This is a genomic window from Pedobacter sp. 22226 (genome assembly GCF_052045455.1).
In the GTDB taxonomy this organism is placed as follows: Bacteria; Bacteroidota; Bacteroidia; order Sphingobacteriales; family Sphingobacteriaceae; genus Pedobacter; species Pedobacter jeongneungensis.
In genome coordinates, this window is record NZ_JBQEPB010000003.1 from 173,014 (window position 1) to 230,684 (window position 57,671).

Below are 57,671 nucleotides of genomic sequence, written 5' to 3' on the forward strand. Positions count from 1 at the left end.
TCAATATGACTACCTAAACGCACATTTTCATCATAAATAATACCTGCCAAACGCTTTAAACGCGCCTTATCTTCTGTTACTTCTGGATCTTTTAAAGCTTCGCTGGCAATCATAATGGTGGCCACCGGTGTTTTAAACTCATGCGTCATGTTATTGATGAAATCAGTTTTCATTTCCGACAGTTTTTTTTGCTTTAAAATGGCATAAAGGGTGTAGGAAAAGATAAAAACAAGTACCAGCAATAAAGCGACAGATGAAGCCAGCGTAACACTCAGATTGGCAACAATAGCCGAATTTTTATCCGGGAAACTCACAAAAAGCATCCCCGGATCGCGGAACAGGTCATTCCCGAACAGCGGTGTTTTATAGGTATTCCCAGGCAGAAACTCTCCTTTCACATTGGAGGCCGTCATAAAAATAGTCGAATCTTTTTGGGCCAGAGAGATGCGGTAAGCAGGCTCGAGGGAGATATTATGCGCCAAAAGCTCCTCTTTTAACAAATTGCCAAGGGCATCGAAATTAATGCGTTTATAGATCGGTATTTTGGTTTCCTGGAGTTCTTTTGATACATCTTCAACCACACTTAACCTGGTGTAAGAAAAAGTATCTTTGCCCAGCGCTGCAATTTTTAGTTCTAACTGCTTTTTAGCAATCTCATCTTCCCTTTTAAACTTTTTCTGTAAGTCGCTTGGTATCTTTGGAACATTGGCAAAACCCGGGCTACCATCCCTCGGATCGAAAACCAGGTACCTTAAAGTATCAGGCAAACTTTGCAAACTTTTAAATTCGAATGCTTTTGGTGGCGTAGAAAATGGCTTGGTGCGCATGCTGTAACCTTTTATAATCAGGCTTTTCATGTCCACAAAAGCATCCATCTGCAAATCGAGCTTATCGCCGTTTTTCGAGGTTAAAGAACTATACTCCTTTTCCGAAATTACATCGGGTGCACGGTAAGCGTTACGGATAATACTATCTTGCTGGTTCAGGTAATTTTCGATCTGGTTTTCGCGCTCCACCTGGCGAAGCTCAGCTTCCTGAACATATTGCTGTCTTAAATCCTTAATATCAAGTGCACGCTGCCTCGAATCCTGAAGCTGTTTTAGCTTGTTTTCTGCGTCTTTCCTGTTAAGGTGATCGGCTACATTTCTACGCTGGATTTTATTTACAACAGTAGTTAAAGTCTGGTTTACCTGCTCATCAAAAAGCTGTGATTTTAGCTTATAGGATTCCCTGATGTAATACAACTGCATTACAAAAACACCCAGCAAAGCCACGGTCATCAAAACAGTAATTAACCAAAAACTCTTTTTCTTCATAAACCAGAAAGGTTTTTAAGATTAAAAAAACCGGAACACCATCTTTTTAAATCTAAACAGGTATCAAAAATACTGAATAGCAAAGCTAACTGTTTGTTTTTAACATATTTTAACAGCGCCTGAAAGACTTCGGAAGTTAGCGCAGGCCGTTCCTCTGGTAAAACTTCGGAAGTTTAGCGAAAGGCAAAAAAAAATGCCGGAGCAAAAGCTCCGGCATGGTTCAAAATTGTTTGCTTAAAAAAGATTCTTTATTTAAAAAGGCAAATCATCATCTTCACCTGGTGCATTGCTTACATCAACCGGAGCTGCATAAGCTGGTGCTGCTGCAGGAGCGCCTGCTGCAATGGCATTGATACGCCAGATTACCAAACTGTTAAAATATGATGTTTTACCTTGTTTATCTGTCCAGGGGCGACCACGTAAATTAAAGAACACCTCAACTTCATCACCTGCTTTAAAAGTATCTAATAATGCAGTTTTATCTTGTAAAGCCTCAAAACGGATATATTCTGGGTATGTTGGATTTTCTGCGTATTCTATTATTAAATCACGCTTTTTAAACGTTTCACTTACTTGTTGTGTGGCACCTACTTCGTGCACCTTTCCTTTAATTTCCATATCTAATACTACTTAATGTACTATAAACATCAAATCTCTATAATTTTATTGATAACTTCGCATATATTATGATGCAAGTTTTCCACAATAAAAGCAAGGTAATTATTACCTGCAACAAGCGCCTTTCTCCTTATCTTCAAGATGAAGTTACGGCTTTAGGCTATACCATAGTCCGGGCTTTCGCCACCGGTGTTGAGCTCAATATTACCCTTACAGAGTGTATTAAGCTCAATTTAAACCTGCGTTGTGCCAGTCAGATCCTGTATTCAATTAAAAGTTTTAAGGCTGTTACGCCTGACGACCTATATAAAGAAATTTCGGCCATTGAGTGGGAAGAACTGATCGATTTTTCGGGCTATTTCTCGGTTACCTCAAATGTGGATAACCCAAATATAACCACCCCGCTTTTTGCCAATTTAAAAGTTAAAGATGCAATTGTTGACCGCATGAAAGAGAAAAAAGGCATCCGCCCCAACTCCGGATCAGACGCCAACAAAGCGGTGGTACATTTATACTGGAAAGATGCCGATGCCGATGTTTTTATCGATACCTCGGGCGAAACCCTTGCCAAACATGGTTATCGTAAAATTCCGGGAAAAGCACCCATGTTAGAAGCTTTAGCTTCGAGCGTTATCCTGGCCTCTAACTGGGACAGAAAATCGCCGTTCATTAACCCCATGTGCGGTTCAGGAACATTGGCTATAGAAGCGGCCCTTATTGCCACCAACCGTGCGCCAGGCCTGTACCGCATGAATTATGGTTTTATGCATATTTTAGGTTATAATGAAGAAGATTTTTTTGCAGAGCGCAGAATTTTAAAAGATCAGGTAATTAAAAATGTTGACCTTAAAATTATAGCTTCCGATCTTTCTGAGGATGCCGTAGAAGTAACCCGCAGAAATGCGAAAACAGCAGGTGTAGATACGCTGATTGAGTTTGAAGTGTGCGATTTTGAATTAACTCCTGTTCCGGAAGATGGAAAAGGCGTTGTGGTTTTTAATCCTGAATATGGTGAGCGTTTAGGCGTACACAGCAAGCTTGAACTGACCTATAAAAGGATGGGCGATTTTATGAAAACCAAATGCAAAGGTTATTCTGGTTATATTTTCACCGGAAATCCTGATCTTGCAAAGAAAATTGGTTTAAAAGCATCTAAGAAAATTGAATTTTATAATGGTAAATTAGATTGTCGTTTATTGGAATACGAATTATATGATGGCTCGCGCAGGGCACCATTAATTGAGGCATAGTTTTTCATTGAAAATTAATATATTACGCTCTCTTACGTACCATAACGTAGAAAATTTTGAAGAATATGGAATTTGATGACATGGATCACATGCCCGAATGGGAGCATTTTAGCCGTTTTGGCCGCGATGATGAGGATGAAGAAAATTTATCGAGTGATGACGCGGAAAAGGTTAGGCTAAAGGCAACCAGGGCAAAAAGCCTTTATAACCAGGCAAGGGCTGTGTATAAATATGCTGCCCTGTTCTGCGAAACGCTTGAAGGAGAAATGGCCGAAATGACTGCTAACCTAATTATGCAGAATGCACTGATGCTGTGCCCAAAAATTGTTGGGGCAGAAGGTGCCGATATGTATATTTTAAGGATGGAGAACGCTTCCATTATCCGCACCAATTGCCGCGAACTCGAAACCCAGGTAAGGGCTGCAGATATGTTCGAAATCTGTACACCAGAATATAAAGACATCGTTTTAGACGAAATGGAGAAATTCCGTTTGCTGTTTATCGAGTGGGTTAAATACTTCGAAAAAGACGAATTTGAAGATGACTGGGGATTATATTAATTCCTGGCATCTGTTTGTCCATAATTTTCGCTTAACATTACCAGATTACATTCATTAATCTGCCTTATAAAAACATAATTCCCATCGCAGTTCACTACACCCCGGGTTAATACGCCTACGCGAAATTCAGCCGGATTAAAAAAACAAGTCATAACCTTTTTGGTACATACTAAAACTGATAATGAGGCCATAAAAAGCAGTTAAATAAACATTTAGCCTGTTTTCTTGTTACATGATAAGTTCTGTGCAATACCTGCTTAATTCCTAATAGTGCTAAAAATTTGCACTTTGGAAATCTGCCCGACTGAAAGTTTCGTACATAGCAAAAGAACATTTAAAAAATTTATCCCTTTTTTATGGAAGATGTATTGGCGCTAAAGACGAAGAATGTTGCCGGGAATATTAGAAAAATTAGAGAATACAGAGATTATACTCAAGATTACCTGGCAGCGAAGTTAAAAATATCCCAGAATGCTTACAGCAAAATTGAGCTTGGATATAGTAAATTAACTATCGACCGGTTATTTCAGATTGCAGCAATTTTAGAGGTTGAGGTATCACATTTATTAACCCTTAATCACAGCGATTTAATTAAAATTATTGCTGATGACGAGAACAGGGCAGCGGCGGCCATCTAGCCGGCGCTGTTGATATCATTTTTTCATACCTGCATATAATTCCGATACCTTTGAAAAAAATTCAGAATTATGCAGTCTATCATTCAGAAAACCATTGATTTTGTTAAAAAAACCTTAGCGCATGCTGAGGCCGGACATGATTGGTTCCACATTGAGCGTGTTTTTAAAACTGCTCAAACCATTAACCGGCAAGAAAATGGCGACGAACTTGTAGTAGCCTTTGCTGCATTACTGCATGATATTGCTGATCCTAAATTTAATAACGGCGATGAAGAATTAGGCCCCAATATGGCTGCTTCGTTCTTATCATCTATTGCTGTTGATGCAGAAACCATCAAACATGTTAAGCTGATTATTCAGCACATGTCGTTTAAAAATAGCTTTGACGGTGCCACTTTTTCTTCTAAAGAAATGCATATTGTTCAGGATGCCGACCGTTTAGATGCCATCGGGGCGATTGGTATTGCACGGGCATTTACTTATGGCGGCTTCAAAAACCGCGTACTTTACGATCCTGCTATCGCACCAGAGGAGCACCTGAACAAAGAAAGTTATAAAAACACCACAGCCCCTACCATTAATCACTTTTACGAAAAATTACTGCTGTTAAAAGATATGATGAATACCGAAGCCGGCAAAAAAATAGCAATAGAAAGACACAATTTTATGCTAACCTACCTGGAGCAGTTTTATAAAGAATGGGAAGGTAAATAAACTGCAAACGGTCTGTTAAAAATTACCCATTTATCAGTATTCTTTCGCAATGTTTAAGCACTAACTTTATCACGGTTAAACAATATTCCTTAAACGAATGGATTAAACAAATCTTTTTACTAATATTTTTAGTTATTTAAACTATATTTGTTAGTAAATAATTTACCTATGTCTGATCGAATTCGTGAAAAGCTTAATATTCTTGCTGACGCCGCTAAATACGATGTTTCTTGTTCATCAAGCGGCGGCACAAGAAAAAACACCAATAAAGGCCTGGGTGATAGCCATACATCCGGCATTTGCCACACCTATACTGAAGATGGCCGATGCGTTTCGCTTTTAAAAATCCTTTTAACCAACCATTGTATATACGATTGCTTGTTTTGTGTTTCGCGCAAAAGTAATGATATAAAACGTGCAGCCTTCACGGTAGATGAAGTGGTAGACCTTACCATGAATTTTTACCGCCGAAATTATATTGAAGGCCTGTTTTTGAGTTCAGGGATTTTTAAAAATGCCGATTTTACGATGGAACGCTTGCTGCTTGTGGTTAAAAAACTGCGGTTAGAGCAAAATTACAATGGTTATATCCACCTGAAAACCATTCCGGGCGCCAGCGATGAACTGATTAAAGAAGCAGGCCTTTATGCCGACCGTATGAGTATCAATTTAGAAATGCCAACTGAAGCAGGCTTAAAACTTTTAGCGCCCGAAAAAAGCCATGCAGACGTAATTAAGCCACTTGGATTTGTTCAGCAACAAATTACCCAGTTTAGCGCAGATAAAAAGCTGATTAAACATGTGCCCAAATTTGTACCTGCCGGCCAAAGTACACAAATGGTAATTGGTGCTACACCAGAGAGTGACAAAGATATTATGTACACGGCCAATGCCTTTTACAAAAATTTCGCTTTAAAGAGGGTTTATTATTCAGGTTATGTGCCCATTAGTAACGACACCAGGATGCCTGTTTTGGGTACTCAACCACCTTTGTTAAGAGAAAACCGCCTGTACCAAACCGATTGGCTGATGCGCTTTTACGGTTTTAAGGTGCAGGAAATTTTAAACGATGCCAACCCCAACCTGGATGTCGATATCGACCCTAAATTGAGCTGGGCCATCCGCAATATGCAGCATTTTCCGGTTGATATTAATACTGCCGATTATAAAATGATCCTCCGCATTCCGGGTATTGGTGTAATGTCTGCACAAAAAATTGTACAGGCCCGCAAATTTGGTAAATTGAGGATCGATCAGTTAAAAAAAATCGGTGTGGCTTATAACCGCGCCAAACATTTTATTACCTGTTTAGATACGCCGTACCAACTGAAAGATTATCAGGGAACACAGATAAAAGCTTTTATTCTGGCCGAAAGTCAGAGTAAATATTTAAAAACAGATAGTAACCAGATGATTTTGTTTTAAATCCCCCGCGATCGTCATTTCGAGCGGATGGTAGCGCAGTCGAGAAATCTACTATAGATCTCTCCCCACCTGTACGGGCAGGCATTCCGCTGCGCTTCAGTCGAGATGACGACCTAACAAACAAACCCATGACCTACATTTTCGATGGCTCCCTGCAAGGCCTTTTAACAGCTGTTTTTGAGTGGTTTGAGCGCAAGCCGGGAAAAGTTGTGCTAAAATCGATCGAAATTTTCCAGCCCGAAGCTTTTGTAGAAAGTTTTACTGTTACCACCGACGGAGATAAGGCCGATCGGGTTTGGGCGGGTTTGGAAAAAAAAATTAAAAAAGATTGGCTCCGCAAGTTCTATTGCAGTTACCTATCAGAAATTCCGGATGCTTACAACCATCTTTTTCAGTTTAGCCTTTATATTTTTCAAAATCCGGCAGGTGCCGAAAGCAATTATGGCAATGAACATGTAATCGCGCTTGCTAAATATGCCAAAAGCGTAGAGCGCGAAAAACACCGCATGGAAGCCTTTATCCGTTTTCAGAAAACTGGCGATGGGATTTTCTATGCGGGCATTGATCCCGATTTTAATGTATTGCCCCTAATTTCCAATCACTTTAAAAACCGGTATGCCGATCAGCAATGGGTAATTTACGATCTGAAACGTAAATATGGACTGCATTATAATTTAAATACGGTTGAAGAAATCACCATCAGTTTTAGCAATGGCGTAAATAAGCAAAATCCTGCTCCGGTTTTAATGGATGAAGGTGAAGCTTTATATGCCACCCTTTGGAAAGATTATTTTAAAAGCGCCAATATTGTAGCACGGAAAAATACCAAACTGCATTTGCAGCATGTACCAAAAAGGTACTGGAAGTATTTAACGGAAAAGGCGGTATAGAGCAACCGTCAATTGCGAGGAGGAACGACGAAGCAATCTTAAAATAATCGCTATACCCATAGCATTAAGATTGCTTCGTCGGCTGAAAAAGCCTTCTCGCAATGACGAGTAAGAGATAAATCTGGCTCAAAATTTAAAAACTTACTGCCATGCTGACACGCTGCATTCCAATTAGGGTAAAAAGATTGACAGTTTGGTGAAAATTTGTCCCTCCAAACCTCTTGGCACAAAAAGTGTTAAATGTATGCGTAGTTAAAAAACTTAAAATCAAAATAAAAAATAATAAAAGTTATGGCGTTAAACCTTAAACCAATTGCTGGCAGTTCGAACAGAGTAATAGTTGAACCGGCTGCGGCAGAAGAAAAAACTGCATCGGGTTTGTATATCCCTGATACTGCTAAAGAAAAACCATCTAAAGGAACTGTGGTTTCTGTTTCTGAAGAAGATTCTGAAGGTAAAAAAGCGAGTGTAAAAGTTGGCGATGTTGTAATTTATGGTAAATACGGCGGTACCGAATTCCCTTACGAAGGTAAAGATTACCTGATCATGCGCGAAACTGATATTTACGCTGTTGTAGGGTAAATAATTAAGATTGAATGACTGAGTTTCGAAAGAGTAAATTCAGCATCAATCAACAAATAAATAATAATGTTAGAATGATAAATACAGATGCAATCATTCTAACATACAATCATTCAAAATTTAAAAAGTAATGTCAAAACAAGTAAAATATAACGTAGAAGCACGCGACGCCCTGAAAAGAGGTGTTGATATTCTTGCAAATGCAGTAAAAGTAACTTTAGGCCCGAAAGGCCGTAACGTAATCATCGATAAAAAATTCGGTTCACCAGCAATTACCAAAGATGGTGTTACTGTGGCTAAAGAAATCGAATTAAAAGATGCAGTTGAGAACATGGGTGCTCAGATGGTTAAAGAAGTAGCTTCGAAAACAGCTGATATTGCTGGTGATGGTACTACTACCGCTACTGTATTGGCTCAGGCGATTATTACAACCGGTATTAAAAACGTTGCTGCAGGTGCAAACCCGATGGATTTAAAACGCGGTATTGATAAAGCGGTTGCTGCTGTTGTAGAAAATTTAAAAGCACAATCACAAACTGTTGGCGAGGATAACAACAAAATTAAACAGGTTGCGTCTATCTCAGCTAATAACGATGAGGTAATTGGTGCTTTAATTGCTGAGGCAATGGGCAAAGTAGGTAAAGATGGTGTAATTACTGTTGAAGAAGCAAAAGGTACTGAAACTGAAGTAAAAACAGTAGAAGGTATGCAGTTCGACAGGGGTTATTTATCTCCTTATTTTGTTACCAATGCAGATAAAATGGAAGCTGAATTAGATAATCCTTACATTTTAATCTACGACAAAAAAATCAGCAACATGAAAGAATTGTTGCCTGTTTTAGAAAAAACGGTTCAAACTGGTAAACCATTGGTAATCATTTCTGAAGATTTAGATGGCGAAGCTTTAGCTACCTTGGTGGTAAATAAAATCCGTGGTTCGTTAAAAGTGGTTGCTGTTAAAGCTCCGGGCTTTGGCGACAGAAGAAAAGCAATGTTAGAAGACATCGCAATTTTAACGGGCGGTATCGTTGTTTCAGAAGAAAGAGGTTACAAATTAGAAAATGCTGATTTAACTTATTTAGGTTCTGCTGAAAAAGTTGTTGTTGATAAAGACAATACAACTGTAATTAACGGTGCCGGTAATTCAGACGATATTAAATCACGCGTTAGCCAGATTAAATCTCAGATCGAAACGACTACTTCTGATTATGATAAAGAAAAATTACAGGAGCGTTTGGCTAAATTAGCTGGCGGTGTTGCAGTTCTTTACGTAGGTGCAGCCAGTGAGGTTGAAATGAAAGAGAAAAAAGACCGTGTTGATGATGCTTTACATGCAACCCGTGCGGCTGTAGAAGAAGGTATTGTTGCTGGTGGTGGTGTTGCTTTTATCCGTGCAGTTGCCTCTATCGCCGATTTAAAAGGCGCTAACGAGGATGAAAACACTGGTATCCAGATCATCCGTCGTGCTATCGAAGAGCCATTACGTCAGATTTGCGAAAACGCAGGTATTGAAGGTTCTATCGTAGTGCAAAAAGTTAAAGAAGGTACAGCAGATTACGGTTACAATGCCCGTACAGGTGTTTACGAAAACTTAATTGGTGCCGGTGTTATCGATCCAACTAAAGTAAGTCGTGTAGCATTAGAAAACGCAGCTTCAATTGCAGCGATGTTATTAACTACAGAAGTTGTTTTAGCAGACGAGCCTGAAGAAGGTGGTGCTCCAATGCCTCCAATGGGTGGCGGCGGTATGGGCGGTATGATGTAATACCACCTCCATAGCGAAACTATTTCGTGTAAAATATTCCCTCAGCGCTTAAGGCACTGAGGGTTTTTTTATGCCTTTTAACGCCAAAAAACGAAAATTTACTTCTTATAACCTGCTCATTTAGTTGGTATTGGTGTAAAATTTTATAAAATGTAATGTGAAAATTACGTTCTTTGTAATGAATATTTATTGACGCGTCTCAGGCCCGGTACTCATTTCTGAGTGACAGGTTAGAGCTGGTTCCAAACATCGCTTCCAGAACGCAATAAAAACATTCCCTAGTGTTAGAGATTTATGAAGATTCGTTGTAAAAGGAAATGGCTTTTTCTTGTCCTATTTTTTGGGGCATTTTTGTGCACGTCAAATGTTTTAGCCCAGGTTACCATAGGTACGGTAGATCCTGGTCCGTTTACGCCCGGCAGTACCATTGCGGTTCCCTTTACGGTGCCTGCAAGCTGTATATCGCAGGGAAATATATTTCAATTATACCTGTCTGATCAAAATGGAAATTTCGGCGCAGAGACCCTGATTGGTACCTATGCAGGCTTTTACAGCACTTACATCAATGGGATACTTCCTCCGGGCCTTACACCCGGCACAGGTTATCGGGTAAGGGTAAAAACAACTGCCCCAACTTCGGCTAGTGTCGCATCTACCCCGTTTGAAGTAAAAGCGGGGGCACCTGTTGAAGCAAAACTTACCTCAAATTACTTAAACAACAACAATAAAGAAACTTTTGGTACCTGTACGAGTAAGCCAGATAATAGTTTTTTAATCAGCAACGAATCTACAGCAAACAGTACGGTTACGGCCACAGTAACAGATGGAGGAAGCGGCGGAGGTACAACCAATCTTTCTTTCACCACTCCAATACAAAATTTTACTGCTCAGCAATCACATTATACCATATATACCAAAGCCGTAATGCCTGATGGTACCGTTGCTACAAAGGCTTATTTACTCATTAACAATAAAACGATAACCGCCTTCGCCAATACCGGAAATACCATAGTGTGTTTACCTTTAGGCGCTTTAACCTTTAATGTTGATGTAACTTCGGGCTCCGGTATCCAAAACAACTTTCCGGGCGATATTTATACCATTACCTGGGGCGACCAAACCACTACTACCTATACCCTTTGCGAGATTATTAATAATGGCGGTAGAGTGGCGCATTCTTACATCAAATCTTCGTGTGGAAGTGTTTCTACCTCGAGCGCAGGCACAATTTATAATGCTTTTGATGTTTCCATCAATGTATCGAATACCTTTTGCGGCATAATCGGTACGCCTGTTTCTTCATCGGCAAAGGTTGTGGTTAAACCGGTAAATTCTTTCGCCTTCAACACGCCAGGTTGCACCAATACTGACATCACTTTTGTAAACACGTCTACCCTGGGCGAAAACCCAAATACCAATACACTGGGCTGCTCACCTAATGAGGTAACTTATAACTGGTATGTTGACAATGTACCCGTTAAAGCAAATCAGCCGAGATCTTATAACCTGGTGTATAAATTCCCTACGCGTGGGGAGCATACCATCCGTTTAGAATCAAATAGTTCCGGCGCTTGTAACGCAGATCCCGTAGAGATGAAAATCTGTATTCAGGATCCACCCAAGCCCGCTTTTAGTTTACCATCAACCACCGTTTGTGCCGGCACAACCTTAAAAGCTTCTGACCTTTCGGTTATCGATAACATCTGCAATGCAGCAAACAACTATTTTTGGTCGGTTACACCGGCAGTAGGTTATGCTGGTGGTACAAGTGCTACCAGTAAAGAACCACAGTTCATTTTTACCAATCCGGGTACTTATACCATTACGCTAAACATTTCTACGCCATCGTGCGGTCCGGCTACAAGTTTACCGCAAACTGTAGTAGTAAATTCAAGTCCTTTAGCTACCCTTTCGCCTGATATTACACTTTGCAACCTTTCTACTTACGATTTTAACAATACTACAACAGGGCCAACCAAAACCACCATTAGCGGAACCTCGAAAGATTTACCGGATACCTATACATGGACGGTAGTTCCATCGGGTTCCGGAACTTATAGTTTTGCAGGGGGAACAACAGCCAATTCCAAATATCCGTCGATAAAATTCGACAGCTACGACACTTACACTGTAACTGTTATACATAAAAACAACTGCGGAACAGCTACAGATACCCAGGTTTTGACTTTCAGCACGGCCCCTGTGGTTAATGCAGGACCGGATCAGGCTATTTGCTTTAACGATTCTGGTTTTGCCTTACATGGAATGATAACGGGCACCACCTCAACACAAACATGGATTGGAGGATTGGGAAGCTTTACACCAAACAGAAACGATTTAAATGCTGTTTACACCCCTACCGCAGCCGAAAAAGCAGCTGGAACTGTTACGCTAAAATTAAGGGTAACCACAACGCTGGCTGCTCCGTGTAACCAGATAGATGATGATATTATCTTAACCATTAAGCCAGATATTAGCTTAACCAGCGCAGGCACAAAAGCCATCTGTACAGGCAATAGTGTCGCCTACACGCCAACCTCTGCAGTTACCGGCGTTACCTACACCTGGACGGCCACCGGAACGGCAACAGCAAACGGTTATACCATAAACGGAACCGGAAATATTAATGATATATTAACCAATACAGATCTTAGCGTTGATGCCACGGTAACCTATACCATCATCCCCCACTCAGATGGCTGCGATGGTACACCATTTAATCTGGTGGTTACCATTAAACCAAACCCCATTGTAACAGCAACAGCAGCCAGCTTAACCATTTGCAATAAAACATCATCAGCCATTACCTTGTCGGCCAATTTACCAGCCGTAAATTATACTTATACCAGCGCTGTAACAGGTAACATCACCGGAAATACCAATAGAACTGTTGCATCGGCAGGCACCCAGATTAACGATATTTTAACCAATTCGGGCACCACAGCCGGCACAGTAATTTATACGATTACGCCTGTGTCTTCAAACGGCTGTCCGGGTGTGCCAGCAACTGTTACCATTACCGTATTGCCAGGCGCAACACTGGCCAATGCTGGTCCGGATGAAGCCATTTGTAATGCAAGCACTTATACCCTAAAAGGAAATCCGCCGGTAGTGGGTACGGGGAAGTGGGCCATTGTTTCGGCCCCTACTGCCATCACTTTTACCGATGATACACAACCTAACACTGATATAAGTGGATTAGTACCCGGTAACACTTACATTTTAAGATGGACAATTGCAGACACCAACTGCTCTACATCAAGTGATGATGTACAGATTACCGTTAATCCGTTAAGTATTGGCGGAACCACTGCCGGAGATGTAGCGGTTTGTGCAGGAGCAAATGGCGGCAATATTACTTTAACCGGGCAGGTTGGAAATATTATCCGCTGGGAACGCTCTATTGACAATGGTGTAACCTGGTCTACCGTTACTTCAACAGCCAATCCTTTTGTTTTTTCTAACCTGGCCATTACCACCAAATACCGCGCTGTAGTGCAAAGTGGTAGCTGTGCCGAAGCCATCTCAACGATAACCACTATTACGGTAAATCCCGGAACAGTAGCTGCGAATGCGGGCCCTGATCAAAATTTATGTAGCGGAAACGGCATTACCCTGAACGGAAATAATCCTGCCCCAAACAGCGGCACATGGACTTTAGTATCTGCACAAACCAGTGTTACCATTACCGATCCTACGTTATACAACACCACCGTTACGGGTTTGGCACCCGGACAAACTTATACCTTCAGGTGGACGATTTCCGGTTTTAATGGTTGTCCTCCTTCCATTGATGAGGTCATCGTAACCTATTATCCACCGGTTATCAATAATATCAATCCTGTAACGGCTCCTGTTTGTGCTGGCCAAAGCATTACCATCACTGGCGAAACCCCAACAGGTGGCACGGGCACATTTGCCTATCAGTGGCAAAGCAGCGCTGATGGAAATACCTGGGCCAATGTGCCATCGGCTATAAATAAAGATTTAACTTTAACTCTAAATTCTTCCACTTATTTCAGGCGATTGGTAAACAGCACCATCTGTACTTCGATCAGTAATTCGATACAGGTTACCGTTCTGCCGGGATTAACGAATAACACCATTTCTGCCGATCAAACTATTTGTTTGGGCACCGCTGCAGCTTCGCTTACTGGTTCAGTACCAAGCGGAGGAAGCGGTACTTATACTTATCAATGGCAATCGAGCATAAACGGAACAGTCTGGACTGATGTGCTGGGTGCAACCGGTATTAATTTTGCCCCTCCGGCTCCTACTGCAACCATATTTTACAGGCGATCGGTAACCAGCGGTGCTTGTAGCAACAATTTGAGCAATCAGGTAAAAATAACAGTGAATCCTCCGGCTAAGGCTGAGTTGGTTTTTAATACCGATAAAGGTTGTCCGCCTTTCGTTTTAACCGCCGCCAATATATCGGCTACCCCTTACACAGATCGCAATAATACTTACACCTGGTTTGCCAATGGCGTACAGATTGGCACTGGCATTACTTTTCCGGGCTACACTATTGCAAATGATAATGAAAATGTGGTGATTAAACTAGTGGTAACAAGCAGTTTGGGTTGTAATAGTGATGAAACCAGCCACACATTTAGTACCCTGCAAAATGTAACTGCGGCATACACACAAAGTGCTACATCGGGCTGCGGACCGTTAAACGTTGTTTTCACCAATACTTCGAATTCATTAACTGCAGCAACCTTTTACTGGGATTTCGGAAACGGGACGAATTCAAATCTGGCCCAACCACCGGCGGTTACCTACCAGGCAGATCCGACAGGAAAAGACCTCACTTATACTGTTACTTTAAAGGCTACCACCGCCTGCGGCATCACTACACAAACTTCAACCGTATTGGTAAAAGCCAAACCAGTTGCTGTTTTCTCTCCTGATAAAACCACAGGCTGCTCTCCCCTGGCGGTGACTTTTAGTAATACTTCGCCAGGAAATTACACCAGTTATACCTACGATTTTGGCGATGGCTCTGCACCGCTAACCGTAACCGATAAAAACAGCGTAAGCCATACTTATACCACTTTGGCGGTTAGGGATTACGTGGTAAAAATGACCGCCACCAACGAGTGCGGCAGTAGTGAATCTCAGTATTCTATCCGTGTGGCACCTAACGATATTATCCCTGAATTGGTGGTCAACAGCAACCAGCTTAAGGGTTGTGCCCCTTTAAAAGTCGATTTCTTTAATAACACCAAAGGTGCCGGCACTTTTGTTTACGATTTTGGCGATGGCAGCACTACGGTTACCCACACTGCACCCGAAACCATATCGCATACCTTTACCGAGCCGGGAAAATATACCATTACACTATACGCATCGAACAATTGTTCTAACGCCTCCACAACCGAAACTGTTGAAGTTTTACCACAGCCCAGCGTAAGTTTTACTGCAGATAGAACAAGTGGCTGCGATGGCGTAACAGTTAAGTTTAAAAATACCAGTACCGGCGCCATAGGTTATGTTTGGGATTTTGGTGATGGTTCGCCAACATCAAATGCAATAGAACCCACACATACATTTAATGGTGCAGGGAAAAACTATGCGGTTACCCTCACGGCAACCAACGCTCTCGGCTGTACAAAAAGCACTACCATAGCCGATTATATCCATGTTGTGCCCCCACCTGTAGCAACTTTTACGGTTACTCCGGGGAACGAAGTCTCCATTCCGAACTACACATTTGCCTTTAAGGACATTAGCGTGGATGCGGTGAGCTGGCAGTGGACTTTTGGTGACGGTGCTGTTTCAACCCTGCAAAATCCTACCCACACTTATGCCAATGAAGGCACCTACAACGTAACCCTGAAGGTACTTAACAAAGAAGGCTGTTCTTCCAATACTTTTCAATCGGTCCGGATTATCGGGGTGCCGGGTTATCTGAATATCCCGAATTCATTTATGCCGGCAAGTGCGAAAAACGAAATCAAAGTATTTAAGGCTAAAGGCCGTGGCATAAAAGAGTGGCAAATGTCAATCTTTAATAAATGGGGCCAGCTATTATGGGAAACCACCAAACTGGATGATGGCTCACCTTTAGAGGGTTGGGATGGCACCTACAACGGACAAGAGCAGCCACAGGGCGTTTACTACTGGAAAGTAGACATAAAATTTATTAATGGCAGCGATTGGAAAGGGATGACTTATGATTCATCTCCTCCAAAGAAAACGGGTGTAATATATTTAATAAGATGATGAGGAGCAGGATAATATTATTTTTGTTTTGGGCATTGCCAATGGTTTCGTTGGCACAGGACCATATTTATTCGCAGTTTTACAATGCACCGATTTACTTAAACCCGGCGCTAACCGGTCAGTTTGAAGGTGATATCAGGTTTAATGCCTTATACCGTAACCAATGGACAGGTTTGGCGAGCGATTTTTCTTACATGACCGCCTCAGGAGACCTTAACTTGTCAAGATTAAATAGCGGTATTGGTATTATTTTTAACCGCAGCAGTGAGGGTACCGCTTACCTGGTGAAAAACAATGTTGCCCTAAGCTATTCATATATTATTGGCGGAGATGATTTTACCTTATCCTTTGGCTTGCAGGAAGGCATTACCAACCAGAAATTAAACTGGGATAAGCTTGTTTTTGGCGATCAGATCGATATTAGCACGGGTTACATTCCCGGCAGTGTTTCAGGCGCCGAAAGGCCAAGTGTAGATAGCCGCTATTACTTCGATTCGAATGCAGGCGCCAACCTGGTGGTGGGCAAATTTATGATGGGATTAGCAGTGCATCACCTTAACCGCCCGGATGAATCCCTGTCAGGTTTTCAGGCCAGGTTGCCCATGCGTATTTCTGGTAATTTAAGTTATAAATTAACCCTGGTGCCTGATGAGTACGATCGCGACGGGAATTACCTCATCCCTTCTATTGTGGCCTATAAACAAGGTAACGTAAAATCGTTCAGTGTAGGCATGCAGTATAAATATGCAGGTATAAATGCAGGCATCTGGTACCGTAACGATGGCAATGCGAACGGAAACGATGCCGTTGTTTTTTCGGTGATCTTTGATATTTTCAACAGACGAACCAATGGCGAAAAATTCAGATTAGGCATCAGTCACGATGCTACAACCTCGAAAATCAACTACAGCAATACCGGCGGAACTTCAGAAATCGGAGTAGGATACGAAAAATATTTTCCAAATAGTTCAAATGGTGGCCGTGCAAATGGCCTGAGATGTTACGATTTTTATTAATTTGCCATTGATAACTCAAGGCAATGAACGATATCTTAGATCAAAACCATTTTATTACACAAAGCGAAATCAATAAGTTTTTATTGGCTACCCTGCTTTGTGGCATTATCGGTGCAGAACGCGAATACAGAAGTAAATCTGCCGGTTTAAAAACCATGATGATGATCGGTTTGGGTGCCACCCTGTTTACCATTTTATCCATCAAAATCGGGCCAACCAGTCAGGACCGTATCGCCTCGAACATTGTTACCGGTATCGGTTTTCTTGGTGCAGGCGTAATTTTTAAAGAAGAAAACCGCGTAAAAGGGCTTACTACAGCCTGTATTATCTGGATTGTTGCCGCCATTGGTATGGCAGTAGGCTCCGGTTATTATGAACAGGCCATTGGCGTTACCATTGTGGTATTACTGGCATTGATTATTTTTCCCTTTCTGGAAGAAATCGGCGACCGCCGTTTTACCAAACGCGTTTACCGCATCGTAAAAAAACAACATACCCATGGCGATCTGGAAAGCTATGAAGAAGTTTTTCGCGAAAGTAAACTTAAACCACAACGCGGCAAGCATCAATTGGTAAACGATATCATCACCGGAAACTGGGTAGCCACCGGAACGCCGCAAAACCATCAGAAGTTTGTAGAGCGCATGCTAAAAGATAACGATATTATAGAGTTTGATTTTTAACCGAATCAAAAAGATCTGCCCGCTGGGTTTGTAAAGCCAGTTTTTTCTCGTCGACAACAATCGTGTCCGACCAGCGATCATGCCATGGATCACAAGGATTACCGAGTCCACTAATTGCATTAAAAGGAATCGAGCGGATCATATTTCGTGTAAATGCCTTTCCAAAATCAATCTCGCTGCCATCTAAGTTTACGGCCTTTGTGCCTGTAATGAGTTTTCCGATTGATTTTCCACGTGAAACAGCTTCTATTAAACACATAATAAAGCCATAACAAACCATCGCGATCAACCGGTCTAAAAGATCATTGATTCCATCTAAAATTCCCGGAAGTAAAATTCCGATGCAGATGTAAATGCCAAGAAGAATGATGTAAAAAACAATAAGGTCGATGATGTAATTTGCCAGTCTTTTGCCTGAGCTGGCACGGCAGTAGCTTAAATCAATTTCCTGATAACTGTTGTTGAAGTCCATTTTTAGTGCGTTTAATTTAGATCTTTCTAAGGTAAAATATTTTCATCTTCAGTCAAAATTAATTTAGTCAGAATCATAAAACAATCATAGCTTTGTATAACTTATATTCATAATGATCAAGGAACAAATTTCGGTTTTCGATATCTTTAAAATAGGCATTGGCCCTTCAAGCTCACATACTTTAGGCCCCTGGCGTGCGGCCCAACAATTTACAGCTTCGCTTGCTCAAAATGGCTTAATTGATGATGTTGAAGGCATCAAGATATTGTTATATGGTTCCCTTGCCAAAACAGGAAAAGGCCATGGAACCGATGTGGCTATTTTATTGGGTTTAACCGGGGCTGATCCAGTAACTTTTGATGTGGATGCCGTTACCCCAACATTTGAAAACATCCAAAAAGATAAAAAACTGAACCTTGCCAGCCACCTGATCATCGATTTTGATTATGATGAAGATTTACTCTTCCTTTTTACCGAGAGTTTACCTTTTCACCCTAATGCAGTAACTTTTCAGGCCTTTTTAAAAAGTGGCAAAGCTTTTTCTGAAACCTATTACTCCATTGGTGGCGGTTTTGTGGTGAAAGAAGGTGAAGACAATAGCAATAAAGTACAGGTAGACTTACCTTTTCCGGTAGAAAAAGCTAAAGAATTATTACACTGGTGCCTGTCTACCGGTTTAAAAGTGAGCGAGATCGTTATGGAAAACGAACTGGCCTGGCGCACCGAAGCAGAAACCAAAAAAGGTATTTTACAACATTTCGCGGTAATGCGCGATTGTATTTACCGTGGCTGTCACACCACTGGCTTTTTACCCGGTGGACTAAATGTAGCCAGAAGGGCTTTCCCGCTGAATAAACGTTTAATTAATAAAAGCGAATATACCAATTACGATAGCTGGGTTGATGCCATTAGAAAAGGTGGCAACGGCTTTAATTATACTTTAGATTGGGTAAGCTGTTTTGCACTGGCTGTAAATGAAGAAAACGCATCATTTGGCCGTGTGGTAACTGCCCCTACCAATGGCGCTGCTGGTGTAATTCCGGCCGTATTACAATATTTTATTACTTTTTGCGATGGTTATAGCGAAGATAAAATCATTCAGTTTATTGCCTGTGCTTCCGAAATTGGCAGTATTTTTAAAAAGGGAGCAACCATTTCCGCAGCAATGGGTGGCTGTCAGGCCGAAATTGGTGTTTCCTCTGCCATGGCAGCAGCAGCACTAACCGAATGTCTTGGTGGCTCGCAAAGGCAGGTTTTAATGGCCGCAGAAATCGCCATGGAACATCATTTGGGCTTAACCTGCGATCCGATTGGTGGTTTGGTACAAATTCCCTGCATCGAACGAAATACCATGGGTGCCATTAAAGCCATTACAGCCAGTCAGCTGGCTTTACAGAGCAATCCCGATAAAGCAAAGGTGAGTCTTGATGCTGTGGTTAATACCATGTGGGAAACTGCTTTGGATATGAATGCCAAATACAAAGAAACCTCTGATGGAGGCCTCGCAACCAATATTCCGATCAGTTTGCCCGAATGTTAATTTAACACAATATTTGTTGGTTTAACCATAAAGGGCGCGAAGCATTGGGCAGTTGGCGAAACACTCAAAGTATCGTTATTTCGGGCGTATGTTAAATCCTCCGTGTTAATCTGTATTTCGGTAGCCAGCCTCTAAAAACAGTCTCTGCGTACTTTGCGGTTAAAAACGAGAATAATTTTAAACCAGCCCCGAATACCTCAGCACCAGCCACCACAAACCCGTGGTAATAAACGAAAGCACAATCCCGATGCCAACCACCAGATTGGAGAGTTTAGGATTAAGATTATACTGATCGGCCACCACGCCTGCTGTTAATAATGTAGGCATGGCCATCTCAAAAACAGCTATTTTGGTAATTGTACCGCTCATGCCCAAGATAACAGCAATCAGCATCACCACTAAAGGCGCTAAAATCAGTTTATATAACAGCGCAAAACTGATGTGCTTTAGTTCGCTGAACCAACCCCCAAATTTTAACTGCAAACCAATCGAAAATAAAGCCAGCGGACCAACCGTACCGGCCAGCTTATCAAATAACGGATTAAGTGTGGTAATATTTACAAAATGTGGAACGGTTAAGGCTAAAACACAACCGATTAACGGCGGAAAAGTTAATACTTTTTTAAGTACCAGTTTTCCGCTTAATATTTGGTGCTGCGACGAGCGGATAGCGACAATAATTCCAATGGTTGATAACAGGGTAAATGTTACCTGATCACAGATTATGGCGATACCCAATTCCTTTTCACTAAAATAAGCTACAATTAAAGGAAACCCCACAAAAGAAGTATTACTTAAAGAGCTGGTTAATTTTAAACCTCCGGAAGTTGCTTTACTGAGATTTCTTATACGGCTGTAAACGGTGATGAACAACCAACCGGACAACCAGATACAAACAGGTGCCATTGCCGGGAAAAGCAGATCCTTCGTCCAGGTAATGTGTGGCAGGTACTTAAATGAAACAGCAGGTAATGCGATGTAAATAATCCAGGCATTAATGCCCTTGTGTGCATCTTTAGGCAGCGATTTGCTTTTTCTGAAAAGAATGCCCGCCAGAATACATAAACCGATAAGAATAAAATTTGCCATTTGAATAATGCAAAGCTAATCTATAAAAGAAAATGGATGATTTCCTATCGCTAGCTAAATCATCCATTTTACATCTTCCTTTTTACATTTTAAGCAGATGGTTTTGGTTTTTTCTTTTTATGCCAAACCTTTTTCTTGCCGTTATGCTGAGGCCTTTTTTCTTCCACAGGTATAATTTCCATTGCTGCAATACTTTCGGGCAAGGGCATGCGCGGAACAGGCTTTTCAATTAGTTTCTCTATGTTATCAAATTTACGCTTATCCCTTCCATTAACCAGGGTGATGGCTGTACCTTTTGTGGCTGCCCTTGCGGTACGCCCAATACGGTGTACATAATCAGCCGGATCGCCGGGAACATCGTAATTGATTACTAAATCGATTCCTTCCACATCAATTCCACGTGATAAAACATCTGTACCGATTAAAATCGGTAACCTTCTGTTTTTAAAGGCCAGTAAAATATCTTCGCGTTCTTTCTGTCCCAAATCAGAGTGAAAAGCTTCGGCTTTTATGCCCAAACCTTTAAAAGCTTTATACAATGCCTTTACTTTTTCTTTGGTAGAGGCGAAAATGATACTGCTTTTGTATTGGTCGCTTTTAAAAATCTCTGTTAATAATGCCTGTTTCTGCTGATCGTGGATATTGTAGGCTTGTTGGTCAATTCCTTCGGCAGGTTTAGCAATCGAAATGGTAATCTGTTTGGGTTCGTGCAAAATTTTACCAGCCATTGTCCTTATTTTAGGTGCCATAGTAGCCGAAAATAAAAGCGTTTGCCTTTTCTTTGGCAGGTAGCTGATGATGCGGATAATATCGTCGTAAAAGCCCATATCCAACATCCTGTCGGCTTCATCAAGGATTAAATGCTGTAAATGTTCCAGTTTTAATACACCACTGGATAAATGCGCCATTAACCTGCCCGGAGTAGCAATAATGATATCCACACCTTCGCGCATCGAACGTTTTTGTTGCTCATACGCAATGCCATCTCCCCCACCATATACCGCTAAAGAGCTAATGTTGGTAAAATAAGCCAGCGCTTCAACCTGTAAATCAATCTGTTGAGCCAGTTCGCGGGTTGGAGCCAGGATTAAAGTATTATTATGCCTGTCGGTTGCTTTGCTAATTTTATCCATTACGGGCAAAAGGTAGCTGGCGGTTTTCCCTGTACCGGTTTGGGCGCAGGCAATCAGATCATGATTATCTAAAATTACCGGTATGGCTTGTTCTTGTATTGGAGTAGCGCTTTTATACCCCATGGCCATTAAGCCTTCGTATAAATCGGGGTTAAAATTAAAGTCGTTAAAATTCAATCTGTTGTATTTATGTCTTTTAGCAAAAGTACCTTAAAATACCGCCAATAGCAAACAGCATTTCAATATCATTTATATTCAGAAGAAACAAATGCATTTTATAAGCTCTTAACCCAAAAAAGCCCCAACTGTATTAAACAATTGGGGCCTGGAAATTATAATAAACGAAACTTAGTGTACCTCGATATCTTTTTCGGGTATATTCGTTTCGGGGTTTTTAGGCAGGTTAACTTTCAAAATTCCATCGGCATAGTTTGCTGAGATATGATCTGATAAAACCTTTCCGTTTAAAGCAAAAGCCCTTTCAAAAGTGCCATTGCTGTATTCTTTCCTGTTGTATTTTTTAGCCGTTTCAGCTTCTTCTTTTGGCTGGTAAGAAATGGTTAATACATCATCTTTGGTTACTACTTTTAAAAATTCTTTCTCCAATGCCGGTGCAAAAAGCTCAATAATAAAACTGTTTTCTGTTTCCTCGATGTTAACCGGTACTTTTCTAAATCCCTGGTTAAACATCCCGAATTTATGGTGACCAAAAGGCCCGCCGAAGTGTCTTCCAAATCTTCCTTCTCCTGCGCCGTAACGGCCATGCATCCTGCCCTCGTGGCATCTATGTTCTTTGTACATTTTACTTAATCTAATGGTTATTTATTTTATTAATTCGCAGGATTTAACCAGTTAACTGGTAACCGCCTGCTCGGTTTTGGTAATCCCCAATAGCTGGGTAATGATGTTGGCATAAGGATAAGCCGGTGAAAAAACGGCATAATCGAATTTTAATCCCCTTATCTGCACCACAATATCATCGATAAACTTCATGGGTTCGAGTAAGGCACTGATCAAACCCGATTTCGGTTTTTCTTCATCACTTTCAGCATTGCGCTGAAAAACATCCACCTCGCGATTATAGGCCTTAAAATCTGCACCGATTTGTTCAATAGGAGCTTTAAACTCATCCGAACTGAAAAAAGTTACCTTTTCTCCACGACTGATCAGTTCGTTGGCCATTCCTAAAATCGGACTCACATCTGCCTGTGATGGATCGCTCAAAAAAAGTACCTGCGACATAACCTTATCTTTTTGTGATGTTAACACTATCTACCGGCGCAATTAAAGCATCAGTGGTTTTTCTATTGTGGTGACTGAAGGCATGGCGCCTGTTATGTTCATGCTGGCAATCTTCGTTGTAATGCCTGTTTTTAAAGTCAAGGTGATCGCGGTATCCGTTTTGAACAGCTAATACATTTAAGCTGTAAAAAGTTCCTGCAGCAACAGCAAGTGCCAGTAATATTCTGAATGTTCTCATGGCTTAGTAATTTACATTGATGTTGTTAACGGTTCCATTGCTTTGTACGGTTGGCCTGTACCATTGATTATCAATCGGCACAATCGGGTTGAAATGGTTTTCAAAACCGTTATATCTGCTGTGGAAATAATAACGTCTTCTGCCTGCAAAGGCCCTGAATATAAAACCGATCAGCACCGCAGCCAATATAAATTTGAATACATACGGGATAAAGAAAGCGGCCGCGCCGAATATCATCCCAAATCCAATTGCTTTTAATATTTTTTTCATCTTCTTATCTTTTTAAAAGTTTAATCATTTCACTGTAAGCAAGTTGACCATTAAACCCTGTTATTTTCGTTATTTATATAAGAAGACGGAGCAACTTTATTTTTACTTTAAATTATTTTGATTTTTTTTAATCTGGAGCGTCATCTCGACTGGAGCGCAGTGGAATGGAGAGATCTGCCCTGAGAAAGATTTCTCCACTTCGTTGCACTCCGGTCGAAATGACGGGTTGAGAAGAGCTGCACTCCAGTCGAGATGACAAATTTTAGAGAGGTTCTTCGCTGCGCTCAGAATGACAGCGTGGTATTAAAACAAAAAAGCTCCGAATTTCTTCGGAGCTTCTCATTATTCTTTATTCCGGTGGTGGCCCCATCCGCCACACCTCCGTTTATATTCTTCTTTAAATTTTATCCGTTCCTCGTCGTCCATGGTTTCCCATTTGTCACGCATGGCCCTTGCCCGCTCACGGAAACCATTATGCCCGTCATGACCACCTTTTTTAAAATTACCGAAAAGCAACCGGCACAGCACCAGTAAGCCGAGGGCCTGCCAGTAAGTTAGTTTGCCTGCATGTGCCACCTCAGGTAAAATCCAGTTCCATAAAAACATAACCACATACCCCAAAACCGCTGCTATAAGCACCGCTACGGGTAAAAAGAAAATAAATTTCTTGCGCCGATTAAAATTTCTATTCATCATGTCTGCAAATTTAATAGTTAATAAATTCCTGATATAAATTTTGTAAGCGGTTACGCAGGTGTTTTACCGCATAACCTTTTCTTGATATTAATGTTTTAATATTCTCCCCGCTTTCATCGGCCAGCTCCTGAAAAGTGCGTTCTTCCAATTCATTCTGCACAAATACATAACGTTGATTTTCGGGCAGTTCTTCGAGCGCCAGAAACAGCTGATCCCAGAATAGTTTTTTCAAACTTTCCTCTTCCGGTGAATAAGCCTCGGCCAGCAGAATTTCCTTAAAATTAATTTCCCCATCTTCCCCTTCAAAACTGAAATCTTCAATCGATTCTTCCTTTTGTTTCCGGTATTTATCGGTAATCTTATTTCTGGCCACGCGGTACAGCCAGCCACTAATCTGCTCAATAGTACCCACTTCGGGCTGATTGCTCAACTGAAACCAAACATCCTGTAAAATATCTTCCGCATCCTCGTCTGTATTCACCCTTCCACGGATGAAACTGAACAGGCGTTTACCATAATTGGCAACCGTTGAAATGATATTTTGAGGTTCGTTTGTTGGCACTATTTATTGCGTATAAAGCAGTAAACGGATGAAACTCAATATTACTTTAAATTTTCGTTATTTTTTTCGGCATCTTTCGAAGTTTAGCGGTGGGAATGAGCAGGACTAACTTCGAAAGTATTAAAAAGCCTTGTGCAATAGTTTATGATTATTCTTTTTTTGGAAATGAAAGGACAGGTGTTATTGGCGGAATGCAGTCCCGCTTTTGGTACAAGTCCCGATGAAAAACCGGGAGCTTTCCCCGTCAATCGGGTTTAGGCACGAAGTAAGGTGCCCCCTGCAACCCCTAAAATGAAATGCTATTTTGGCCCCCTGCCCGTTGCAGGCGGGCGGGTGAAGTGATACCCTGCAGGGTTGAGGCACGAAACCCAAAGCGTATAAGCGGAACACGGGAACCAGCTTATTTTCTTGTACAGGCATTGCGCTCCAAAAAACTAAGATATGTTTCTTCTACTTTAGCGCGCCGGTTGGGTTACTTCCCTTATCAACCACCGTTTTAATATTGCCATTTAAATCTGCCACATAAATTTTGCTGCGTGTATATGGCTTTTCTTCACCGCTATAAAAAATACGGTCATCTGCAGTAACAAAAAGGAAAGGCGCATGAACGCCTTTGGGTGAGATTGGCGCCACTTTTTTACTGGCTATATCAAGAATATAAACAGCCTCGGCCCTATCGTGTAAGCCATCTAACACCTCGCCGTTACTGGCATTGAAGATTAATTTCTTGCCATCTTTGCTGTAGAAGAAATTGTTGCTGCTTGATATGTAATATGCATTTCCAATTAGCCCTTTAATAGATTTTGTATCTATCAGCTTTCCGGAAAGATTGAATGTGTAAAGGTTATCAATATCATGCGCAATAATTTCTTTTTCATTTTTCCAGTTAGGCCCAAAAGCATTTATTTTCGAGGTACTATCCAGCATTACGTAACCTGAATTATCAGCCTTAATTACACCAATTTTCCAAATACTTTGGTTATTAAAAACGCTGAAAGCAATATTATTACCGTCAGCAGACCATACCGCACCGTAATAATTATTGCCGTTTACCTGTAATTTGCCCTGGCTTTTATTTTCCAAATCAGCAATCCAGACCGACCTGTTCCCTGCTGAATCGCTAAGGGTATAAGCCAGTTTATTGCCATCAGGAGAAATGGCCGGATCGGTAGCGCCACCAAACGAAATCTGCTTCATGGTATCGATACTCGTTGCCACAATTTTATCGCCATCCTGATAAGCCAGCGCGAAATTTTTATTGCTCAAAGAAACAGTATCTAAAACGGCTTTGTCATCGTTTTCGGTAGATTTATTGTTACCACAAGAAGTGATTAACGCCACACAGGGAATTAAAATGGAAACTAATCGGCTACTGATTTTCGTCATGCGCAATTTTACAAATAGTTTTTCTTTCTGTTCATTAGAAACCTGTGATCGGACAATATTTTACTTAAAATAAACTTTGCCTTTGGTTCGTGTCTCCACGAACCATACATACTACTTAACTCTTTTTCTTATCCGCGTAACCGAAAACTTTTTGCAATAAAGTTGTGCTTCTTGAGCTTAAATTACCCCTGATTTTTAATTCTTCTTTGGCTACTTCAATAAATAAGCCATCTATTGCTTTTTGGGTAACATATTCTGTTAAGTTCGTATTTACGGGCTTTACCAGAGGCAAGCGGTTATATTGAGTTGTTAAATCGCTGTAATATTTGGTGGCATTTACCTTGCTTAAACTGGTGGTTACAATCGGACTAAATTTTTCCATCAGCTGCGATGTAGTTACCCTTTTAAAATATTCTGTAGCTGCATTGTTATTGCCCAAAAGGATATTGGTTGCATCAGTTAATGTCATTTGTTTAATGGCCGAAATAAAAATAGGTTTTGCTTCGGTAGCGGCATCTTCTGCAGCGCGGTTTAAGCTCACAATTACGTTATCACAAAGTTTGTTTAGTCCTATGCCGCGCAATGTTTTTTCTACTTTTTGCGCTTCAGGCGGCATCAGTATTTTAACGGCAAGATTACCCAAAAAACCATCTTTAACCGAAAGCCTGTCGGCACCTGCAGAAACCCCGATCTGCAATGCTTCCTTTATTCCCTGCCCGATTTCCAAAGTAGAGGGCGTTCCGGTTGCACTTGTTGTGCTTGTGCCCTGCTTTTCAGTTACCTTTTTAAAGATATCGCTCAGTTTAATCTGGGCCTTTGCGTTGAGGCTTACGGATAGCAGCACTATCGATACAGCTAAAATATTGATCCTTTTCATTTTGTGTGTTTAGTGATGGTTAGCAAAACAACTGCCATAATTTAAATTGATGTTCAAATATAAGTGTTTGTGTGCTGCGAATCCGGAATTAATGATGAGTAATCATTCCTAAAAAATTAGTTTATGTGCCATCACTCAGAAATATTTTTTATACTTGAAAGATAATTCGAAATAGCGACCCTTTTTTTGAGATTTATAAAAAACACAGCTGGGAACAACCAGCAGGATGATGCCAAATTGATTGCTGAGTATAAAAATACCGGCGACTTAGACGCATTGGGTACGCTTTACAATAAATACATGCACCTGGTTTTCGGGGTTTGCCTCAACTACTTTAAAGATGAAGAGCAAAGCAAAGATGCTGTAATGCAGATTTTCGAAGAACTGGTAACCAAATTAAAAGTGCATGAGGTACAGAATTTTAAAAGCTGGCTTCATGTTTTAACGCGCAACCATTGTTTAATGGCACTGCGGAAATCAGCAAAGCAAAATAACGTTTCAATAGACGATACTTTTGTGGAAAACAGCGAGTTTGTGCATCTGGATATAGACAACACAAAAGAAACGCAGCTTACCATTATGGAAAAGTGTATGGAAACTTTGCCCGAAGAACAGCGAAAAAGCGTAGATTTATTTTATTTACAAGAAAAATGCTACAAAGAAGTGGCCGACATTACCGGTTACGACATGCTTAAAGTGAAAAGTTATATCCAGAACGGTAAGCGGAATTTAAAGATTTGTATAGAAAAAAATAGTGGTGAATAACGACTGGTTAGATATTGATGTGCTGGAAGATTACCTTGATGGTAAGCTTGATGCCAAAGCTATGCACTTTGTAGAAAGGCAGGCTTTGGAAGATCCTTTTGTGGCCGAAGCACTGGAAGGGCTAAAACAATCGCCAAAACGCAAACAAACACTTTCTATTTTACAAAAACAGCTTTACGACCGTGTTTCGGAAAAACCGATAAAACGCAGAATGTGGGGCATTACCACGCAAAGGTTAAGTATTGCAGCAACCGCTACCGTAGCTTTTATTGCAGTAAGCATTCTCTTCTTTATGCGCGAAACCAATAGAAGAAACGCAGAAAATGTAGCCCGTAAACAGGGCGGTGTAATGGTTCAATTAGATAGCACTACCGCAGTTGCTTCAAGTAAACTAAAACAAGATACTGCAGTACAAAGTGCAACTCGAACTGCTTTGGTAGATAAGGCTATAGCCGATGCAAAAAATACTGATCTGGCTAAAAATACCAAAATAAATACCATTGTACAACCAGCGCCACAAGAGATTGTTGCTGCAAAACCAACAATTGGTTACAACAGGGCAAAGGTAGCAAGCGCTGAAAACATGAACATTTACGCTGAAAAAGCAAAAGCAGATCAAAGTGTATTACGCGAAGTTAAAATTGCAGCGGCTCCAGCTATTGCATCCAATAAAATTGCATTTAGCGGTAATGTTGTCGATCAAAGCAATGGCCAACCCATTCAAGGGGCAGTGGTAAAACTGGCCGGCTCAAAAAACGTAACGGCTACGGATGCTAAAGGTTATTTTTATTTACCCGCCGATAGCAATGCTAAAGACAAAGATCTGCTGATTAATGCAATTGGCTTTAAAGAGGCGCCTGTAGTTGGCATACAGGATCCCAATGCGATTAAAAGCGCTTTAAGCGGAAATAAGTCGTTAAATGAAATTGCTTTAATTACGGGATCTAACGGACAGAAGAAAGAGAATATTCCTGCGCCAAAAATCACACTCCGTGCAGAACAAAACCTGGATGGTAAAGCAACAGCCGAAATTACCAAACCTGTGCCGGTTTCGACGATAAACTATACGCAGTACCTGGAAAACAACAATAAACTTTATAACCCGAAAGGCCCTGAACAATTTGTGATTTTAAGTTTCAAGGTTAAAAAGAACGGACGGCCTACCAACATCGCCGTTATAAAATCGCTGAATAAAAAAGCTGATGCAGAAGCGATGCGGCTTATCCAAAATGGTCCGGATTGGGTATTGCCCAAAAATGGAACTGATTTAGTAGAAATCAGCGTTAAGTTTTAAAAGGTTCTTCTTTTAAATAGATTTTAAGATTGCTTTCCCGAAAAATCGGAACAGGCTTTATTTCCTTCTCAGCAATGACGATATAGTTGAAATATCATGTATAAACTCCCACATTTTACAGCTCATAATCAGGATGAAGTTCTTGAATTTATGCACCAGAATAATTTTGTAACCTTAATCGGTTTCGATGGCGAATATCCTGTTGCTACACAAGTACCGGTTAAAACGATAATAGATGGCGAATCGATTAAACTCATCGGCCACATCATGACCAAAACCGATCATTGCAAAGCTTTTGAGCAAAACCCGAAGGTAATGGCCATTTTTACAGGTGCACATGCTTATGTAAGTGCTTCTGTTTACGAAACCCCTGCGGTAGCATCAACATGGAATTATAAAACGGTTCAGGCCAAAGGTACCATCAGGCTTATGGATTCAGAAGAAACCTATCAGGTAATTAAAGAACTGACCGATAAGTACGAAAATCCCGAAACAAGCCTGGCTGCATTTAACAAAATGGATGAGGACTATATCCAGAAACATTTAAAGGCGATTACCGGTTTCGAAGTTTTGGTAAATCATATCGATCATGTTTTCAAAATGAGCCAGAACCATTCCGTCAAAAACCAGGAAAGTATCGTCTCAAATTTAGAGAAAAGCGAAGATGTATTGGCGCAAAAAGTAGCAAAGGAAATGAGCAAATCAATGAAAGATTCTTCACTACGTTCAGAATGACAGAAGAGTTGACGCCTAACTTATTTATGGTCCCCGTCATCTCGAGCGGAGTGCAACGTAGTCCAGAGATCTATCCAGGCAGATCTCTACGTTTCGCTTTGCTTCAGTCGAGATGACGACCTTTTTGTTGGAGGATGTTAATGGTAGCCCAGATGACGCCTTTTCCCTGTTCTCCTCTGTGTAAAACTCAATGCCCTCTGTGGTAAACCTATCAGCCTTTCCGGTAAAAACGCCAAACAAAAAAGACCAAAGCTAATGCCTTGGTCTTTTGAGTATATAAAAGGATTTTGTTTTTACTTTAAATAATAGATTATAGCGTAAATAATCGCGGCAAGCGTAGCCGAAACAGGAATGGTTAAAATCCATGCCCAGATTAAGTTGATGGTTACGCCCCAACGTACTGCCGAAACACTTTTTACCACACCTACCCCTACAATTGAACCTGTAATGGTGTGCGTAGTAGAAACCGGAATACCGAAATGCTCGGTAATACCCAATGTAATGGCACCGGCACCTTCAGCAGCAACACCTTCTAAGGCAGTTACCTTTGTTATTTTAGATCCCATGGTTTTAACAATCTTCCAGCCACCGCTCATGGTTCCCAGTGAGATTGCTGAATAACAGCAAATTGGCACCCATGCAGGCATCGATTCGAAGTTAGGGATAACTTTAGCTGCAATTAAAGCCGTGGCGATAATACCCATTACTTTTTGTGCATCGTTACCACCATGAAAGAAACTCAATGCAGCAGAAGATATTAATTGAAGGCGTTTAAACCATTTCTCTGCTGTAGCAGGTTTGGCATGGCGGCAAATGTTTATAATAATTAATGTTAAAACAACTGAAATTACCATACCGATGATTGGAGCGAGTACGATAAAAGATACGATTTTAACAACATAACCCATTTCTACCGCAGCAAGAGGACTAGCACCGATTAACAAGGCGTGCGTCATACCTGCACCGGCAAAACCACCAATTAATGTGTGTGATGAACTGGAAGGGATACCATACCACCAGGTTAAAAGATTCCAGATGATTGCGGCAATTAAACCTGCCAGAATAACCTCAAGGGTAATATAATTTTCGATTACAGTTTTAGCAACCGTGTTGGCTACTTTGTGATCGGTAAAATAAAAGTAAGCAGCAAAGTTGAATAATGCAGCCCACAAAACCGCCTGAAAAGGCGTAAGAACTTTTGTAGAAACAACTGTTGCAATCGAGTTAGCGGCATCGTGAAAGCCGTTAATGTAATCGAAAGCAATAGCCAGAATTACAACAACAACCAATAAGGTAGTTACCATGTTTGTTTTTTATTAAGCGTTTTTAACCAAGATAGTTTCAAGCACATTCGCCACATCCTCACATTTATCTGTCGCTTTTTCTATCGTTTGTAAAACCTCTTTTTGTTTAATTAATTCAATCGCATTGGTTTCGTATTCAAACAAACGGGCAACCGCTAAGGTGAATACGTAATCTGCCTGGTTTTCGCCACTGTTAATGCGGATACAGGCATCAGCAATTACACGGATATTTTTGAAACTGCGTAATTCTTTAATGGCTTTATCAATATCTGTACACATTTCTACCAACAGCTCAGCGATTTTAACAATCGGCTCATTAATGGTATTCATATTGTACATTTGCATGCGGTTTGCCGTTCCGTAAATATAATCGGCAACATCATCAACAGCAGTAGCCAGTTGGTGAATATCCTCTCTATCAAATGGAGTAATAAAGTTCCTGCTCAGCTCCAGAAAGATAGAATGGGTAATATCATCACCAACGTGTTCTAAGCGTTCAATTTCTTTAAAAATTGTTTTTCTGCTTTCAGCATCACCTGTGCTAACCATTTCTAAAAGGGTTTCAGCAATTTTTAATGCATTGCTACCAGCTTGTTCGAAAAGTGGGTGAAACTTTCTGTCCTGAGGCGTAAAGAACTTAAAAATATTGTTCATGTTAATTTTTAATATGGTACAAAGCTACAAGCCCAATGTTAAGTTAATGTTAATTCATTAATTATATTAACAAATTATTACCTGTTTTCGTCACATTTTATTGCTTTCAACTTTCTTTTAGGTATTTGATAATGAAATGGATAAAGGCTTAGGAAAATAATAACGCTGGTTTTGGAAACGCTTAAAGAGAATATAACAACGCTTGAAGTGGTTTGTGGGAGCACGAACCATGGCTTTTAAATATTAGCCACGGATGCACGGATTTCACCTGTGTGCATCCTTTTTAGCTGTGGTTAATTTATTTATATCACGGCGCGTTTGAAGACCTTCTCTGTTTCTTCGGTGGTAGAAAAGCCTGTTATCCTCCCTTTTGGAGTGTAAATGCGAAGGTAGTACCGATCCCTGGTGTACTTCTAACCGAAATAGTTTGCTGATGAGCTTCTAAAATGTGTTTCACAATCGCCAGGCCTAAACCTGTACCGCCAACTTCTCTTGCCCTATGGGTATCGATGCGGTAAAAACGCTCAAATAAGCGCAACAGGTGTTTTTCTTCAATTCCGATACCATTATCAGTAACTTCGATCAATACCTGGTCGTGGAGTTCGAAAATTTTGATGGCTGTTTCGCCCCCATCAATACCATATTTAATGCTGTTTACAATCAGGTTGATCAGTACCTGCCTTACCTTTTCCCTATCGGCCGAAACAGGCGTAATTGCCGTGTACTTATCTTTAAAAAAAAGTTTAATGTGTTTCGCCTGTGCCCGGTCTTCGAGGTTTTCCATTACCTCTTTAGCTAACTGCACAAAATCGAATTTTTGGTAATTAATGGGCGATTCGCCGGTTTCGAGCTTAGAGATCACATCCAGATCGTTGATCAGGTAACTTAAACGCTCCACATTGTTTTCGGCTTTTTTTAAAAACAGAACGGCCTGATCAGGATCATCTACTAAACAATCCTGCAGGGTTTCGATATAGCCCTGTATGGCAAAAAGCGGGGTCTTAAATTCGTGTGATACATTGGAAAGAAATTCCCTTCTAAACTGTTCCTGTTTTTTTAACAGATCTATCTCCTTTTTCTTTGCTCCGGCCCATTCTTTCACTTCATTTTCCACATCATTAATCGGATCGGAACTTACATATTCGCCAAGCGCATCCTTTAAATCCTTACCGAGTTTAAGGTTATGGATCAGCTTATAAATCAGTTTGATTTTGGTATAAATATATTTCTCGAGCAGGTAATAAAAAACGAGAAAACTGCATAGAAAAGATACTCCAAAAGAAATGGCCAGGTAATACCAGCTATGCTGAAAATAAAAATTAACCATCCCGATGGATAAGCCAACGGCAAGAGCAGTAAATAAAACCAACACACTTAATTTCATGCTGCAATTTAAAGTTTTTGTGTTAAATGTGTGTTAACAGATCTTATGGATTCGTGATAAGCCCTGATGATTAATCCAACAGAAATCACCACACCATAAACAAAAAAAGCTTTCCTTTTTGAGGAAAGCTTTTAAAATAAGTTAATTACAAATTATTTCTTTGTCGAATCGCTTTGAGCCGGAGCAGGGGCTGGTGCCGGTTTAGTGTTGTTTAAACTTCCGCCAATTGGAGATGGTGATGGCGTTTTATCTAAACGTTCCTGAATGGCTGAGTTTCCAACTGCTGCAGAACCACCACTTGTTTTGGCAATTGTAGTAACAGCAAGGGTTAACACCACAATTGCAGTTAATAATACCCACGATCCTTTTTCCAAAACATCTCCGGTACGTTGTACACCAAACATGTTACTGGTGCCACCGCCTGTAGCTAAACCTCCACCTTTAGGATTTTGTATTAAAACAAATAAGCCTAAGGCTACACACGCAATAATTAATAAAATGATTAAAAAGGTTACCATGGTAATATTATATTTTTTAAAATTTCTTTTCTATAGATTGGATAAGGTCGGCAAAGTAACGGCTTTTTTCCGGATATTTCAAACTTAATTTTTTATAAGTATCTATGGCTTTGTGATAAAGCATCTGCTCGATATAAATTTTGGCTAAAGTCTCCGAAACGAGGTCGTAATTATCTTCTGCGCTCTTCTTGGCCTTATTCTCAGTATCAATCTGCTCAGGCTTTGGCGGCTTAATGGTTGGGTCTTCTTTTAAGAAACGCTCAATAATTTCTGCACCTTTAGTATCTTTAACTTCGGCAGCAGGATATTCGGCCAAATGATCTGCCACCTCGAAAGGGGTCTGGATATGGAAAATGTGCTCCACATACTGCTGCTGAAACTCAGCCCGCTCCTGCTGTCGATTGTTTTGTGGCTGTGGTTTTACTGAACCTTGTTTAGTTGGCGCATAAGGCTGAAAAATCTGCTCGTGCTCTTTGCGGGTTTTGGCCAGCCACCATAAAAAGGTATAAGGAAGTTTATCGTCGTTATATTGCGAAACAAAACTGTGTTCCGGATCATCGGGTACTACGGTTTCTATTTTGGGCACTTCAGTTACTACATCAGTGCTCAGTTTTTGCTCAAATGCAAAAAAGTCAATCGAAGCTGCGCTTTCTATAAATGAATCGTCTACCGCAGGTAAATCTGTTAATTTATCGGTGCCCGGAAGGTTATCCGGCGTTTCTACCGAAGGAGCATCTTTACTTTTTATTTCATCAACCTCTTCAACAACCACCTGCTCATCATTATTATCTTCGGCAACAATCTCATTTACCTCCGCTTCAGGCAATTCTTCAGTTAAGAGGGGCTGGTTTTCAATTTCTGGTTCATTTGCTTCTTCTAAAACTTCCTTTTCATCCTGAACCGGAACCATATTTAATACATGGAACAAAATATGACCCTGGCCATATAAAGCTGCCTTTGGCACAAATGATGCGTTGGCCTTGGCCAAAAGTAAATGGATGGGCTGTGAATAAGGAAATTGCTGAACCATCTCCTGCAACATGGACGCATGCTCTGGCCTAACCTTTCCAGGTTGCGCAAGTAAATCTGCCAGTAGCTTTTTGTTATCCATTATCGGGGTTTGCCGCTAAGTTAAAAAAATGTAAGCGGGTTTTTAAAATTTTGTCTTTTACAATCCTGCTTTATTTACCATTGCGCAAAGGCACGGTTAAAAATATCCTCTGATAACTGCTTGTTAATGTTCTCGATAGCACCTGGCAACAGGGTTTGGATTGGCGCACCATTGATTGGGAAATCGAAAAATTTGGTAAAGCTTTCTTCAAAACTTTCTTTTTCGTGTTCTTTCAGGTTGTTTTTATACTTTACCGAAACGGTAATGGTTAACCTGTTTGCGCCCGAAGTTGGCGTAGCACTGTTTTGAAGGGCAACAGGTTTAATGTCGTAACCGGTTATTTTGCCTTCAAATGAGGCATCACCTTCGCCGGTTGGCGAAATAATCAGTTTGGTTTGATTCCGGATCCTGGTTTTTAGCGATTCGGTAATCTGGTTGCTCAATGTAGGTACCACAAGCGGCGCATTATTTTCGAATACACGCACCACCACTGTTTTTAAACCTGTGGTAGAGGCTCCGCTGAATTTATAAGAGCAGGCACTTAAAACCGAAGTAACAAGGATTAAGGCTAATATTTTAATTTTCATCATTATCGATAATAGTATCTAAAATTATAGGGAACGTAATTTGGTCAGGATCAATATACCGTTTTGGATAAATTACAGATTTAATTCCTTAATCTTCCTGTACAATGTACGTTCTGATATGCCCAGTTCCTGCGCGGCAAATTTGCGCTTGCCCTTATGCTTTTTCAGTGCTTTTTTAATCAGATCAGATTCTTTATCAACCAGCGACAGCGATTCTTCAATTTCCTCTGCTTCGTGTGCAAAATAATCGTTATTGTTATTACTATTGTTTACGTTGTTATTTGCAGGCGTTGGGTGCTGGATGGTAAAAGCATGCTCCTGCCCAACAGGCAATTCAACATCACGATACAATTGATTGATATACTGAGGATTATCTGCTAAAACAGTAGCCGTATTTCCCCCGTGCTGAATAATTTCGGCAACAAGTTTTTTAAGCTCAACCATATCCTTTTTCATATCAAAAAGCACTTTATATAAAATATCACGCTCTGTAAAGTCTTCTTTCGATTGCGAATTAATCGTCATCGGCAAATTACTGCCTGCCTCATTAGGGATATAGTTTAAAATCGCCTGACCGGTAACATTACGGTCTTTTTCCAGCACACAGATTTGCTCGGCAATATTTTTTAACTGACGTACGTTTCCCGGCCAGCTGTAATTGGTTAAAATCTGGATGGCATCAGGCTCCAGGTGTAAAGCCGGACTGCGGTATTTATCGCTAAAATCGGCAGCAAATTTTCTAAATAATAAGTAAATATCTTCTTTACGCTCTTGTAAAGGAGGAATCCGCAATGGAACGGTATTTAACCTGTAATATAAATCCTCACGGAATTTTCCGTTTTTAACACGGTTGTACACATCAACATTTGTTGCAGCAATAATGCGGACATCAGTTTTTTGTACTTTAGATGAACCTACACGCAAATATTCGCCGCTTTCTAAAATACGCAATAAACGGGCTTGTGTACCTAAAGGCAGCTCGGCTACCTCATCTAAAAAGATGGTACCGCCATTTGCCACCTCAAAATATCCTTTACGGGCTTCGTGTGCACCGGTAAATGATCCTTTTTCGTGACCAAAAAGTTCTGAATCTATCGTTCCTTCGGGAATAGCGCCGCAGTTTACCGCGATAAAAGCACCGTGTTTACGGGCGCTCATTTGGTGGATAATCTGCGAGAAAACCTCTTTACCACTACCACTTTCGCCTGTAATTAGCACCGACATATCAGTTGGCGCTACCTGGCTTGCAATATCTATGGCACGGTTAAGTAAAGGCGAATTGCCAATTATCCCGAACCGCTGTTTAATATTTTGTGTATCCATTCTTTAGTATCAAGTTCCTATCTTTAGTATCAAGTACCTAGTATTAAGACGGGATTATTTCAGATTAAGTTCGCTTTCTGCTTTGGTCTTTTAGCTTTAGGCTGCTAAACTATTCTTCCGATCAGCGTAGCTGAAGTACATTTTTCGATAAACACATCAGCATATTCACCAGGTTTAACACCTTCTATGGCAGGGAAAATTGCCATTGCGCCGCTATCGCCCCTTCCGCAATAATCAAGATCTGATTTTTTAGAAGTCCCTTCAATCAACACACGAACGGTTTTTCCTACCCACTCTTGCAAACGCATTAATGAATGTGCCTGTTGTTTGGCCAAAATCTCGGCTAAACGGCGTTTTTTCACTTCTTCCGGAATATCATCTTCCAGTTTACGGGCCGCTAAAGTTCCCGGTCTTTCCGAATAGGTGAAATTATAGGCAAAATCATATTGCACATAATCCATCATGCTCAGGGTTTCCTGGTGCTCTTCTTCGGTTTCGGTACAGAAACCTGCGATGATATCGGTAGAAATTGCACAACCCGGTATAATGTTACGGATGGCATCAATACGGTTAATGTACCACTCGCGGGTATAAGTCCTGTTCATTAACTCCAGTACACGGGTATTTCCGGATTGAACCGGCAGGTGAATGTAGTTACAGATGTTATCGTATTTGGCGATGGTATATAAAACCTCGTCGGTAATATCTTTTGGATGTGAAGTAGAGAAACGTACCCTTAAATCAGGGCTCACCAAAGCAGTTTGTGCTAAAAGTTGGGCAAAATTTACGGTTTCAGTACCATCTTCTGATGTCCAGGTGTAAGAATCTACATTCTGACCTAAAAGGGTAACCTCACGGTAGCCAGCTTCGAACAGTCCTTTTGCTTCTTCTACAATCGAATGGGCATCGCGGCTACGTTCGCGGCCACGGGTAAAAGGCACCACGCAGAAAGAACACATATTATTACAGCCGCGTGTGATGGAAATAAATGCGGTAATGCCATTGCTGTTTAAACGCACCGGACTGATATCAGCATAAGTTTCTTCACGCGATAACAGCACATTAACGGCTTTATGTCCGCTTTCTACCTGCTCAATTAAATTAGGGAGATCGCGGTAAGCATCAGGCCCAACCACTACATCAACCAAACGCTCTTCTTCTAAAAATTTAGATTTTAAGCGTTCGGCCATACAGCCTAAAACCCCAACAATTAATTTAGGGTTACGGCGTTTTTCTACCCCAAACTGCGATAAACGGTTACGTACCCTGGTTTCAGCATTTTCGCGGATAGAGCAGGTATTAATAAAGATTACATCTGCCTGATGGTAATCGCCGGTGGTTTCAAATCCTGTTTCCGAAAGAATAGAAGCAACAATCTCGCTATCAGCAAAATTCATGGCGCAACCATAACTTTCGATGTATAATTTACGGGCATCGGCTTTTACTGGTGTATCTAAAATTAAAGCTTCACCTTGTCTGGCCTCATCGTGCGTCTTATCTGGAACTTGTAAATCAATCATTATTTAAAAACATTTTGGGGATTGCAAAAATACATAAATTTAATTAAAAGTGACAATTTGACATATTTTGTTTAAATGTTTACAGTGGGATTATGATCTGCGGTTAGCGTGGTTATAGTTTTTCAATCATAAAGCTGCTATATTGTTTTTTTGGAAATGTAGGGTTTCATTCCAATGGCGGGCAACAGCCCCGCCCCCGCTTCTGCCCCAATTGAAAAAATTGTGGCATCCCGCTACGGTCGGGTTTACGTTACAGCTGTTCGTGTAGCTATGAGGGGTATCCATGCCACAAGCCTAACCAATTTAGCCCTTGGCGAAGCGGTACCCTGCAGGCAGGAGGAACGACGGCCAAAGCGTACAAGCGAAGCAAAGGAACGAACGCTGTTACCTATACTGCCACTGCGCTCCAAAAAAACAGCTCTTTTTTTGAAATGAAAGGTTCCATGCCAATGGTGGCTGCAGCCCCGCCCCCGCTTCTGCCCCAGTTGAAAAAATTGTGGCATCCTGCTACGGTCGGGTTTACGTTACAGCTGTTCGTGCAGCTATGAGGGGTATTCCTGCCACAGGCCTAACCAAATTAGCCCTTGGCGAAGCGGTACCCTGCAGGCAGGAGGAACGACGGCCGAAGCGTACAAGCGAAGCAAAGGAACAAACGTTATTACTTACACTGCCCCTGCGCTACAAAACCTTTCAATTTAACAACCCTAAAAGGCAACAACCAACCTACAACGAGAAGTGAACTTTCGTTATTCATAATTCTGTGCATTAAGATTGCTTCGTCGTTCCTCCTTGCAATGACGATGAACGGAAAAAACCTTTCTCCCTCCCATCTGTTACCTATCGATAAGCCACTAATAATGACAGCTCAACGAAAACACAAAATCTGGACCTGGATAGGAAGTATATTCGGCATACTGGTATTAATTGTAGCATTTGGTGCCATGTTTTTGAGCGCCAGGTGGAAACCCATCCTGACCGATAAAATTAAAGATGGTGTTTATAACGGTTCCCATCATTTGTACCGGATCGATTTTAAAAGCATTAACCTGAATGTAATTACAGGTAGTTTGGCCTTACGCGATGTTACGTTAACACCCGACACTTCGGTTTTCGACAGCCTGAAGAAATTAAAGCTCGCACCCGCCCACACTTTTGAACTTAAATTAAAAAAACTGCAGATTACCAGGGTTGGAATACTAACAGCTTACTTTAAAAAACGCATTGATGTAAAGGAAATCCTTTTGCAGCAACCCTCTATCAACATGATTTTTAATAAGGTTGCTAAGAAACCTGATACCATAAAAGACGAAAAATCGCTTTACGAGCAGATTTCGAAAAGCTTTAAATCGGTACACGTTAAAAGCATTAAAATTGTGGATGCAGATTTCGACTACATCAATAAAACTGCGGCTAAAAAAACCAAAAATTCCATCAAACACCTTGACATTACGGTGAACGACTTTTTACTGGATTCACTTTCGGGTAATGATACCAGCCGGTTTTATTACACTAAAGATGTATCTTTTCAGCTGGCCGGCTATAAATCGGTTACCAAAGATAAAATGTACTCGATGAAGGTTGACACGATTAAAGGCTCCACTTCATCAAAAAAAATAACGATTAAGGGTTTTAAACTTACCCCGCTATATGATGAACTGACTTTTGCCCGTAAATATAAGGTACAGAAAGACCGTTACAATTTGGGTTTTGAAAAGATAGAATTTAACGGAGTAGATTTTTTGGGCTTGAATACCGATCAGCAGTTGCATGCGAAATCTTTAAGGATTGGTCCTGCAAATGTTGAAGTATTTATGAGCCGTGAATCGCCACCGCCGCCGGGTTTTGATAAAGGCCAGAACTATCCGCACCTGGCGCTGAAAAGGTTAAACATTCCAACCTTAATTGATACGGTAAAACTGAGGAATGTAAACGTAAAATATTCGGAATTTAACCCGGCGAGCAAAAAAACCGGCTCTGTAAATTTTAAGGCCCTTACCGGAAACATCTTAAATGTAACCAATGACAGCCTGCAGCTTACCAAAAAGAACCATGCTGTGGCTGATTTGAATACGCTTTTAATGGGTACGGGTAAACTGAACGTAAAACTCGATTTTAACCTTACAGATAACAATGGTGCTTTCAGTTACAGCGGAAACCTGGGTAAATTTGACCTTAAAAACCTGAATCCGCTCTCAAAAGCGCTTGGATTGGTCGAAATAGAAAGCGGCAATATACAGCACATTGATTTTAAGGCAAATGGAAATTTAAGATCGGCAGCAGGATCGATGAACATGTTGTACACCGATTTAAAAGTTAAATTGCTGTCGGATAATATTGATGGCCAGGGCACCAAGGAAAAAGGATTTTTATCTTTTCTGGCGAATGCGATTCTGGTTAAAAATGAAAACCCGCAAAAGGGTGAAGCACCAAGAACAGCAACGATGACCAATAACAGAATTAATTCGGCATCGTTTTTTAACCTGATGTGGAAGACCGTTTTTATAGGCATAAAAGATATTGTTGGCGTGGGCATAGTTCCCGAAAAAAATCCGGTAAAACAGCAAAAAGTAATTGCAAAAAAAATAAGGGAACAAAAACGTGCCGATAGGAAAGCAGCAAGAAAAGCGCGGAAAGAAAAAAACTAACGCACATTTCTGAAATTTACGTTATAACTGTATATTGCTGATGAAACTACAGCTCCTCTTTGTTAATGCCTGATACCAAAAAACAACGTTATAAAGCTTTTAAATGGATTGCGGGTACCTTAACCGGTATTTTTATCGTACTTGCCGCTTTAGCCTGGTTTTTGAATGTAAAATCGCGGCCAATATTAACAGACCGGATTAAGACGCTGCTTTATAAATCGACCGATAGTTTATATACCATTAGCTTTACAAAAGTATCAACCAATGTGGTTACTGGTAATGCCACTTTACAAAATGTAAAAATAACCCCTGACACCAACCGTTTTAAACAGCTTATTTCTTTAAAAAGGGCACCAAACAATCTTTACACGGTTTCTTTAAAAAAACTGGTGGTAAAACATTTCCATCCTTTAACCCTTTACCGCGAAAAAAAGCTGCAGCTGGAAGAGATTATTTTTGATAAACCGGAGGTAACGATGGTTAACCGGCAGTTCGCATTTAACGAGGGGCGTGCGCCAAGGCCGATTAAATCGCCTTATGATATCATTTCCAAAAACCTGAAAGAGTTTAGCATTAAAACCATCCGTTTTAAAGATGTAAGCTTTAAATATGTGAATAAAAATGTGCCCAATTCTGTACCATTCGATATAGATGACCTTAACATTACCTTAACCGATTTACTGGTAGATTCTACCTCTGCCGATGATCCCAGCCGTTTTTACCTGCTTAAGGATATTGTAATTAACCTGAATAACTATGTGTACCATACACCAGATAAAATGTACGATATTAAGCTGGATCAGCTTGATTTTAGGGCCACCACAGGTAAACTGAGGATTAATAGTTTTGCGCTGGTTCCGCTTTATGATGAAATGAAATTTGGTAAAGTAGCCGGTTATGCCAGGGAACGTTTCGATATAGGCATGCGCGATATTATGCTCAACGGCATAGATTTACCGCTTTACATCAGCAAACAGGAGCTTTGGGCAAAAGAAATGGCCATTTCTAACGGTTTTATATCTGTTTTTAACCAAAACGGACTCCCGAACAAACCCCAGGAAAATAAGATAGGCAAATTTCCTCATCAGCTTTTACAGCTACTTAAAGCACCAATACTGGTACAGAAAATCCAGCTGAAAGATGTAAATGTAAATTATTCGGTTTTTAACAGCGAGAGCAACCAGAGGGGACGCATCAGTTTTGAAAATACATCAGGAATTATAAAAAACGCCACCAATCTTGATAATATTAAAGCCATAAACCCAATTATGGAGGTTAACCTGAATACTTATTTATTTGGCCAGGGAAAACTTGATGTAAATTTTAAATTTAACCTTACCGCTAAAGATGGTGCGTTTTCTTATAACGGGGTTTTACATAATTTTAACGCAAGGGTTTTAAACCAGATTACCAAACCACTTGGCCTGGTGCGCATTAACCGAGGAAACGTTGATCAATTGAAATTCGATTTTAAAGCAAATGATTTGGGCGCAAAAGGCAAGGTAGCTTTTTCTTATTACGACCTTTCTGTTGCGCTAATGAAGAACGACCCTGAAAAAGACCACCTGGTTACACGTGGTTTTCTTTCATTTCTGGCCAACGCGCTCATTATTAAATCAGAAAACCCCGGTGCCGATGGAAAATTAGTTGCAGTAAATGTCAATTATAGCAGGCCATCAAATACCTCATTCTTTAATTTGATCTGGAGGAGCCTTTTTACAGGCATAAAATACAGCATTGGCATTACTGAAGAAAAACAGAAGGAAGTACAGCAACACATTGCCCGTTTCAGGGCCATGCGGGCCAGCCATAATTTACGGGTGCAAAAAAGATTAGAACGCCGTTTGAAAAAAGAACGCGAAGAAAATGAAAAGCGATAATTTAATAACGATCTTTCGCTACCACCTACTTAGCAAACCACAGGCTAGCTTAAATGTTTTTTCACAATTTCTTCAAGCGCAGCAATATCAAAAGGTTTAGATAAATAACTATCTGCACCAGCCTCGTCTGCCAGTGAAGAAATATCATTATTTGCTGAAAAATAAATTACGGGGATATGTTTTAAATCAGGATGGCTTTTTAATGCCCTGGTAGCTTGTATTCCACCTAAATCAGGCAGCCAGTTATCCATAAAAATCAGGTCGGGCATATACTCCGCTACCTGTTTTTCTATATTATTGGCATTTTCAGATGTTTTTATTTCGTACCCGGCATCTTCCAAAATAAATGTACATAGATCAAGGATATCCCTGTTATCATCAAAAACAAATACTTTTTTTGCAACTGTCATATTAACCTCCGAAAGCAAATTAATTGTTTAAATTATTTATAAAATCAGCCATATCATAACTGTCCAATACTACATGCGGTTTTACATTAAGTACCGCCTGCTGGGGCATATACGGCATGATGGCAGTATTTGGATTTTGTATAACCACTTTACCCCCATAATTGTTTACACTTTTTAATCCTTCTACTCCATCGGCATTTGAACCCGAGAGCAAAATACATACAACTTTCTCTCTAAAAACCTCAGCAGCTGATTGAAAGGTAACATCGATAGAGGGCCGCGAGTAATTTACTTTTTCCGAATAATCTAAAGAAATGCTATGGTCATCTTCTATTAACATGTGATAATCTGCAGGGGCAATAAAAACTTTTCCGGCGGTTAAAAGCTCTTTTTCTTCGGCCTCACCAACTTTTAATGTAGTACGGCTTTGCAGCAAATCGGTTAGTAACGATTCGTTGCTGGCCTTGCGGTGCACAATCAGTACAATCGGGAAACTGATGTTGCTCTGTAGCGCAGGAAAAATTTCGAGCAGTACATCTAAACTGCCCGCAGAACCACCGATAACCAAGGCTTCGCATGGAATAGAACTTACAGTTTCCGCCATATCTTCTCCATTTTTACGCGTTTATACTCTTTGGCTTTTGGCCAAAACTCCAGACTTTCTTTACTCCCCAGGGCAAGGTAACCTAATTTTTCGATGCTTCCGTCAAACAGGTTAAATACTTTATGCTGCAGTTCTTTATCGAAATAGATTAATACATTTCTACACAAAATAAGCTGAAATTCGTTAAACGAATGATCAGAAACCAGATTATGCGTAGAAAAGATCATTTTACTGTTTAAAGTTTCGTCAAATTTGGCCAGCGAATAGTTTGCAGTGTAATAGCTGGAAAACTCTTTTAAACCGCCTGATTGCAGGTAATTTTCAGAATACTGTTTCAAATAATTTAGCGGAAACATGCCTTTTTTTGCCTTATCCAGCACAGATGGATTAATATCTGTGGCATAAATCAGCGATTTATTAAGCAGATTGAGTTCTTTTAATACAATGGCGAGCGAATAAGCTTCTTCACCTGTAGAGCAACCTGCCACCCAGATTCTGATAAACGGATAAGTACCCAAAACCGGGAGTACATCGTTCCGCAAAGCCCTGTAAAAAGAAGGATCGCGGAACATTTCGGTTACATTAACCGTAATTTCTTCTAAAAAACGTTTAAAATACTGTTTATCTGACTTAATAGTGTAGCGGAACTCGGCAAAGCTTACAAAATTATCGAGCGCGTAAAGACGGCTAATCCTCCTTTTTATTGATGCATGCGAATATTCAAGAAAATCATAACCGTGAGTTTCCAGCACATCATTTAACAGGATTTCAACCTGGTCGTTATCTATCGCATCACCTATCACCTGTTATTTTGTAAAATTTTCTATCTGTAATAATAATTCATCAACATTTATCGGTTTTGAAACGTAGCCTGAAGCGCCGGCAGATAAGCAACGTTCTTTATCGCCAACCATGGCCTGTGCAGTTACGGCCAGTACCGGTATATTCTGCATTCTGGCAGATTTTTTCATAACCGAAATGGCCTGGTAACCATCCATATCGGGCATCATCATATCCATTAACACAATGGCAACGTTATCGTGCTTTTCCATAATAGAAAAACCTTCCTGTGCACTTATAGCAGATAAACAATCAAAACCTTTGGCCTTTAGAACAGCTTTTAAGGCAAAAATGTTTCGGTTATCATCATCAATTATGAGAATTAATTTTTGAGGCATAGTTTAATAAAAATGGGGTTATGATTTATGATGATTTTCGTAAAGCCAAACACGTAAAAGCGAAATCAGCTGATCCATATCTACCGGTTTGCTGATATAATCTGAAGCACCTGCGGCAATACACTTTTCCCTGTCGCCCATCATGGCTTTGGCCGTTACCGCTAAGATAGGCAGGTTACGGTATTTAATATCCTGTCTGATGGCTGTGGTGGTTTCGTAACCATCTAATTCAGGCATCATCATATCCATTAAAACCACATCAACTTCAGGGTTTTCGTTTAACAATTTCAGTGCTTCTTTACCATCAGTTGCAGCAATAACCTTCATCTGGTGCTGCTCAAGCATTTTGGTCAGCGAGAAAATATTACGCACATCATCATCAGCCACCAGAACTGTTTTGCCTACCAGTACATCCTGCAGTTCTGAGAATTTTTTAGGTGCTTTGGTTTTTTCCCTGCTCTTTTCTTCTACCAGGTGAAGGAACAGTCCGGCCTCATCCAAAATACGCTGGTAAGAATGTGCTGTTTTTACCACAATCGAATCTGCATATTGTTTAATGCGGTTTTCTTCCCCTTTTGAAAGATTTTTACCTGTAAAAATAATAATCGGAAGGTTTTCCAGTCCGGGGGTTTTCTTTACTACTTCGAGGGTTTCGTAAGCATGTTTATCCGGGATACCCATATCCAGAATGACGCAGTTAACCTCAGGCTTATGTAATGCCGAAACACCTTCCTGCACCTGGTTTACAATTTCGGTCTGAATATTGAAATTACTTAAAAAGTAGCTTAATGCTTTGGCATGTTGTTCGTTTTCTTCAACAATAAGCACTTTTTTAGGGTGACGGCTTAAAGCGTGCTCCAGTTTCGAAAATATCTCCTGCATGTGCTCAAAAGCAAATGGTTTGTTGATAAAATCTACCGCTCCTTTTAATAAACTTTCCTTTTTAACCTGTAACGACGACATAATGTGCACCGGAATAGGGCGGGTTGAAGGATCAGATTTCAGCTCTTCCATTACCTGCCAGCCATCTTTAACCGGCAGCTGGATATCGAGCAAAATGGCAAGGGGTTTAAACGCTTTCGCCATTTCTATCCCCATATCGCCACGTACGGCCACCAGGCCTTTGTAATTCCGTTTGCGGGTAAAATCTAAAAGCGTTTTAGCAAAAGGGGTATCATCTTCCACAATAAGGATCACTTTATCATCCGGCTGGATGTTATCGCGGTCATCTTCTATTTCCTGCGGAATATTATCTACCGTTAGGTGGCTTACTTTTTTCACTGCAGGTTCTGTTGGGGCAACCGTTATCACAGGTTTTTCCAAATCAGCAACTACCCCATCAAAACCTTTATTTTTATCGATAGGTAAGGTTAAAGTAAAAATACTTCCTTCGCCTTCTGTACTTTTTAAATCGATATAGCCACCCAATAATTTGGCCAGCTCTCTACTGATTGATAAGCCCAAACCTGTACCTCCAAATTTACGGCGGGTAGAGCCATCAGCCTGTTGGAAAGCTTCGAACACCATACCCTGTTTTTCTGGCGCAATACCCACACCGGTATCGGTAACTTTGAATACTAAGGCACCTAGCTTATCGTTTTTGCTGATGTTTAAGGTTACGGAGCCAACAGTTGTAAATTTAATGGCATTTGATAACAGGTTTTTGATAATCTGCTCTAAACGCATTTTATCGGTATGGAAAAACTCCGGAACATCTTCGGTTTTATCGATTACAAAATTGAGGTTCCGCTCTTTGGCCAGTGGATTAAATAACGAACGCATATTGAAGATGATATCATCAACCTTAATATTCATCCTGTCTAATTCCATTTTACCGGCTTCAATTTTAGAAAGATCCAGAATCTCGTCGATTAAGCTCAATAAGCCTTGTCCTGAGCTCTGGATTACCTCGGCATATTCCTGATGCTCGCGGTCCATGGCTTCATTTTCGGCCATTAAACGCGATAACAATAAAATGGAATTAAGTGGCGTTCTCAGCTCGTGCGACATGTTGGCCAAAAACTCTGATTTATACCTGGTACTCAGCTCTAAAGCCTCTGCTTTCTGCTGAATTTCGATATTCCGTTCTTCGATCAGCTCATTTTTCTCTTCCAGCAAGCTACTTCTCTCTTCCAGTTCCTGGTTGCTTTGCAATAATTCTTCCTGCTGTACACGAAGTTCTTCTTCACTGGCCTGAAGTTTCTGCGCCTGTGCCTCGAGTTCTGCATTTAATCCCTCAAGCTCGTTATGCTGTACCTGTAACTCTTCTGATTGTGCCTGGGTTTCTTCTAACAATTGCTGTAATTTCTGGCGGTTTTGTGCCCCTAATAAAGCGGTACCCACATCAGATAACACCAGGTTTAAAAAGTGAAGCTGTAAATCGGTGTATTTATTAATAGAGCCCAGTTCTAAACCACCGATAGAAATTTCGTTTCTAACAATTGGTAATACAATTAACTGAGCAGGTTTAATGTTGCCAGTTGCATGCGTAATGGATAATTCGTTCTGTGGAACATCATCCAGCAAAATTGATTTACCTGTTTTAACCACCTGACCAATTAAACCCTGACCGATTTCTATGGTTTCGGTTAAATTCTGACCTTTTAAAGCATACTGCCCTTTTAAATGCAGGTAACCATCATCTTTAAATAAATATAAGGCCCCAATCTGGCTTTTGGTATAATTGGCTAAAAATTCGATAATATCTTCTGCTAAATGGAAAACATCTTTTTCGCCGACCATTTTCACATTCAGGTTGGCCACGCCGGTTTGTATCCATTCGTTTTCTTCTAACGTATCGAAAGATTTTTTTAATGACAACGACATGGTATTCAACGATTCGGACAGTTCGCCAATGTCATCCTGGCTTTGGCTATCGAGTTTTACACCGTAGTTTCCATTAGAAATCTGATAGGCAATTTCTTTAATGGCCACAATACGTTTTTCCATCTCATATTTTTTATCTTCAATTTCTTTTTGAAGCTTCACGCGTTCATCAAAATCGACAGATACTTTTCTATAGAAAAACAGCGTAATGAGGATCGCCAGAACAGCTGCAATTAAAATCAGGATCGGCGTATAAGCGGTAAGTTTATTAAGTTCTACCGTGCGGCTTTCGAGTAACCGGCGTTCTTCTTTAACCATTCGGTTAACTACATTACGGGCCTGATCCATATAGGTTTTACCCTCCAACAATACGGTTGGATCTATTTGCCCGCCCAATGATTTGATTTCGATTGTAGAGGTGATAATATTTAACCTGCGGGCCATGATATTTTTCAATTCAGCAACATTTTTTTGCTGAACCAGGTTATCTTTCGTTTGTTTCTCTATACGGCTTAATGTTGCCATTGCCGTATCAGTTGCCCCATAATACGGTTGCAAAAAGATTTTATTCCCCGTTAAAAGGTAGCCTCTTTGTCCGGTTTCGGCATCTTTCAGGGTAGAAATTACACCTTCTGAACTTAAAATAACTTCATCGCTGTGTTTAACCAGTTCGGTACTTTTAATGAGGTTGCTGATGCTCACATAAGACGCTAATGAACTGATAAACAGAATAATAAGCGACAAGCCAAGGCCTAAACGCAAATTATTTTTAAGAGTTGTTTTCATTATATGGATTAAGGATAATTAGATCTGATTTTTAAGGATTTCTTCTTCGGTGATGGGAACGATAAAGTAAAACTCCGATCCTTCATCAGGAACGCTGTTTACACCGATGGTGCCGCCATGGCGGTTTATGATTTCGGAACAGATATATAAACCGATGCCCAGGCCATTAAAACGGTTGCTGTTTTCTTCTACCCGATAAAATTTATCAAATATTTTATGCTGCTGCTCTTTAGAAATGCCTATACCAAAATCTTTTACGGCCAGGTAAAGTTTTTCATCTTTAATATTGATGGTTACATTAACCTGGTTGGTGCCAGGGGCATATTTAATGGCATTGGTTATAAAATTGATTACCACCTGCTCGAGGCGCATTTCATCGCCGAAAATCATCTCGTCTGTTTTGCCTAGTTTGGTGATCTTGAAATCGGGGTTGGATTGCTGTAACATTTCGATGGCATTGTTTACCATGTTATCGGCACAAAAGCTCTTCATGTTAAACTTCATCTTACCACTTTCTATTTTAGAAATATCAAGCAGATCAACAATCAGTTCGTTCAGTTTTTCGAGCTGGATGCTGGCTTTTTCGAGGTGGTTCTGCGCCATGGTTTTATCATCTCTGTTTAAGCTTCGCTGCAACAATTGGATATAACCTTTTACACTGGTTAAAGGGGTTTTTAACTCGTGACTGGCAATTGAAATAAATTCGTCTTTTTTATGTTCGGCCTGCTTTCGGAATTCGATTTCTTCCAGCAGTTTTTCCTGTACTTCGTTCAGTTTTCGGTTCTGCTCGTAAATGCGGTAAAATGTTTTTATTTTAAGTAGCAGAACATTAATATCAACAGGTTTGGTGATATAATCCAGACCACCACTAAGATAGCCTTTGGTAATAAATTTTAACTCGGTATTTACTGCCGACAGAAATATGATTGCGGTATCTTTTGCTTTACTAAAGCCAGAAATGGCCTCTGCCACCTCGAAACCGTCCATATCTGGCATCTGTACATCGAGAATAATCAGGACATAATTGTTTTTTAGCACTTTTTTCAGCGCTTCTTCGCCAGATGATGCGGTATCAACCTCAAAATTGTGTGCTTGGAGTACTTTCTGTAACGAGATCAGGTTTTCGGGCCTGTCATCAACTATAAGGATCATCTTTATTAAAACAAATAAGAAGCCGGGATAATTATGTTTGGTTTTGAGACAAAAATCTCATTAACTGTAAACAAACAACAGTGTTTTAAAAAAGTTTTAAATTTTTTATAAATTATTTGAATTAAAGGTATCGCCTTGTTTAATATCGCCCGTTTCGAAACCTTTTTTAAACCAATACATGCGTTGTGCCGATGTACCATGGGTAAAAGAATCAGGCTGAACATCGCCAGTGGCCTGTTTTTGAAGTTTATCATCGCCAATGGCATTGGCCGCGGTAAGTGCTTCTTCTATATCACCTTCGTCTAATTTAAAATCTTTAAGGTTTTGTGCGTTGTGTGCCCAAAGGCCGGCAAAAAAATCTGCCTGTAGTTCTAATTTAACCGACAGCCGGTTATATTCTTTTTCGCTTACCTGCCCACGGGCCTGATCAAGTTTTTCTGATATTCCCAATAAATTTTGTACATGATGACCAACCTCGTGTGCAATTACATAAGCCTGCGCAAAATCGCCGGCAGCGCCAAAACGGTTTTTCAATTCGTCGTAAAAAGAAAGATCGATATATACTTTACGGTCGCCGGGGCAATAAAACGGTCCAACATTAGCGCTGGCATTGCCACATGCTGTTTGAACCGCGTTGCGGAACAATCTTAACTTAGGGTATTCATATTGTTTGCCCATGGCCTGGAATTCTTTATCCCATACTTGTTCGGTAGATTCTAAAACACCTGATACAAACCGGGCCTGCGGATCGTTTGCCGGTACGCCCTGTTTTACTTCTTCGGTACCTGTTGTCGCCGGAATCTGGCTTACTACACCGGTTAAATCCTTTCCGAAAATTAATCCGAGTACAACAATGATAATACCGATACCACCACCTAAAACGGTTTTGCCACCGCCCCCACTTCTGCCATCTTCTACATTATTGCTGCCTTTACCAAACCACTGCATAGTTTATTTAATTTAATTGTATAACCTTTAATTTGGGACAATTGTTGCACTAAAGTATAAATTATTTTGGTTGATTTATTCTTTTGGGTTGTGGTAAAAAAAATGGCTTTGGTGTTTACCAGGTAAAAAGGAAAGGCATTGTGACAAATTAATGTTCACAATCTTAACTGAACTTATATGCCTTATATAGTAAAACGCATCTTTACCATATAAAGCATATAAGGGCATATTCGCTCAAAGCGAATATGCCAGGGCCCTAAAAAGTATATTAACTATTAAAAATAGTTATTACTTTTTCGATTCGTGCTTTAGTTTCTGCCACACCCAATAATACGGCAATATCAAAAACACCCGGGCCAAATTTGCCACCCACCAGCATAATGCGGAAAGGCAACATCAATTCACCAGGTTTAAAACCTTTTTCTTCAGCCAATGCTTTAAAAGCTACTTCTGCAGTAACAGCATCAGTTAAAGTTAAATTTTCGGCAAACGCATTAAAAAATGCTGCCTTTTCAGGTGTCCATTTTGGTTTTACGGAGTTTACATCATATTCTGCCGGCGAAGCGAAAAAGTAACTGCTTTGTGCTACAAAATCGGGCAATAATGTGCAGCGGTCTTTAATTAAATCGATAACAGTATTTAAAAAAACTTCATCTTTAACTTCAATTCCGGCTTTTTCGAGTTCAGATTTAACGCCTGGCGCCAGGTGCTCAGCACGCTGCGACTTAATCCACTCGTGGTTGTACCATTTAGCTTTTTCGAAATCGAATTTAGCACCAGCTTTACTGATCCTTTCTATAGAGAATTTCTCTTCCAGTTCGTTTAGTGAGAATAATTCCTGGTCGGTACCATCGTTCCAGCCTAAAAGTGCCAGCATGTTAATAAAAGCCTCGGGCATAAAACCCATTTCTTTAAAGCCTTTAGTAATATCACCGGTTTTAGGATCAGTCCAGTTCATGGCATAAACCGGAAAACCCAAGCGGTCGCCATCGCGTTTGCTTAACTTTCCGTGTCCATCAGGTTTTAAAATCAATGGTAAATGTGCCCATGCAGGCATATCTGCTTCCCAGCCTAAATATTTCCATAATAAAATATGAACCGGTGCTGATGGCAACCACTCCTCGCCCCTAAAAGCATGACTGATTTCCATTGCTTTATCATCAACCACAACGGCTAAATGATAGGTTGGCATTCCGTCGGCTTTTAACAACACTTTATCATCAACCAGAGAGGTTTCGAAACTTACATCTCCGCGGATTAAATCGCTAAAATGTACAATTTCATCTGCAGGCACTTTAATGCGGACCACATGCGGGGTTTTAACTGCCAACAAATCTTCTACCTCACTTACCGTAAGGGTTAAAGAGTTCCGCATCTGCATGCGCGTAGCCTGCCCGTACTGGAAATTCGGGATTTCTTTCCGTTTGGCATCCAACTCTTCAGGGGTATCGAAAGCGTAATAAGCATAACCATCGCTAATTAACTGCTCGGCAAATTTACCATAGCTAGGTTTACGTTCACTCTGGCGGTAAGGGCCATAAGCACCCGGATTATTGGGGCTTTCATCAGGCGTAATGCCGCACCAATTTAAACAATTTACAATATATTCTTCAGCACCTTCTACAAAGCGGTTCTGATCGGTATCTTCTACGCGAAGTACAAAAGTTCCGTTATTTTTTTTGGCAAACAAATAATTAAACAAAGCAGTGCGTACACCACCTAAATGCAAACCTCCGGTTGGGCTTGGGGCAAATCTTACTCTAACTTTTTTATCCATGATTAAGCAAAGAGCAGGGAGTTAAGGGCTTGGAGTTATGGTGCAATCCATGCTCAAAGCGCAACACACTATGCTCGGTACAAAGATATGTTTTTCATCCATTTTATACAGTTTTCATCTGCGATGAAGCTATTATGCTTTCGAAATGATTGTTTCAAGGTTTCTGAAAAAGCATAATGGTTTTACGTTTTTTTCGTTTTGTTATTGTAATTTGGCTAACTAAAGCATGAATCCTTATCAAAAGAAACGCCGCTGGAAGTTTTTCCTCCTCATTTTTGCTATCTTAATTGGCATAGCATCAGTATTTTACACCGATTCTTTTGTAAAAAAAATGGAACGTGAAGAGTCTGACCAATTTCACCTCTGGGTTAAAATTCAGGAACGGGCCATGTTTCTTTATGATAATGATGATTATCGTACAGTGGTTGAAACAGTGCGAAAAAACACCAAAACACCGGTAATTATGACTGATTCGGCGGGAATTATTACTTCTTTTAACGGGCTGGACAGCACCAAAACCAATTACCCCATTTCGGATGCCAAGCTTACCTATGATAGCTTATATTTTGTACGTCAGCTGAGGCAGATGAAAGCACAGCATCCGCCTGATGAAATGAATATTTTCGGACGAAAATTTAAGGCTTATTACCGCGATTCTTTCATTTTAACACAGCTAAGGTATTTCCCCTACATCCAAATGGGTGTAATATTTCTTTTCCTTTTAACGGCTTATGCCGCATTTAGTTCGGCACGGCGAGATGAACAGGACCATGTTTGGGTAGGTTTGGCTAAAGAAACGGCGCATCAGCTGGGCACGCCAATATCATCGCTCATGGCCTGGACGGAACTCATGAAATCGAAATTTGATGCGGAAGATGACCCTTTGATTGCCGAAATGGAAAACGACATTAAACGTTTAGAGATCATTACCGACCGTTTTTCGAAAATCGGTTCTAAACCCATACTCGAAGACCATACGGTTTACATCGTTATCAGCGATTTTATCCGGTATTTTAAAGTCCGCACCTCTGATAAGGTTAAATTTAGCATTACCGGCGATGAACAGGTAAGGGCTTTGTTAAATGTGCCCCTATTTGATTGGGTAATTGAAAATCTTTTAAAAAATGCGGCCAATGCCATCGAAAATGAAGGATCGATCTCCGTTAATATTATAGAAAATCTGGCCAAAGAGCAGGTATTTATTGATGTAAGCGATACCGGAAAGGGAATTCCAAGATCGAAGTTTGACGCGGTTTTTCAACCGGGGTACACCACACGCAAACGCGGCTGGGGCTTGGGATTATCACTAACTAAACGTATTGTAGAAAATTACCATAGCGGCGAAATTTTTGTAAAAGAATCGGAACTGGGCAAAGGCACCACTTTTAGAATTATATTAAAAAGCAGTTTAAGATATGAACCGACCACAGCCTAACGAATATCCGATTTGGGGCGAAACCTATATCAGTAAAGTTGACCGGGAAATTTTTGAGGTTTTAAACGATCAGGTGCAAAGTCTTCCGGATTTATTCAGGAGAAATGCTGATAAAGCAGATTATGCTTATGCCGACGGTAAATGGACTTTAAAGGAAATGCTGGGGCATATTATAGATACCGAACGTGTGTTTGCCTATCGCATTACTTGTTTCGCCAGAAATGAACAGCAACATTTACCTGGCTTTGAAGAAGATGATTATGTAAAAAACGCCCGCTTTGCCGAACGCGATCTGGAAGATTTGATTGAAGAATTTATCGCACTGCGTAAAGCGAATTTATTCCTTTTTAAATCGTTAAACGAAGAAGAACTGGAAAGAAAAGGAATTGCCTCGGGCAGGGAAATTAATGTAAAATCTATCTTGTTTATTGCTGGCGGGCACATTATCCACCATGTTTATATTTTAAAAGAACGTTATCATGTGGTTTAAAGATTTTACTGTTGAGGACTTAAATAACCGTCCTAAAAACCATTTGGGGGCTTTGCTTGATATCCGTTTTACCGAAATCGGCGAAGATTTTATTACGGGTACCATGCCGGTTGATGAACGTACGCACCAGCCAGCGGGCATTTTGCATGGCGGTGCTTCGGTAGTTTTGGCCGAAACCCTGGGCAGTATTGCATCTTATATGTGCATCGACCCTGAAAAATATGTTGCCGTAGGTTTAGAGGTAAATGCCAACCATTTACGCCCCGTAAAAAGAGGCCTGGTTAAAGGGATTTGCAAACCTTTACATGTTGGCGCTAAAACACAGGTTTGGGAAATTAAGATTTACGATGAACGCGGAAAAATGAACTGCATTAGCCGCTTAACGGTAGCGATTATTAATAAGCCGCAGTAAATTCAACGGTGAAGTCAGATGTTGCCATCCGACTTTTCACAAAATAAAAGCTTGACTTCACCGTCGATTAAAGCAATTTGTTATTATCCAGCCATTTCTTTTCTACCAGATAAGAAACAATCAGGCCCAAACCGCCAAAGATGCCGATACAGCCAAAATAAATGGCTACCGATTGTCCTTCTTCGGCATTGGTCATATTGCTGCCAAATACGCCTCTAACCGTAAACAGCGCCACCAGCAAACCAATTCCTAAACCAACCAGTAACAAACCGAACTTTAAACTTAAAAAAGGTTTTGGCGTTGCCTTGTGTATGCCCGGATCGATTCCCCGTTCGATCATTGCCATTTTTTCTTTGTTAGACAGATAGCGGATTCCAAATACCATTGCGAATGCGCCTAAAAAAAGTGAGATTGGGACTAATATACCATCCATGATTATAATTTTTTAATGTGTTATTATTATTTTATTGTCTGTTGAACAGTGTTCTGTGTATTATGACTACATGCTTTTTAATCAGGTTACACCCGGGAGTAAAAAATATTCAACAATCAATTTTCAAACGGGCAAGCCTAAATAATTGCCTAATACCAGCTAAAACATTGCTATTTTTGTTCAAAGCCCTAAATTTTGATTGAAAAACTTAAAAATATAGCCTTTTTTAACTCATTAAGCGATAATTCATTGCGTGAACTCTCGGCGTATATTGAGTATGTAAAGCATAAAAAAGGAACGATCATTATTCGCGCAGATAAGGTAGAACCTTATTTTTATGTGCTTGAAAAAGGCATTGCCCGAGCCTATTGCGATGGCGAAAACCAGCAAATTACTTTTTGGTTTGGACAAAGTGGTAGCGTACTTTTTTCTTTTAACAGTTATATTAACAACCGCCCGGGTTATGAAAACATTGAGCTTTTAGAAAACAGCAGCTTACTTAAAATAAAGCTTGGCGATCTTTTTTCGCTTTACGAACATAACCCCGAAATGGCCAACTGGGGCAGAAAAATGGCCGAGCAGGAATTAATTGCCACCGAAAGAAGATTGATTGACCGGGCATTTAAAGGCGCAGCAGAGCGTTACCAGGAATTTGTAACGCAATCGCCAGAGCTGATTAAACGGGTGGCTTTAAAACACATCGCCTCGTATCTTGGTGTAACACAGGTTACGCTGAGCCGAATCAGGGCGGCATGTAAATAAGCTCATTTTTTAACATTTGTAAAATGTTGCGCGATAAATGTGCCGTAATTTTGCGGAAACACATTTATCATGAACTGGATTATCTTAATTATTGCCGGTCTTTTTGAAGTCGGCTTTACCACTTGCCTAAAATTATCGAACAATTTTTCGAATATAAAATGGAGCGTTGCATTTTTTGTATGCATTATTTTAAGTTTTTTATTGCTAAACAAAGCTACGCAAAGCTTGCCGATGGGTACTGCTTATGCGGTTTGGACGGGTATTGGAGCAGTTGGAACGGTAATTATTGGAATTACTTATTTTAACGAACCAGCCACCTTTTGGCGGATCTTTTTTATCTGTACGCTGATCGGATCTATTGCAGGATTAAAATTTTTCGCTTCGCATTAGTGGGATAACCCGCGAAGTTTATCCGGACCAGGGCATCGGCAAAACTTCGCAATTTTAACCAGTCCAACCAACCGATCCAACATCAATAAACTTTTCTTTTTTTTGGAGCGCAGTGCCTGTGCAAGCAAAAAAGTTGGTTCCCGTGTTGCGCTTTTACGTTTTGGCTTCGTACCTCAGCCTGCAGGGTAACGCTTCACCCGCCCGCCAGCAACGGGCAGGGGGCTAAATGGCCAAAACAGCATTTCATTTTCGGTATTTGCAGGGCGCAGAAACGATGTTCATAAACCTGATGGCAGCGGCAGCCCCGAAGTATGAGGGCTAGAGCGAACAGCAGGACTACAGCCCGCCAAGAAAACCAGCCCCATCATTTCCAAAAAAATAATAACAATTTAATTAAGCCTACACAACCAGACTCTTCATAAACTCAGCCACCGGCAATAAACAATTAAAATAATGTTCCACGTGTAACCTACCGATCTTTAATGTAGTCTTACAGCTAAACATGGAGCAAAAACTTACCGATTTAGCACTGATACAAAACATATTGAACGGGCAAACCGATCAGTATGCGTTGTTGGTTAAACGCCACCAGCGCTTTGTATTTACGCTTGCGTTAAGGTTTGCAAAAAACAGGGAAGATGCCGAGGAAATTGCTCAAGATTGCTTTATAAAGGCCTATAAAGCTTTAGGCACATTTAAACAAACGGCTAAATTTAGCACCTGGCTGTACACCATTACCTACACCACTGCCATGACTTTTTTGAGGAAAAACCGTTTAGATACTTCCTCCATCCATGATGAAGGTACATTTTTACAGCTCGAAAACCATAGTTCGGCATTTAACGCAAATGGTTATGATAAACAGGATAGTCATGCTTTTTTGAATATCGCAATTGACGAATTATTACCTGATGATGCGGCGATTATTACGCTGTTTTATAAAGGTGAGCAGAGTTTGGAAGAGATTGGAGCGGCTTTGCACATGGAACCCAATACGGTAAAAGTAAAATTGCACCGGGCGAGACAAAGGCTTAAAGAAAAATTACAATATTTGTTAAAAGATGAAGTAAAGGAGTTACTATGAATGCAACAGAACAACAGCTTTGGGATTATATAGACGGAAATTTAAATGCATCCGACAGAAAAAACATCGCAGAA

General features: G+C 40.5%; 54 protein-coding genes (2 of these 54 only partly in view). 24 read left to right on the plus strand and 30 right to left on the minus strand.

Features of this window, described 5'->3' with window-relative positions:
• Positions 1-1,316, minus strand: partial view of a sensor histidine kinase gene (locus tag ACTJKC_RS07645; RefSeq protein WP_440790940.1) — the 5' portion only. Its footprint begins 514 nt before the window's first position; only the first 1,316 of its 1,830 coding nucleotides appear in the window; it begins with the start codon at positions 1,314-1,316; its stop codon lies off the left edge, out of view.
• 252 nt (positions 1,317-1,568) lie between these two features.
• Positions 1,569-1,934, minus strand: a complete 366-nt coding sequence (locus tag ACTJKC_RS07650; RefSeq protein WP_344853289.1) for a DUF3127 domain-containing protein — start codon at positions 1,932-1,934, stop codon at positions 1,569-1,571.
• A 71-nt stretch (positions 1,935-2,005) separates the two neighbouring features.
• Between ACTJKC_RS07650 and ACTJKC_RS07655 the strand changes: the two genes are divergently transcribed.
• From ACTJKC_RS07655 to ACTJKC_RS07705, 11 genes are all read left to right on the plus strand, one after another.
• Positions 2,006-3,184, plus strand: coding sequence for a THUMP domain-containing class I SAM-dependent RNA methyltransferase (locus tag ACTJKC_RS07655; protein ID WP_440791417.1), 1,179 nt, complete (start codon positions 2,006-2,008; stop codon positions 3,182-3,184).
• A 65-nt stretch (positions 3,185-3,249) separates the two neighbouring features.
• A complete protein-coding gene (locus ACTJKC_RS07660) occupies positions 3,250-3,744 on the plus strand; it encodes a hypothetical protein (protein WP_025141803.1) in 495 nt (164 codons plus the stop codon).
• A gap of 356 nt (positions 3,745-4,100) precedes the next feature.
• Positions 4,101-4,382: a helix-turn-helix domain-containing protein gene (locus tag ACTJKC_RS07665; protein ID WP_025141802.1), complete on the plus strand. Its 282-nt coding sequence runs from the start codon at positions 4,101-4,103 to the stop codon at positions 4,380-4,382.
• Between the two features lie 69 nt (positions 4,383-4,451).
• Positions 4,452-5,096, plus strand: coding sequence for an HD domain-containing protein (locus ACTJKC_RS07670; RefSeq protein WP_440790941.1), 645 nt, complete (start codon positions 4,452-4,454; stop codon positions 5,094-5,096).
• 168 nt (positions 5,097-5,264) lie between these two features.
• A complete protein-coding gene (locus tag ACTJKC_RS07675; protein WP_344853292.1) occupies positions 5,265-6,521 on the plus strand; it encodes a putative DNA modification/repair radical SAM protein in 1,257 nt (418 codons plus the stop codon).
• Between the two features lie 128 nt (positions 6,522-6,649).
• Complete coding sequence (locus tag ACTJKC_RS07680) at positions 6,650-7,411, plus strand: TIGR03915 family putative DNA repair protein (protein ID WP_440790942.1); 762 nt, start codon at positions 6,650-6,652, stop codon at positions 7,409-7,411.
• Between the two features lie 291 nt (positions 7,412-7,702).
• On the plus strand, positions 7,703-7,993 hold the full coding sequence (locus ACTJKC_RS07685; RefSeq protein WP_025141798.1) for a co-chaperone GroES: 291 nt from the start codon (positions 7,703-7,705) through the stop codon (positions 7,991-7,993).
• Positions 7,994-8,123: 130 nt separating this feature from the next.
• Complete coding sequence (groL, locus tag ACTJKC_RS07690) at positions 8,124-9,758, plus strand: chaperonin GroEL (protein WP_344853294.1); 1,635 nt, start codon at positions 8,124-8,126, stop codon at positions 9,756-9,758.
• Positions 9,759-10,109: 351 nt separating this feature from the next.
• Positions 10,110-15,986, plus strand: coding sequence for a PKD domain-containing protein (locus ACTJKC_RS07695; protein WP_440790943.1), 5,877 nt, complete (start codon positions 10,110-10,112; stop codon positions 15,984-15,986).
• Entirely contained in the window at positions 15,983-17,002 is a 1,020-nt protein-coding gene (locus tag ACTJKC_RS07700; RefSeq protein ID WP_440790944.1) for a PorP/SprF family type IX secretion system membrane protein, read from the plus strand. The genes ACTJKC_RS07695 and ACTJKC_RS07700 overlap by 4 nt, the downstream gene beginning before the upstream one ends.
• Before the next feature lie 23 nt (positions 17,003-17,025).
• Entirely contained in the window at positions 17,026-17,685 is a 660-nt protein-coding gene (locus ACTJKC_RS07705; RefSeq protein WP_344853298.1) for an MgtC/SapB family protein, read from the plus strand.
• Here ACTJKC_RS07705 and ACTJKC_RS07710 read toward each other — a convergent pair.
• Positions 17,666-18,157, minus strand: a complete 492-nt coding sequence (locus ACTJKC_RS07710; RefSeq protein WP_440790945.1) for an RDD family protein — start codon at positions 18,155-18,157, stop codon at positions 17,666-17,668. The two genes, ACTJKC_RS07705 and ACTJKC_RS07710, sit on opposite strands and share 20 nt — an antisense overlap.
• Before the next feature lie 112 nt (positions 18,158-18,269).
• Here ACTJKC_RS07710 and ACTJKC_RS07715 point away from each other — a divergent pair, with 112 nt between their 5' ends.
• Positions 18,270-19,697, plus strand: coding sequence for an L-serine ammonia-lyase (locus ACTJKC_RS07715; RefSeq protein ID WP_440790946.1), 1,428 nt, complete (start codon positions 18,270-18,272; stop codon positions 19,695-19,697).
• Positions 19,698-19,874: 177 nt separating this feature from the next.
• Here the strand turns inward: ACTJKC_RS07715 and ACTJKC_RS07720 are convergent, their stop codons facing one another.
• The 10 genes from ACTJKC_RS07720 to ACTJKC_RS07765 all read right to left on the minus strand — a co-directional run bounded on the left by ACTJKC_RS07720 (position 19,875) and on the right by ACTJKC_RS07765 (position 27,190).
• Complete coding sequence (locus ACTJKC_RS07720; RefSeq protein WP_440790947.1) at positions 19,875-20,786, minus strand: AEC family transporter; 912 nt, start codon at positions 20,784-20,786, stop codon at positions 19,875-19,877.
• Between the two features lie 89 nt (positions 20,787-20,875).
• Entirely contained in the window at positions 20,876-22,096 is a 1,221-nt protein-coding gene (locus ACTJKC_RS07725; RefSeq protein ID WP_440790948.1) for a DEAD/DEAH box helicase, read from the minus strand.
• Positions 22,097-22,267: 171 nt separating this feature from the next.
• Positions 22,268-22,720, minus strand: coding sequence for an Hsp20/alpha crystallin family protein (locus ACTJKC_RS07730; RefSeq protein ID WP_344853303.1), 453 nt, complete (start codon positions 22,718-22,720; stop codon positions 22,268-22,270).
• Positions 22,721-22,771: 51 nt separating this feature from the next.
• A complete protein-coding gene (locus tag ACTJKC_RS07735; RefSeq protein WP_344853304.1) occupies positions 22,772-23,161 on the minus strand; it encodes a hypothetical protein in 390 nt (129 codons plus the stop codon).
• Between the two features lie 4 nt (positions 23,162-23,165).
• A complete protein-coding gene (locus tag ACTJKC_RS07740; RefSeq protein WP_440790949.1) occupies positions 23,166-23,399 on the minus strand; it encodes a hypothetical protein in 234 nt (77 codons plus the stop codon).
• A 3-nt stretch (positions 23,400-23,402) separates the two neighbouring features.
• The gene (locus ACTJKC_RS07745) at positions 23,403-23,669 is read right to left on the minus strand and encodes a hypothetical protein (protein ID WP_440790950.1); all 267 of its coding nucleotides are present in this window, start codon (positions 23,667-23,669) and stop codon (positions 23,403-23,405) included.
• A gap of 342 nt (positions 23,670-24,011) precedes the next feature.
• Complete coding sequence (locus ACTJKC_RS07750) at positions 24,012-24,365, minus strand: HMG-box domain-containing protein (protein WP_440790951.1); 354 nt, start codon at positions 24,363-24,365, stop codon at positions 24,012-24,014.
• Between the two features lie 10 nt (positions 24,366-24,375).
• A complete protein-coding gene (locus ACTJKC_RS07755; RefSeq protein ID WP_440790952.1) occupies positions 24,376-24,927 on the minus strand; it encodes an RNA polymerase sigma factor in 552 nt (183 codons plus the stop codon).
• Between the two features lie 450 nt (positions 24,928-25,377).
• Positions 25,378-26,268, minus strand: coding sequence for a TolB family protein (locus ACTJKC_RS07760; RefSeq protein WP_440790953.1), 891 nt, complete (start codon positions 26,266-26,268; stop codon positions 25,378-25,380).
• Between the two features lie 160 nt (positions 26,269-26,428).
• Positions 26,429-27,190, minus strand: coding sequence for a DUF4197 domain-containing protein (locus tag ACTJKC_RS07765; RefSeq protein WP_440790954.1), 762 nt, complete (start codon positions 27,188-27,190; stop codon positions 26,429-26,431).
• Between the two features lie 186 nt (positions 27,191-27,376).
• Between ACTJKC_RS07765 and ACTJKC_RS07770 the strand changes: the two genes are divergently transcribed.
• From ACTJKC_RS07770 to ACTJKC_RS07780, 3 genes are all read left to right on the plus strand, one after another.
• Positions 27,377-27,955, plus strand: coding sequence for an RNA polymerase sigma factor (locus tag ACTJKC_RS07770; RefSeq protein WP_187592447.1), 579 nt, complete (start codon positions 27,377-27,379; stop codon positions 27,953-27,955).
• A complete protein-coding gene (locus ACTJKC_RS07775) occupies positions 27,948-29,249 on the plus strand; it encodes a carboxypeptidase-like regulatory domain-containing protein (RefSeq protein WP_440790955.1) in 1,302 nt (433 codons plus the stop codon). Before ACTJKC_RS07770 ends, ACTJKC_RS07775 begins: the two co-directional genes overlap by 8 nt.
• Before the next feature lie 96 nt (positions 29,250-29,345).
• A complete protein-coding gene (locus tag ACTJKC_RS07780) occupies positions 29,346-29,984 on the plus strand; it encodes an FMN-binding negative transcriptional regulator (RefSeq protein WP_440790956.1) in 639 nt (212 codons plus the stop codon).
• Between the two features lie 293 nt (positions 29,985-30,277).
• Here ACTJKC_RS07780 and ACTJKC_RS07785 read toward each other — a convergent pair whose 3' ends face one another.
• From ACTJKC_RS07785 to miaB, 8 genes are all read right to left on the minus strand, one after another.
• Positions 30,278-31,288, minus strand: a complete 1,011-nt coding sequence (locus ACTJKC_RS07785; protein ID WP_113951764.1) for an inorganic phosphate transporter — start codon at positions 31,286-31,288, stop codon at positions 30,278-30,280.
• Positions 31,289-31,300: 12 nt separating this feature from the next.
• Positions 31,301-31,942 carry a DUF47 domain-containing protein gene (locus ACTJKC_RS07790; RefSeq protein ID WP_025141776.1) on the minus strand — a complete coding sequence of 214 codons (642 nt, stop codon included), beginning with the start codon at positions 31,940-31,942 and terminating at the stop codon, positions 31,301-31,303.
• 358 nt (positions 31,943-32,300) lie between these two features.
• Positions 32,301-33,326 carry a sensor histidine kinase gene (locus tag ACTJKC_RS07795; protein WP_344853313.1) on the minus strand — a complete coding sequence of 342 codons (1,026 nt, stop codon included), beginning with the start codon at positions 33,324-33,326 and terminating at the stop codon, positions 32,301-32,303.
• Positions 33,327-33,478: 152 nt separating this feature from the next.
• Positions 33,479-33,844, minus strand: a complete 366-nt coding sequence (gene secG / locus ACTJKC_RS07800) for a preprotein translocase subunit SecG (RefSeq protein ID WP_344853314.1) — start codon at positions 33,842-33,844, stop codon at positions 33,479-33,481.
• Positions 33,845-33,860: 16 nt separating this feature from the next.
• Positions 33,861-34,955: a hypothetical protein gene (locus ACTJKC_RS07805; RefSeq protein WP_440790957.1), complete on the minus strand. Its 1,095-nt coding sequence runs from the start codon at positions 34,953-34,955 to the stop codon at positions 33,861-33,863.
• 74 nt (positions 34,956-35,029) lie between these two features.
• Positions 35,030-35,545, minus strand: coding sequence for an LptE family protein (locus ACTJKC_RS07810; protein ID WP_440790958.1), 516 nt, complete (start codon positions 35,543-35,545; stop codon positions 35,030-35,032).
• 69 nt (positions 35,546-35,614) lie between these two features.
• Positions 35,615-36,865 carry a sigma 54-interacting transcriptional regulator gene (locus tag ACTJKC_RS07815; protein WP_344853317.1) on the minus strand — a complete coding sequence of 417 codons (1,251 nt, stop codon included), beginning with the start codon at positions 36,863-36,865 and terminating at the stop codon, positions 35,615-35,617.
• Between the two features lie 104 nt (positions 36,866-36,969).
• Positions 36,970-38,385 carry a tRNA (N6-isopentenyl adenosine(37)-C2)-methylthiotransferase MiaB gene (gene miaB / locus ACTJKC_RS07820; RefSeq protein ID WP_440790959.1) on the minus strand — a complete coding sequence of 472 codons (1,416 nt, stop codon included), beginning with the start codon at positions 38,383-38,385 and terminating at the stop codon, positions 36,970-36,972.
• Positions 38,386-39,242: 857 nt separating this feature from the next.
• Between miaB and ACTJKC_RS07825 the strand changes: the two genes are divergently transcribed.
• Both ACTJKC_RS07825 and ACTJKC_RS07830 read left to right on the plus strand, forming a co-directional pair.
• Positions 39,243-41,030 (plus strand): hypothetical protein, encoded by a 1,788-nt coding sequence (locus ACTJKC_RS07825; protein ID WP_440790960.1) that lies wholly within the window; start codon positions 39,243-39,245, stop codon positions 41,028-41,030.
• Positions 41,031-41,095: 65 nt separating this feature from the next.
• Complete coding sequence (locus tag ACTJKC_RS07830) at positions 41,096-42,910, plus strand: hypothetical protein (RefSeq protein ID WP_440790961.1); 1,815 nt, start codon at positions 41,096-41,098, stop codon at positions 42,908-42,910.
• A gap of 44 nt (positions 42,911-42,954) precedes the next feature.
• Here ACTJKC_RS07830 and ACTJKC_RS07835 read toward each other — a convergent pair whose 3' ends face one another.
• The 8 genes from ACTJKC_RS07835 to gltX form a co-directional block, all read right to left on the minus strand.
• Positions 42,955-43,320, minus strand: coding sequence for a response regulator (locus ACTJKC_RS07835; RefSeq protein WP_187592436.1), 366 nt, complete (start codon positions 43,318-43,320; stop codon positions 42,955-42,957).
• 19 nt (positions 43,321-43,339) lie between these two features.
• A complete protein-coding gene (locus ACTJKC_RS07840) occupies positions 43,340-43,924 on the minus strand; it encodes a chemotaxis protein CheB (RefSeq protein ID WP_344853321.1) in 585 nt (194 codons plus the stop codon).
• A complete protein-coding gene (locus ACTJKC_RS07845) occupies positions 43,909-44,727 on the minus strand; it encodes a CheR family methyltransferase (protein ID WP_344853322.1) in 819 nt (272 codons plus the stop codon). The genes ACTJKC_RS07840 and ACTJKC_RS07845 overlap by 16 nt, the downstream gene beginning before the upstream one ends.
• Positions 44,728-44,730: 3 nt before the next feature.
• A complete protein-coding gene (locus ACTJKC_RS07850) occupies positions 44,731-45,102 on the minus strand; it encodes a response regulator (RefSeq protein WP_344853323.1) in 372 nt (123 codons plus the stop codon).
• Positions 45,103-45,120: 18 nt separating this feature from the next.
• Entirely contained in the window at positions 45,121-48,714 is a 3,594-nt protein-coding gene (locus ACTJKC_RS07855; RefSeq protein WP_344853324.1) for a response regulator, read from the minus strand.
• An 18-nt stretch (positions 48,715-48,732) separates the two neighbouring features.
• On the minus strand, positions 48,733-49,866 hold the full coding sequence (locus tag ACTJKC_RS07860; RefSeq protein ID WP_344853325.1) for a sensor histidine kinase: 1,134 nt from the start codon (positions 49,864-49,866) through the stop codon (positions 48,733-48,735).
• 105 nt (positions 49,867-49,971) lie between these two features.
• Positions 49,972-50,814: a KPN_02809 family neutral zinc metallopeptidase gene (gene ypfJ, locus ACTJKC_RS07865; RefSeq protein WP_440790962.1), complete on the minus strand. Its 843-nt coding sequence runs from the start codon at positions 50,812-50,814 to the stop codon at positions 49,972-49,974.
• Positions 50,815-51,082: 268 nt separating this feature from the next.
• Entirely contained in the window at positions 51,083-52,591 is a 1,509-nt protein-coding gene (gene gltX / locus ACTJKC_RS07870; RefSeq protein ID WP_440790963.1) for a glutamate--tRNA ligase, read from the minus strand.
• A 226-nt stretch (positions 52,592-52,817) separates the two neighbouring features.
• On the opposite strand from gltX, the gene ACTJKC_RS07875 reads away from it, so the two are divergent.
• The 3 genes from ACTJKC_RS07875 to ACTJKC_RS07885 are packed head-to-tail and all read left to right on the plus strand — an operon-like array spanning position 52,818 to position 54,928.
• Entirely contained in the window at positions 52,818-54,026 is a 1,209-nt protein-coding gene (locus ACTJKC_RS07875; RefSeq protein WP_025141756.1) for a sensor histidine kinase, read from the plus strand.
• On the plus strand, positions 54,007-54,516 hold the full coding sequence (locus ACTJKC_RS07880; protein WP_440790964.1) for a DinB family protein: 510 nt from the start codon (positions 54,007-54,009) through the stop codon (positions 54,514-54,516). Before ACTJKC_RS07875 ends, ACTJKC_RS07880 begins: the two co-directional genes overlap by 20 nt.
• Positions 54,506-54,928, plus strand: coding sequence for a hotdog fold thioesterase (locus tag ACTJKC_RS07885; protein ID WP_440790965.1), 423 nt, complete (start codon positions 54,506-54,508; stop codon positions 54,926-54,928). Before ACTJKC_RS07880 ends, ACTJKC_RS07885 begins: the two co-directional genes overlap by 11 nt.
• A gap of 67 nt (positions 54,929-54,995) precedes the next feature.
• Here the strand turns inward: ACTJKC_RS07885 and ACTJKC_RS07890 are convergent, their stop codons facing one another.
• On the minus strand, positions 54,996-55,361 hold the full coding sequence (locus tag ACTJKC_RS07890) for a DUF6249 domain-containing protein (protein WP_344853331.1): 366 nt from the start codon (positions 55,359-55,361) through the stop codon (positions 54,996-54,998).
• Between the two features lie 195 nt (positions 55,362-55,556).
• Between ACTJKC_RS07890 and ACTJKC_RS07895 the strand changes: the two genes are divergently transcribed.
• The 4 genes from ACTJKC_RS07895 to ACTJKC_RS07910 all read left to right on the plus strand — a co-directional run.
• Positions 55,557-56,123 (plus strand): Crp/Fnr family transcriptional regulator, encoded by a 567-nt coding sequence (locus ACTJKC_RS07895; protein ID WP_440790966.1) that lies wholly within the window; start codon positions 55,557-55,559, stop codon positions 56,121-56,123.
• A gap of 69 nt (positions 56,124-56,192) precedes the next feature.
• Complete coding sequence (locus tag ACTJKC_RS07900; RefSeq protein WP_440790967.1) at positions 56,193-56,513, plus strand: DMT family transporter; 321 nt, start codon at positions 56,193-56,195, stop codon at positions 56,511-56,513.
• Positions 56,514-57,015: 502 nt separating this feature from the next.
• Entirely contained in the window at positions 57,016-57,597 is a 582-nt protein-coding gene (locus ACTJKC_RS07905) for an RNA polymerase sigma factor (RefSeq protein ID WP_440790968.1), read from the plus strand.
• Positions 57,594-57,671, plus strand: the 5' end (the start) of a protein-coding gene (locus ACTJKC_RS07910; RefSeq protein WP_440790969.1) for an anti-sigma factor family protein. It continues 402 nt past the right edge of the window; only the first 78 of its 480 coding nucleotides appear in the window; its start codon is at positions 57,594-57,596; the stop codon falls past the right edge of the window. The genes ACTJKC_RS07905 and ACTJKC_RS07910 overlap by 4 nt, the downstream gene beginning before the upstream one ends.

Bases quoted from the DNA above. Each gene is read 5' to 3' on its own strand.
- ACTJKC_RS07785 (WP_113951764.1), bottom strand. From the start codon at position 31,288: ATGGTAACTACCTTATTGGTTGTTGTTGTAATTCTGGCTATTGCTTTC.
- ACTJKC_RS07665 (WP_025141802.1), top strand. From the start codon at position 4,101: ATGGAAGATGTATTGGCGCTAAAGACGAAGAATGTTGCCGGGAATATT.
- ACTJKC_RS07875 (WP_025141756.1), top strand. From the start codon at position 52,818: ATGAATCCTTATCAAAAGAAACGCCGCTGGAAGTTTTTCCTCCTCATT.
- ACTJKC_RS07705 (WP_344853298.1), top strand. From the start codon at position 17,026: ATGAACGATATCTTAGATCAAAACCATTTTATTACACAAAGCGAAATC.
- secG (WP_344853314.1), bottom strand. From the start codon at position 33,844: ATGGTAACCTTTTTAATCATTTTATTAATTATTGCGTGTGTAGCCTTA.
- ACTJKC_RS07790 (WP_025141776.1), bottom strand. From the start codon at position 31,942: ATGAACAATATTTTTAAGTTCTTTACGCCTCAGGACAGAAAGTTTCAC.
- ACTJKC_RS07735 (WP_344853304.1), bottom strand. From the start codon at position 23,161: ATGTCGCAGGTACTTTTTTTGAGCGATCCATCACAGGCAGATGTGAGT.
- ACTJKC_RS07830 (WP_440790961.1), top strand. From the start codon at position 41,096: ATGCCTGATACCAAAAAACAACGTTATAAAGCTTTTAAATGGATTGCG.
- ACTJKC_RS07850 (WP_344853323.1), bottom strand. From the start codon at position 45,102: ATGCCTCAAAAATTAATTCTCATAATTGATGATGATAACCGAAACATT.
- ACTJKC_RS07655 (WP_440791417.1), top strand. From the start codon at position 2,006: ATGCAAGTTTTCCACAATAAAAGCAAGGTAATTATTACCTGCAACAAG.
- ACTJKC_RS07810 (WP_440790958.1), bottom strand. From the start codon at position 35,545: ATGATGAAAATTAAAATATTAGCCTTAATCCTTGTTACTTCGGTTTTA.
- ACTJKC_RS07710 (WP_440790945.1), bottom strand. From the start codon at position 18,157: ATGGACTTCAACAACAGTTATCAGGAAATTGATTTAAGCTACTGCCGT.
- miaB (WP_440790959.1), bottom strand. From the start codon at position 38,385: ATGATTGATTTACAAGTTCCAGATAAGACGCACGATGAGGCCAGACAA.
- ACTJKC_RS07685 (WP_025141798.1), top strand. From the start codon at position 7,703: ATGGCGTTAAACCTTAAACCAATTGCTGGCAGTTCGAACAGAGTAATA.
- ACTJKC_RS07855 (WP_344853324.1), bottom strand. From the start codon at position 48,714: ATGAAAACAACTCTTAAAAATAATTTGCGTTTAGGCCTTGGCTTGTCG.
- gltX (WP_440790963.1), bottom strand. From the start codon at position 52,591: ATGGATAAAAAAGTTAGAGTAAGATTTGCCCCAAGCCCAACCGGAGGT.
- ACTJKC_RS07780 (WP_440790956.1), top strand. From the start codon at position 29,346: ATGTATAAACTCCCACATTTTACAGCTCATAATCAGGATGAAGTTCTT.
- ACTJKC_RS07720 (WP_440790947.1), bottom strand. From the start codon at position 20,786: ATGGCAAATTTTATTCTTATCGGTTTATGTATTCTGGCGGGCATTCTT.
- ACTJKC_RS07765 (WP_440790954.1), bottom strand. From the start codon at position 27,190: ATGAAAAGGATCAATATTTTAGCTGTATCGATAGTGCTGCTATCCGTA.
- ACTJKC_RS07670 (WP_440790941.1), top strand. From the start codon at position 4,452: ATGCAGTCTATCATTCAGAAAACCATTGATTTTGTTAAAAAAACCTTA.
- ypfJ (WP_440790962.1), bottom strand. From the start codon at position 50,814: ATGCAGTGGTTTGGTAAAGGCAGCAATAATGTAGAAGATGGCAGAAGT.
- ACTJKC_RS07730 (WP_344853303.1), bottom strand. From the start codon at position 22,720: ATGTACAAAGAACATAGATGCCACGAGGGCAGGATGCATGGCCGTTAC.
- ACTJKC_RS07675 (WP_344853292.1), top strand. From the start codon at position 5,265: ATGTCTGATCGAATTCGTGAAAAGCTTAATATTCTTGCTGACGCCGCT.
- ACTJKC_RS07885 (WP_440790965.1), top strand. From the start codon at position 54,506: ATGTGGTTTAAAGATTTTACTGTTGAGGACTTAAATAACCGTCCTAAA.
- ACTJKC_RS07750 (WP_440790951.1), bottom strand. From the start codon at position 24,365: ATGATGAATAGAAATTTTAATCGGCGCAAGAAATTTATTTTCTTTTTA.
- ACTJKC_RS07880 (WP_440790964.1), top strand. From the start codon at position 54,007: ATGAACCGACCACAGCCTAACGAATATCCGATTTGGGGCGAAACCTAT.
- ACTJKC_RS07815 (WP_344853317.1), bottom strand. From the start codon at position 36,865: ATGGATACACAAAATATTAAACAGCGGTTCGGGATAATTGGCAATTCG.
- ACTJKC_RS07890 (WP_344853331.1), bottom strand. From the start codon at position 55,361: ATGGATGGTATATTAGTCCCAATCTCACTTTTTTTAGGCGCATTCGCA.
- ACTJKC_RS07680 (WP_440790942.1), top strand. From the start codon at position 6,650: ATGACCTACATTTTCGATGGCTCCCTGCAAGGCCTTTTAACAGCTGTT.
- ACTJKC_RS07840 (WP_344853321.1), bottom strand. From the start codon at position 43,924: ATGGCGGAAACTGTAAGTTCTATTCCATGCGAAGCCTTGGTTATCGGT.
- ACTJKC_RS07905 (WP_440790968.1), top strand. From the start codon at position 57,016: ATGGAGCAAAAACTTACCGATTTAGCACTGATACAAAACATATTGAAC.
- ACTJKC_RS07795 (WP_344853313.1), bottom strand. From the start codon at position 33,326: ATGAAATTAAGTGTGTTGGTTTTATTTACTGCTCTTGCCGTTGGCTTA.
- groL (WP_344853294.1), top strand. From the start codon at position 8,124: ATGTCAAAACAAGTAAAATATAACGTAGAAGCACGCGACGCCCTGAAA.
- ACTJKC_RS07860 (WP_344853325.1), bottom strand. From the start codon at position 49,866: ATGATCCTTATAGTTGATGACAGGCCCGAAAACCTGATCTCGTTACAG.
- ACTJKC_RS07805 (WP_440790957.1), bottom strand. From the start codon at position 34,955: ATGGATAACAAAAAGCTACTGGCAGATTTACTTGCGCAACCTGGAAAG.
- ACTJKC_RS07660 (WP_025141803.1), top strand. From the start codon at position 3,250: ATGGAATTTGATGACATGGATCACATGCCCGAATGGGAGCATTTTAGC.
- ACTJKC_RS07740 (WP_440790949.1), bottom strand. From the start codon at position 23,399: ATGAGAACATTCAGAATATTACTGGCACTTGCTGTTGCTGCAGGAACT.
- ACTJKC_RS07745 (WP_440790950.1), bottom strand. From the start codon at position 23,669: ATGAAAAAAATATTAAAAGCAATTGGATTTGGGATGATATTCGGCGCG.
- ACTJKC_RS07650 (WP_344853289.1), bottom strand. From the start codon at position 1,934: ATGGAAATTAAAGGAAAGGTGCACGAAGTAGGTGCCACACAACAAGTA.
- ACTJKC_RS07715 (WP_440790946.1), top strand. From the start codon at position 18,270: ATGATCAAGGAACAAATTTCGGTTTTCGATATCTTTAAAATAGGCATT.
- ACTJKC_RS07835 (WP_187592436.1), bottom strand. From the start codon at position 43,320: ATGACAGTTGCAAAAAAAGTATTTGTTTTTGATGATAACAGGGATATC.
- ACTJKC_RS07825 (WP_440790960.1), top strand. From the start codon at position 39,243: ATGACAGCTCAACGAAAACACAAAATCTGGACCTGGATAGGAAGTATA.
- ACTJKC_RS07700 (WP_440790944.1), top strand. From the start codon at position 15,983: ATGATGAGGAGCAGGATAATATTATTTTTGTTTTGGGCATTGCCAATG.
- ACTJKC_RS07900 (WP_440790967.1), top strand. From the start codon at position 56,193: ATGAACTGGATTATCTTAATTATTGCCGGTCTTTTTGAAGTCGGCTTT.